The sequence below is a fragment of the Streptomyces sp. URMC 123 genome (assembly GCF_051386515.1).
Classification (GTDB): Bacteria; Actinomycetota; Actinomycetes; order Streptomycetales; family Streptomycetaceae; genus Streptomyces.
In genome coordinates, this window is record NZ_JBPQTV010000020.1 from 1 (window position 1) to 41,011 (window position 41,011).

The window sequence follows — 41,011 nt, forward strand, 5'->3', positions numbered from 1 at the left end:
CAGGTCGCACTCCGCGAACCGCTCCGCGAGATGGGGCGCGGAGCGCTGGTAATCGATCACGCACTCGGCGACCGTCCCCCAGAACCCGTCCTCGTCGAGCAGCCCGGCCGCGTCGAACAGCGCGCCGAGATACCGGAAGAAGCCGTCGAAGACGTCCGTCAGGATCGCCAGCGCCTGGTACTCGCCGGACATGACGGACCGGATGCGCTCCAGTTCGGGCGGCAGCGGGGCGTCGGCGTCCATCAGCACGACCTCCTCGCCCGTGTCCTTGAGGAACGCCCGGCGCGGCACGCCGTTCTCCAGCACCAGGATGACGTTCTCGCCGTGCGGCATGAACGCCAGGCCGTAGGCGTGGAAGCAGTGCAGCAGCGGGGTGAGGTAGGCGTCGAGGTAGCGGCGCAGCCAGGCGGCCGGTGACAGGCCGGACTCAGCGATGAGCGCGCCCACCAAGGGGTCGCCGTGCGCGTCGACATGGAGCAGCGAGGCCATGGTGGCCAGCCGCTGCCCCGGCTCCAGCGTCGGCACCGGGCTCTCCCGCCACAGCGCCGCGAGCATCTTGCGGTACGGGTGCCCCGGCGGGGTGACGGCGTTGTAGTGCTCGTGGTGGTACCCGACGGCCGCCTGTTCCCGGATGATCGAGAAGCCGGCCCGCCGCAGCACCTCGTCACCGGCGACGAGCGCGGCCACCCAGTCGTTGATCGCCGGGGTGGCCCTCATGTACTCGGCGGACAGGCCCCGGACGAACCCCATGTTGACCACGGACAGCGCCGTCTTCACATAGCGCCTGGCCGGGTCGGTGGTGTTGAAGAAGGTGCGGACGGACTGCTGGGCCCGGTAGGCGTCGTCGCCGTGGCCGAGGCAGACGAGCCGGCGGCGGGCGATCTCCCCGGCGAAGGTCACCGACAGCCTGTTCCACCACTGCCAGGGGTGCACGGGGATGAGGTGGACGTCGTCGAGGCCGAGGCCGTGGCGCGCGAGTGTCCCGGCGAAGCGGTCGAGGACGGCGTCGTCCAGCTCGGAGCGGATCAGCCCGTCGTAGTCCAGGTCCGCGCAGGAGGTGAAGGTGGAGTGCTCCCGCAGCGCGGCCAGCCACACCAGGCGCACGGGCACGCCCGCCTCGGGGGCGAACCGCCGGCTCTCGAAGCCGTCGAAGCCGATGCGGCCGCTGTTGGCGACGAAACAGGGGTGGCCCTCGGTCATCCCGGCCTCGATGTCCTGGAAGTCCGCGCGGGCGAGCTCCGCCGCCGGGGGCCGCGGCGCGGCGAGGGAGCGGGCGCGGGCCGCGAGGGTGGAGGCGATCTCCTCCAGGTACACGGGCAGGATCGCGTCGCTCAGCCCGAGGGTCTCCCGCAGCTCGACGAAGAAGTCCATCGCGTCCAGCGGCAGTTCACGCCCGCCCCGGTGGCGGCTGAGGGTGTCGGCGTCGATCGCCCAGTGGTCGAGGGCGAGGACGCGGGCGGCGAAGCGGTAGGTGACGCTCCGGTCGTCGCTGTCGACCGCGTAGCGGCCGTCGCCCTCGGGGCGGGGGGCGAGCAGCCGCTCATGGGAGAACTCGGCGAGGGCCTTGCGGACCAGCAGCCGGTTGGCGGCGCCCCACGAGACGGGGTCCGGCACGGGCGCCTGCGCGGGCCCGGGGCCCGGTGCGGGTACGGGTACGGGCGCGGCATTCGGTACGAGTTCGGGGCCCGGTACGGGTTCGGGCGCGGCATTCGGTACGAGTTCGGGGCCCGGTACGGGTACGGGCGCGGACGCGGGGGCGCTCATCGGGCCTCCGCCGTCGGGGCGTGCTCGTCCAGCGACCGCCGGAACCCGGTGACCACCGCCTGGACGGTGTGCTCGTCGTGCCGGTGCGCCTCGTAGTACAGACCGCCGGTGAGCCGGTCGCCCTCGGCCCGCAGATCGAGGAAGAGCGTGGCGGCGCTGGCGCGGGCCGCCTGGGGGGAGGCGTAGCGCAGCGGCGGCACCGTGCGCGGGTACGCGCGGAGCCGGGCGTCCAGGCCGTGGAACGGCAGCCGGTCGATCGGCCGGTCGAGGAAGAGGCCGGTGACCCCGCTGAGCCGGAACTCCACCTGTGCCAGGGAGCTGCGGTAGAAGGCGTCGTCGCCCTCGCGGCCCAGCAGCGTGGTGGCGAGCCGCCCGTAGGGCACCTCGACGGCGTCCGTGGACGCCTCCTTGACCAGGGCGTTGACATGCCGGGCGAGGTCGTCCGGGGAGGGCTGCCGCAGGTCGACGGGGAAGCCCACCATGTTGCAGAACAGGCCGAGGGCGGTGGCGGAGCCCGGCCGGGTGCGCCCGTGCGCGAGGGTCGAGCAGACGAGGCGGTCGCGCTCGTACACGGCGCCGACCGCGCGGGCGAGCGCGGCGAGCAGCAGGGAGTAGAGGGTGACGCGCCGGCGGCGGGCGGCGCTCCGCAGCCGGCGGATGTCGTCGAACGCGAACTCGACGGGGACGCTCCGGTAGTCGGCCGCCAGCGGGTGGGTGGCCCCGGGGCGGCCGGGCAGCGTCTCGGTGGCGCCGTGGTCGCGGAGCCGGTCCGCCCAGGCGGCGAGCCGGGCCTCGGTGCCGGCGAGGGCCTCCGGGGTGTTCTCCCGCCGGATGAGGTCGACGTAGCTGAAGGGCGCGGGCGCCGGCGCCGGGGTGTGCCCGGGGTCGACGCGCCGGTTGTAGGCGTCGGCCAGCTGGGCCAGGAGGGCCGGGCCGCTGGCACCGTCGAAGACCAGGTGGTGGAAGCCGAGCACCAGCACGTGGTCGTCCGGGGAGAGCCGCACCAGCGTCGGCCGGGTCAGCTGGCGGGTGAACTCGAACGGCCGGTCCGCGACCTCCCGGACGGCCTCGGGGGCGCCGCGGCCGTCGGTGACCGTCACCACCTCCAGCGGGAACGGCTCGGGGCACAGCTCCTGGCGCGGACGTACCACGGACAGCGGCGGGGCCCCGGTGTCCACCAGCCGCAGGCGCAGCGCGTCGTGCCGCGTCTGGATCTCGGCGAGCGCGTCGCGCAGGGCCCCGGTGTCCAACGGGCCGCGCAGGTGCGCCATTTCCGTCAGATCGATGGAGAACGAGGTGGGGGAATAGCTGCGGGTCCACTCCCAGCACCAGTCCTGCCGGGTGGACAGGGGCAATCCGGTGACCGCCGACGCCACTTCCTCGGTCATGGGCTCCTGCCTTCCGAAATAGTGGCCCCTTTGTGGCCGCTTTGTGGCCGCGCGACAACGCCCGGTGACGGCACGGGCGGTACGCGACAAGGCCGGTTCGGCCGAATTGCCGCCGCAGTTGTCCAGGTGGGAGGCGTCGAGACTATCAGCCCCCGCTTACCGGTAGTTGGGCAGGTCAGGGCCGTTGGAGCGCGGTTGACACCCGAAGAGGCGGTCGAATAGGGTCCAACGGATCTCGCCGAGGCGTTAACCAGCAATACCCGGAACAGGTTTGAAAATGCACAGTGGAGAAGGTTCCATGCGCGACGTCAACGCTCTTTTGGACGACCTGGCCGGGGACGCGGAAATTCAGCGCGAGTGGGAGTTGAATCCCACCGAGGTGGCCCGGCGTTATGCGCTGACCGACACCCAGCGGCAGGCGCTGCTCGACGGTGACGTGGAGGCGCTGATCGGCGAGGGCCTGGCCGAGCGCCACGTCCAGCAGATGCGCGTCAGCTGGTGATCCCGGGCCCGAGAGGCCTGTCGGCAGCCCGCCGCGGCAGTATCTGAGAGGGAAACGCACACCGTGTTGGTCACCACGCTCGGGTCCTCGGGACTCCGGGTGCCACGAGTCGCGGTGGGCTGTGGCCGGTTCGGCACCGATGTCCGGGGCGCCGACGCGACGGCCGTCGTCCACGCCGCGTACGACGCGGGCCTGACCTTCTTCGACACCGCGGACTCCTACGGTGACGGCGAGAGCGAACGGCTGCTGGGCAGGGCCCTGGCCGGCCGGCGCGACCGGTGTGTCGTGGCGACCAAGTTCCGGCACGCCGGCCCGTACCCGGGCGCGAGCCGCAAGAGCGTCCGCACCGCGGTCGAGGGCAGCCTGAGGCGGCTCGGCTGCGACTATCTGGATCTCTACCAGCTCCACGCCCCCGATCCCGCCACCCCCGTCGCCGAGACGCTCGACGCCCTCCAGGACCTGGTGCGGCAGGGCAAGGTCCTCTACTACGGCCTGTGCAACGTGCGGGCCTGGCAGCTCGTCGAGGCCCAGCACGTGGCGCGGGCGGCGGGTGGCGCGGCGGTCACCAGCGTGCAGGCACAGCTCAATCTCGTCGAGCGGGCCCGGCTGGAGGACCTGCGCCAGGTGGCCGGCCCGTACGGCACCGGGCTGCTGGCGGCGTCACCGCTCGCCCGCGGCCTGTTCGGCGGCCGGTACGACCGGGAGCGCCCGCCCCCGCCCGGCCATCCGCTGCGCACGTCCAAGGGCGTCGGCTACTGGGGGCCCGAGGGGTTCGCCGCGCTGGAGCGGGTCCGCCGCGTGGCCGCCGACCTCGGGCTGTCGCCGGCGCGGACGGCGCTGGGCGCCCTGCTCGCCCACCGCGAGGTGTCCGCCGTCGTCGTCGGCGGCTCCTCCCCCGAGCAGATCCGCGACGCCGCCGGGACCGACCCGGCGGAGCTGGCGGAGTCCGACGTCCGCTACCTCCTCGGGCTGACCGATCGGCGCTGACCGCGTCTCACCGCCGCTCCCGTCCCGCCGCCGCTCCCGTCCCGCCACTGCTCCCGTCCGTCGCCGTCCCGCTGTGCGGGCCGGCGCGCACGGACGCCGACGCCTCGACCTTCCGAAGGGCACGCCGATGACCAACATGATCGACCTGGACGCGCTGGGCTCCGCCGAGATGCGCACCGACCCGTTCCCGTGGGCGTTCTACGGGAACGCGCTGCGCGATCCGCAGGCGCTGATCGACGCGTTCCCCACGACGGGCTTCGAGTGGCACTCGCAGCGCCGCATCCTGGAGACGCTGGGCCGGCGCGGCACCGACGCCTGGTACCAGCACAACGTGGCGACGCGGGCGCTGCTGGAGCTGGGCGAGACCCGCCCCCACGAGCCGGCCGAACTCGACGACCGCTGGCTGGCGGTGGTGGACGACCTGCTGTCCCCCGAGTACCGGGAGCGGCTGAGCGACGTCACGGGCGTCGACGTGCGCCCGCTGCGCATGCAGGCGCACTTCTGGCGGTTCGACGAGGGCGCGTTCTTCCAGCCGCACGTGGACAAGCCCCACAAGATCGTCACGCATCTGATGTACCTGACGGAGAACTGGACCGAGGACCTGGGCGGCTGCTTCCGGGTGCTGGGCTCGAACGACCCTCAGGACGTGCACACGGAGATCCCGCCGCTGCCGAACAACGCCATCGTGCTGCGGCGCACCGACAACGCCTGGCACTCGGTGTCGGCGATCCCGCGGGGCCAGCAGCGCTCCCGCAAGCTGCTCCAGGTCTGGTTCTGGGGCGAGTGAGCACTCCCCCCGGCCCCACTCCCCTTCCGAGGACATCCATGCCGCGTGTTCAGCGGCCCGGCGGCAAGGTCCGCTGGGCCGGCTCCGCCGAGGAGTACGCCGGTCTGGCCGCCGCGGCCGGCCCGGACCTCGTCCCCTGTCTGCTGCCGTCGTCGCCGGCCAAGCGGCGGCTGTGGCGCGAGGTGCTCGACGGCCGTGACGAGCCGGTGGCCGTCGCCCCCGCCACCGCGCCATCGGCCGATGGCGCCCCCGTACCCGCGCCCCCGGCCGGTGACGCCCCCGCGGCCGCCGGCTGCGCGGTGATCGGCTGGGGCGGGCCGGCGCGCACCGCGGCGAGCGTGTACGCGGCCGTGTCGGGGGCCTCCCTGACGCTCCGCTCCGATCTGGACGGGGTCGTGGACGCGCTGGCGCGCTGCGGCGAGCCGCACGCCGTGGTGATCGCCCCGGCGGCGGACCTGACCGTGGCGGCGCTCGTCCGCCTGTCCGCCGCCGCCGCGGACGCGGGCACCTCCGTGGGGTTCCTGTGCGGCCGGGACGAGGCGGCCCTGTCGTACGCCGTCGCCAAGGCGCTGCTGCGCCCGGGCGGGGAGCTCTCGGGCGTGGACGTGTTCGACGCGCCCTCGCACCGGCAGGAGGAGAACGCCGGGGAACCCGCGGCCGAGCTGGGCGCCCGGCTGCGCCGGCCCGCGCTGGTCAAGGTGCTGCGCAGCCACGGCGAGGGCGGGCACGCCAAGCTGCCCGGCGTGGTGGTGTGCGGGCTGCTCGACGAGACCGAGTTCCCCGAGGTGCCGGCGCACGGGTGCCGCCGGGACGAGCGGGTGTGCAAGCGGGCCGAGCCGATGGGCGCGGACACCGTCTTCGGGGACGAACTGGGCGGCCACGTCACGTTCTTCCTCTGCTGCAACGGCTTCAACGTGGCCGGTGAGCTGTATCCGTCGCCGGTGTCGATGGCCCTGGCACTGGCCGAGGGGCGCTCCGGCGCCGTGGTGGCGCCGGTGCGGCCGCTCATCGTGCCCGACGAGATGCTGGAGGAGCTCCTCGCGTGCCTGGCCGAGGGCGGCGCGCTCGGCGCGGTCGTCGCCCGGCTCAACGCGCTGAGCGCCCGCATCGGGCAGCCGCACGCGTTCGTGCTGCACGGCGACCCGCGGACCGTCGTCGCGGCCCGTGCGGCCGGGGCGCCCCGGCCGGCCGCCGACGGCGACGGCGGGACGCACCGGTCGGACGCCTCGGACACGTCGAACGGGCCGGACCGGTCGGACGGGCCGGACGGGTCGGAGGAAGCCGAGGCCGCCCGCCGGCGCGCGGAGGTCCAGGACTGGCTGGTGGAGCTGCTGGCGCGGGCCGAGCGCGGCCGCCGGCTGCTGCGCTCGGCCCGCGCCTGGCTCGGCGAGCGCGGCGCGCCCCTCACCGAGCCCCTGGTGGAGCGGTTCGAGCGGCTCGAACGCTCCGCGCTCAACAGCCTGAAGTGGGTGGAGAAGAGCCCGGAGGGCGAGCCGCTGCGCCGGCTGCTGCGCACCACCGCGCTGCTGCGGCTCGCCGTGCCGGCGTGGGACCGCGCCGTGGGCCGGCTCGCGCTCGACGCCCGGGAGACGCTCGACGCCTTCGACCTCGGCCACTACGACCAGGCGCCGCTCGGCATCCTGGCCGGTGGCCCCTGCGGGCGCTGCGGCACCCCCGTCGAGCTGCACCGCTTCGGCCGGGGCGAGCCCGCCGACGCGCTGCGGGTGGCCGAACTGTGCCTGGTGTGCGGGCCGCTGGCCGAGTACCGGGCGGGGGGCCTCGCGCTCGCCGCCGAGTCGTACCCCCGTACCGGCCGGCCCGGTGGCGGGGACTTCCGGCTGCGGGTGCGCCTCACGGCCCCGGACACCGCCGTGGCCGGCACCGTACAGCTGTATCTGCGGTTCTTCGACAAGGCCAACGGCGTCTGTGTGCACGAGGAGGAGCGGGCCGTGCCCGCCCGCGACCAGCTCGTCGACTTCTCCTTCCCGCTGCCGCACGACCTGGGGGTCGATCTGCACAGCGTGCGGCTGGTGGCGGCCTCGGCGTTCGACCTGGCGTATCTGCGGGTGCGGTTCGTCGGCCTGCCGGACGGCCTGCCCGATGGGCTCTCCGACGAGCTCCCCGGCGGGCCCGGGGCCGCCGGCCCGGCGGAGGTGACCGCGCGATGAGCGGGACGAACACGCCGGCCGCGCCCGGCGCGACGACCGCGCCGGTGACCGCGCCGATGACCCCGTCGCCTGCGGGCCACCGCCCGGGCGCCGCCTCCGAGCTGCGCCTGAACGGCACCATCGAGACCCCCGCGTTCCTCGGCGAGCGCGGCGCCTCGATCTTCGCGTGTCTGCACCGCCCGGCCGGCGAGCCGTCCGGTCTGGTCGTCATCTGCTCCTCGATCGGGGCCGAGTGGAAGTACAACTACCGGCGCGAGGTGCTGCTCGCCCGGCTCGCCGCCGAGCGGGGGCTGGCCGCCGTGCGCTTCCACTACCTGGGCGTGGGCCACAGCGACGACGGCGAGGAGGGCTTCGACCGCATGGTGGCCGACGCCCGGCTCGCCGAGCGCTGGGCGCTCGACGCCTCCGGCGCCCGTGACTCGGTGTTCTTCGGCACGAAGTTCGGCGCGCTGGTGGCCGCCGCGGCCGGCCGGCCCGGCGCCCGCCCGCTGGCCGTGTGGGGCGCCCCGCGCTCCGGGGCCGACTACTTCCGGACGCTGCTGCGCGTGGGCCAGGCGGGCCGGCTCGCCGCCGGCATCACCGGCTCCGACGACCCGCGCAGCGCCCTGGAGTCGGGTGCCCCGGCCGACATCGTCGGCTACACCGTGCACCCGGCGCTCTACGCCTCCGCCCTGGAGCTGTCGTTCGACGGCGAGCTGGGCGCGGAGCCCCGGAAGCTGCGCCTGGTGGAGATCGCGGCGGGCGAGCGGGCCCGCCGGGCGCTGGAGCGGCGGGGCGAGGAGCTGCGGGGTCGCGGCTTCGCGGTGTCCACCGCGTGTCTGGAGGAGGACGGGTCCTGGTGGCTGCACAACCCGCGGTGGGAGCCGGAGGAGGGGCGGCCGTCGGTGCGCTCCCTGGTGGAGGAGACCGTGACCTGGCTGGAGTCGGCGGCGGGGAGGGCGCGGTGAACGGGCCCGCGACCGCGTACGACGAGCGCCCCTGCTATCTGGACGCGGACGGGGAGCGGCTGTTCGCCGTCGTGACCGAGCCCGTCGGCGAGCCCAGCGGCACCGGCGTGCTGCTGCTGTCGGGCGGCGTCTATGTGCTGTCCACCAACCGCAACCGGATGTTCGTCACGCTCGCGCGGCGGCTCGCCGGCCGCGGCCACCGGGTGCTGCGGCTGGACTACCGCGGGGTCGGCGAGAGCACCGGGGTCATCTCCGACTACGCGCTCGACTCCCCGAACCCGGCCGATGTGAGCGCCGCGGTGGCGTGTCTGACCGAGGCCGGGTCGCGCCGGATCGCCGCCGTGGGCTCCTGCTTCGGCGCCCGGGCCGCCCTGCACACGCTGGCCGGCCACCCCGCGCTGGAGTCGCTGGTGCTGCTCTCCCCGCCGGTCGGCGACGCGGGCCGGGGCGAGGCGGCGACCCTCGACGAGGTGGGCCCGCTTTTCCTGGACCGGCTGCGGACGCTGCGGGACCGCCGGGTGCCGACCCTGCTGTTCTACGGCGAGGAGGACCCCTCCCACCGCGACGTCCGGATGGCGTCGGCCGGGCCGCTGGGCGAGCTCCTGGCCCCCGGCTCCCCGCTGACCGTGCGGACCGTGCCCGGCCAGGCCCACGGCCTGCAACGGGTGTCGGCGCAGGAGGCGTTCACGGCGGCGGCCCTCGACTGGCTGGACCGGTCGGCGCCCGCCGCCGCGCCGGGCGAGGAAGGGGTGCGGCGATGACGCGGGTGCTGAGTGACGCGTGGTCGCGGCGCACCGCCCACGACCACCCCTATCGCTGGCTGAGCACCGAGCCGGGCGAGCTCTTCGACGCGCGGGTCGCGCGGGAGCTGGCCGCGTCGTTCCCCGTCGACGGGTTCACCCGGCGGGACCGGGCCGACCGGGCCCGCGGCAAGACCTACCGCAACTACTCCCGCCAGCTGTTCGGGCCGGGCACGGACGCCGCCGCGCCGCCGCTGCCGGGGCTGTGGCAGGACCTGCTGGACGACGTGCTGAGCGAGGAGTACCGCCGGCGCGTGGCGACGGTCCTCGGGCAGGAGCAGGCGGCCGAGGTGGAGGTGCGGCTGGTGCGGCACGCCCCGGGCGACTGGCTGGAGCCGCACACCGACCGCGACGACAAGCTGTTCAGCCACATCGTGTACTTCAACGCCGAGTGGCGCCCGGAGTGGGGCGGCTGTCTGGACATCCTGGGCGGCCCGGACCCCGCCTCGGTCGTGGGCAGCGTCGTGCCCCGGCTGGGCGCGTCCGCGCTGCTCGCCCAGGCGCCGAACTCCTGGCACCAGGTCGCCCGGGTGTCGGACGGCTCGGCGGCCGCCCGGATGTCGCTGCTCGTCCACGGGCTGCGCCCATGACGCGGTCCACGCGGCCCATGCCCGCCAGCACGCCCCCGGCCTCGGCCGGCGCCGACCGCCCGGTGCGCCGGCTGCTCGTCCTGGGCTCCCCCGGTTCGGGCAAGACGACCCTGACGAAGGCGCTCTCGGCGGCGACCGGCCTGCCGGCGCGCCATCTCGACGACGAGTACTGGGAGGCCGGCTGGGGCCGGCCCCGCCCCGAGACCTGGGAGCGGCGGCTCGACGCGCTGACCGCGGCCGAGCGCTGGATCATTGACGGCAACTACCTGCCGACCATCGAGCGCCGGGCGCCGCGCGCGGACCTCGTGCTGCTGCTGGACGCGCCCACGGCGACCTGTCTGTTCCGGGTGGTCGCGCGCGCCCGCCGGATCGGGGCCGGCGACCTGACGGCGCTGCCCGCCCGGGTGCGCGCCGAGGCCGCGGCCGGCGTCCCGGTGCGGGCCACGCGCGACTTCCTGCCGCTGCTGCGCATGGTGCTGCGGTTCCGCAGCCGGGACTGGTGGCGCGGCGTCGAGCGGGTGCGGGCGAGCAGTGCCGCCCCGCTGCTCGTCGCCGTCGCCCCGGGCCCGTTCGGCTCGCGCGTGGCCGCGGTACGGCGCCGGCTGCGCGCCCGGGGCGTCGCCGCCACGGTGCTTCCCCTGGGGGAGGCACGGGAGGCGGTCCGCCGTCTCACCACGACCACCACCACCTGCCGGGCCGCGGGGCGTCACGGCACCGAAGGAGGAGTACGGCCATGAAGATCCTTGTGTGTTGGCCACCGCACGTCCCCAGTTACTTCAACGCGGGCCACCATCTGCCGGTGTTCTCCGTCTCGGCCTATCTGCGCTCGCTCGGGCACGAGGTCGACGCGGTCGACGGCGGCGCGCTGAACCAGTCCTGGAAGGAGTTCGCCGACCGGCTCTTCCAGGGCGACTACGACCTGGTGGTGCTGGTCAACGACTTCGACGTGGTCGAGGGGGTGCGGCGGGCCGCCGACTACGCGCGCGCCCTGCTGCCGGACGCCGCGGTGATGACGGTCGGCCGGCTGAGCCACCAGAACCCCGGCTTCTTCGAGCGCCTGGAGCTCGACGCCGTGGCCCACAGCGGCGACTACGAGGCGGCCGTCGAGGAGACGGTCCGCTGGCTGGAGGCCGGGCGCCCCGACGGGCCGGGCCCGGCCGGGGTGGCCGTGCGCACCGCCTCCGGCTGGCAGCCGCCGGCCCGCCCGGGCACCTGGCTCCCGGCCGACCGGTGGGTGCTCCCCGACGTGCGGGAGATCCCGTACTCCCGGTACGAGAACCTCTACCGCCGGGACGAGAGCAAGTTCTGCGGCATACCGGAGCGGCGCGAGCTGGTCGTGCCGGTCGCCCGGGGCTGCCCGGTCGGCTGCGACTTCTGCGACGTGCCCACCATGCAGGGGCTGCGCGAGCGCCGGCTCGACGTCCCCCGGGTCGTCGACTACATCAGGCGGTCCTTCGCCGACCACCCGTTCGAGTACGTCGCGTTCTACGCCCCGACGTTCACCCTGAACAAGCGCTGGGTGCTGGAGCTGTGCGACACCCTGGACGCCGAGCCGCGCCGCTACCCGTGGAAGTGCGCGACGACCATGCACCACCTCGACGAGAACCTCGTCGCCCGGATGGCGCGGGCCGGGTGCGTGCGCATCAGCGTGGGCGTGGAGACCTTCGAGGACGAGGGCGCGGGCGAGCTGCCGAGGATCAAGCAGTCCCCCCGCCGCCGGTTCGAGGAGCTCTCGTCGTGGTGCGCCGAGCACGGCGTCGAGCTGAACTGCTTCCTGATCGTCGGCCTGCCGGGCACCACCCCGGAGGGCACCCGCCGGACCATGGAGGAGATCTCCAAGGCCGGCGCGCGGGTGCGTCCCACGCTCTACACGCCGTACGACCGGATGCGCCCGGAGATGTCCGAGCGGGAGCTCAGCGGGTTCAACCGGCAGCTGTTCGTCGACCCGGAGGAGGTGCGCGCCACCACCGGGTACGAGCCGCGGGAGTTCCTGGAGCTGCTCTACCGCGGTGACGACTACCTCACCCCCGCGACCGAACGCATCCCGACCGCGGACGCCGGATGACCGCTCCGCGCCACCTGTTCACCGGCTCGGTCGCCAACCTCCGCGACCTCGGCGGGCTGCGCACCGCGTGCGGCCGTGCCGTGCGCGGGCGCCGGCTGCTGCGCTCCTCCGCCCTGCTGTCGCTGGAGGAGCCCGTCGCCGACGCGCTGACCTCCCTGGTGGGCGGCCCCGCGGTCTACGCGGATCTGCGCACCGACCGGGAGATCGACCGCGACGGCGGACCGGACGCCCTCCTCGCCCGGGGCTGGGCGTGGCGCCGGCTGCCGGTGACGGACCTGCCGGCGGACCGCACGGTCGAGGACAGCGCGCCGGCGCGCTACCGCCGGGCGATGCCCGACTACGTGCGGGCCGCCCGCCGGGTGGCCGAGGACCTCACCGGCGGGCCGGTGGTGGTCGGCTGCTCACTGGGCAAGGACCGCACCGGGCTGGTCACCGCGCTGCTGCTGCACTGGCTGGGCGCGGCCGGCCCGGACATCGGCGCCGACTTCGAGCTGAGCAACGACCGCGTCGCCGCCGGCCGGCACCTGCTGCCGCCGCGGTGGCGCGACGTGCGGCGGGAGATCCACCCGGTGGTGGGCGCCGAGTGCGTCGCCGCCCTCGCCGTGGCGGACGCCCTCGTGCCGCCGGAGCGGGCCCGGGGGGAGTTCGCCGCGCTGCGCGCGGCGCTGCTCGTGGACGCCAAGAACATCACCGGCACCACCGACACCACCCGTGCCGGCACCGAGGAACGAGAGGAGAGCGGCGCGTGGACTTCGCGCTGACCCCCGAGCAGGAGCAGATGCGGAAGGAGGCGGCGCGGTTCGCGCGGGCCGAGCTGAACGACGGCCCGGCCGACCGCCCGTTCTCCCGCGATCTGTGGCGGCGCTGCGCCGACTTCGGGGTGCACGGCCTGCCCTTCCCCCGGGAGCTGGGCGGGCAGGGCGCCGACCTGCTCACCACCGTGCTGGTGCTGGAGGAGCTGGGGTACGGCTGCCGCGACAGCGGTCTGCTGTTCTCGCTGGGCGCCCACATGTGGTCGTGCGCGCTGCCGATCCGGCGCTTCGGCGACGACGAGCAGCGCGCCCGGTATCTGCCGCCGCTGTGCGACGGCTCGCTCATCGGCGTCCAGGCGGTGACGGAGACCGGGTCGGGCTCCGACGCGCTCGCGGTGACCACCACCGCCGAGCGCAACGGCGACCACTACGTCCTCGACGGCGTCAAGACGTTCATAACCAACGCGCCCGTCGCCGACCTCTTCGTGGTGCTCGCCCGGACCGGGGAGAGGCGGGACCCGGCGGGGCTGTGCGCCTTCGTCGTCGAGCGCGACCGGCCGGGCGTGTCCGTGAGCGAGCCCGTCGAGAAGCTGGGGCTGCGCTCCTCCCCCATGGGCGAGGTCGTCCTGGACGGCTGCCGGGTGCCGGCGTCGGCGCTGCTCGGCGGCCCCGGTGCGGGCATGACGGTGTTCAACACCACGCTGGAGTGGGAGCGCAGCTTCATCCTCGCCGGCGCGGTGGGCACCCTGCGCCGGCAGCTGGAGGAGTCGGTCGAGCACGCGCGCGGGCACGTCCGGTTCGGGGCGCCGATCGGCCGCAACCAGTCGGTCGCCAACCGCATCGCGGACATGCGGGTCCGGCTGGAGGCCGCCCGGCTGATGCTGTACCGCCTGGCCTGGCTGAAGGACCGCGGCAAGCGCACCGGCCTGGAGTCCTCCGTCGTCAAGCTGTATCTGAGCGAGGCGCTCGTCGAGTCCAGCATGGCGGCGTTCGAGACGCACGGCGCGTACGCCTACATGTCCGGCACCGCCCAGGAGCGGGACGTGCGCGACGCCCTGGCGAGCCGGATCTACTCCGGCACCTCCGACCTCCAGCGCGTCATCATCGCGCGGATGCTGGGGCTGTGAGCACGTGACCGGCGACAACACGAGCGGCCACCGGCCGGCCCCCGGCGGGGTACTGCACGATCTGCTGCGCGAGAGCGCGGCCCGCACCCCGGACGCCGTCGCGGTGGTCGACGCCGACCGGGAGACCGGCTACGCGGAACTGGACCGCCGCTCCGACCGGGTGGCCCGGCTGCTGCTCTCGCTGGGCGTGCGCCGCGGCGAGCGGGTGGGGCTGTTCCTGGAGCGCACGGCCGACGCCCTGGCGTGCGTGTACGGCGTGCTCAAGGCCGGTGCCGCCTATGTGCCGCTGCCCTCCGGGGTCCCGGCCGCCCGGCTGCGCCGCATCACGGCCGACGCCGGGGTGCGGGTGGTGCTCGCCGGGGCCGGGGACGGCGAGCGGCTGCGCGCGGACCTGGCCGGGCCCGGCTCCCCGGTGCGCGAGGTGGTGGCCCCCGAGGCGGCCGAGGCGGCCGACGGCCTGCCCGACGAGCCGCCCCGGGTTCCCGTCGGCCCGGACGACCTGGCGTACGTGCTCTACACCTCGGGCTCCACGGGCGACCCCAAGGGCGTGATGATCACCCATGGCAACGCCCTGGCCTTCGTCCGCTGGGCCGCCGCGGAGTTCGCGCTGACCCCGGCCGACCGGCTGGCCAACCACGCCCCGCTCCACTTCGACCTGTCGGTGTTCGACGTCTTCGCCGCCGCGCTGGCCGGCGCCGCGGTGGTGCCGGTGCCCACCGGCACGGCGGCCTTCCCGACCCTGCTCGCCGCGTTCGTCCGCGACCGGCGGATCACGGTGTGGTACTCGGTGCCGTCGGTGCTGAACCTGCTGGTGTCCCGGGGCGGTCTGGGCGCCGGGGACCTGCCCGACCTGCGGCTGGTGCTGTTCGCGGGCGAGGTCTACGCGGTGCCGCGGCTGCGGCGGGCCATGGAGCTGCTGCCCGGGGCCCGGTTCTGCAATCTGTACGGGCCGACCGAGACCAACGTCTGCACCTACCACCCCGTGCCCCGCCCCCTCCCCGAGGACTGCGCGGCGCTCCCGATCGGCGTGCCCATCGCCGGGGTGGAGGTGTTCGCCGAGACCGACGACGGGCGCCGGGCCGGCGTGGACGAGCCGGGCGAGCTGTGCGTACGGGGGCCGACGGTGATGCGCGGCTACCTCGGGGACGCGCCGCGGACCGAGCGGGCCCTGCGGCCGGCCGCCGACCGGCCCGGGGTGCCGGTGTACCGCACCGGTGACGTCGTCACCCGGGACGCCGAGGGGCGCTGGCACTTCATCGGCCGGCGGGACGCGCAGATCAAGACCCGCGGCCACCGCGTCGAGCTCGGCGAGGTGGAGCGGGCCCTGCACGCCCACCCGGCGGTGCTCGAATGCGCGGTCGTGGCCGTCCCCGACGAGGCGTTCGGCCATCTGATCGCCGCCTTCGTGGTGCCGCGCCACGAGGTGAGCGCGGCCGGGCTGACCGCCCACTGCCGGACCCTCCTGCCCGGCCACATGGTCCCGTGGCGGCTGCGGATCGTGGCCGCCCTGCCCAGGACCCCCAACGACAAGATCGACCACCAGCAGCTCAAGGCTGACATCGAGAGGAGCACACATGCGCGACATCGCTGAGCGGGTACGGGAGTTCATCGTGACGGAGCTCGGCTGGGAGGGCTCGGCGGACGAGCTCACCGCCGACCTGCCGCTGATCGAGAAGGGCATCCTGGACTCGCTGGGAATCCTCTCGCTGGTGGCGTACCTGGAGGAGGAGTACGGCATCCACGTCGACGACCGCGACATCGTCCCCGGCAACCTGGGCACGCTCGCCGACATCGAGCGGTACGTCGCCGACCGGCTGGGCGGCACGCCGGCATGAGTCGGGGCCTCAACGCACGGACCGCGGCCGGGCAGCGGGCGGCGCTGCTCGCCGAGGAGCAGGCCGGGGCGCTCGCGGCGCGGGTGGCCGAGGACGACCGGGCGGCGCGGCTGGCGCCGGAGAGCCTGCGGGAGATGGCGGCCAGCGGGCTGCTCGGCGCCTGTGTGCCCACCGCGCTCGGCGGGCTCGGCGTCGACACCCTGCACGACCTGGCCGTCGTGGTGAACCGGCTGGGCCGGGCCGACGCCGGGACCGCGCTCGCGGTCCATATGCAGCTGGCCCGCGAGTGGTACTTCGCGCGCCGCTGGGGCGCGGCCGGCGACGGCGCGGCGCGCGACGGCTACGCCGAGGCGCTCACCGGGATGAACGACGGCACGATGATCACCTGTGGGGCCGCGTCGGAGGCCGGCCCCGACCACGACCACGTGCTGGCCGAGGCCGTGCCCGTCGAGGGCGGCTACCGGGTCAGCGGCCGCAAGGTGTTCGTGACCCTGTCCGCGCTGGCCACGCACTTCTACGTACGGGTGCGGGTGCGCGCGGACGGTGGCGGCGGCTCGGACGGTGGCAACGGCTCAGGCGGCTCGGAGGGCTCGGACGGCGAGTGGCGGATCGCCTCGGCGCGGATCGACCGCGACGCGCCGGGCGTGACCGTGGTGCCCGGCTGGGACGCCCTGGGCATGCGCACCTCCGGCAGCAACGACCTGCTGCTGGAGGACGTGTTCGTGCCGCGCGAGGCGGTCTCGGTGCGCGGGCGCTGGGGCGTGGCCGAGACCTCGGCGCTGGAGTCGCGCACCGCGGCCAACGTCGCCCTCCAGGGCGTGTTCCTGGGGTGCGCCGAGGCCGCCCGCGACCTGGCCGTCGCACAGGTGGCGAAGGGCATGCGGGCGGGCACCAACCGGCGTCCCCCCGGGGTGGTGCACGTCATCGGCGAGATGGAGGTCAAGCTCGCCACCGCGACCGCGTCCCTGCGCGCGGCGCTGACCACCGCCGACGACGCGCTGCGGGACGCCCCGTCCGGCGACGTCGACCCGGCGGTGGCCCTGGAGATGATGGTGGCGTTCCAGTGCGCCAAGGACACCGTGACCACGGTGGCCTCGGACGTGGTGAACCTCGCCATGACGATCGTGGGCGGCGGGGCGTACATGTCGGCCCATCCGCTCTCCCGGATTTACCGGGACGTGCGGGCCGGGGCGTTCATGCAGCCGTACGCGCCGCTGGAGGCGCTCGACTTCATCGGTCGGGCCGCGCTGGAGCGCGAGGGCGCCCGGTGAGTCCGGCGGTGGGCCCGGCGGTGGCCTCGGCGGTGGAGCGGCTCCGCCGGCTCGGGCGCACCCTGCGCCGGGCCGGCTACGGAGCCGCCTTCGACCGGCTCCGCGGGGTGGAGACCACCGCCTTCGTCACCAATGGCGACCACCACGGGGACCGGAGGGTCTACCAGCCCACCGAGACCTGGCTGACGGCGCGGGTGCTGCCGCCGCGCGAGGTGGGGCCGGACGACGTGTTCGTCGACGTGGGGTCCGGCAAGGGGCGGGTGGTGCTGTTCGCCGTGAGCCGCTACCGGGCCCGCCGGGTGATCGGCGTGGAGGTCTCGGAGGAGCTGCACGCGATCGCCGTGCGCAACGTCGGGACCCTCGACCCCGCCCGCCGCTCCCGGGTGGAGCTGGTGCGCGCCGACGTCACCGCCTGGGCGGTGCCGGACGACGCCACGGTGTTCCACCTGTTCAACCCGTTCATCGGGGACACCTTCCGCGCCTTCCTGGCGGCGGTGCTCGCCTCCCAGGAGCGCAACCCCCGCACCGTGCGCCTGGTCTACACCACGCCGGTGATGCACGACGAGGTCGTCGCCGCCGGGTTCGAGGTGCTCCGCACCCGGCGCAAGCTCACCCTCTACCGGCGCCGGCCCGACGGGCTCCCGGGCCCCGCCGCGCCCTGACGCCTCTTCGTCCCCATGACGCCGCCCGGCGGGCCCGCGCCCGCCGCGACGTACCCGCACACGCTACGAGATAGGTCCGCCATGACTGCCGCAGTTCTCAGGGAAGCACGCCGCCCGCGCGAGGAGCGGCACCGGGCCGTGCTCAAGCACGTACCGGAGGACTTCCGGGTGGCCGAGAGCCTGGTGCTCGCCGCCGATCCCGACCTCGGGCCGGCCCCGGACACGAGCCGCGACACGGCCCCGGACACGAGCACGGGCACCGGCACGGGCGCCGGCCCGTACGGCCCGCGGGAGGGCTTCCGCTATCTGCGGCTGCGCAAGCGCGGCTACACCACCTTCGAGGCCATCGCCGTCGTCGCCCGGCTGCTGGGCGTGGACCCGCTCGGCATCGGGCACGCCGGCCTCAAGGACGAGGACGCGGTCACCGAGCAGACGCTGTCGGTGCCCGCCGCGGCGACGGAGAACGCGCCGGCGGTCCTGGAGCACCGCGACGGCGACCGCTGGCTGACCGTCGGCCCGCAGGGCCGGGGAGCGGCGCCGCTGCGCGTGGGCGTCCTGGAGGGCAACGCCTTCCGCCTCGTGGTCCGCGACCTCGCCCCGGAGCGCGCCGAGGCCCTGCGCGAGCGCGGCACCTTCGACCACTTCTTCCTCAACTACTACGACGTCCAGCGCTTCGGCGTGCCCGGCGGCCCGAAGCGGACCCACCTCCTGGGCCGGGCGATCCTCGACGAGGACTGGGACACCGCGCTGACGCTGCTGCGCGAGTCCGGCTCGCCGGAGGCCGCGCGCGCCCGGGAGTTCACCGGGGCGGCCGAGGAGTTCTTCGCCCGGCTCGACCCCCGTGTCACGGCCTTCTACCGCAGCGCCTGGGAGTCCGACCGGTGGAACGCCCGGCTGCGGGAGGCCGTGGCCGAGGCGTGCGGCGGCCGGCAGCGCGACCTGACGCGCGAGGGGGTCCCGTACGCGTACGCGGACTCCCCCCGGTCCGTCCTGGCGGTGCTCGCCGCCGTGCCGTCCCTGCCGCACGTCCGGCACCGCTGGGACGGCGACCGCATCGTGACGGAGCACTCCTCCCGCTCGACGGTGATCCAGACCCGGATCAGGGTCGGGGAGGTCACCGACGACGCGTACTTCCCGGGGCGGTCGAGCTGCGTCCTGTCGTTCTTCCTGCCCTCGGGCTGCTACGCCACGGCCGCCATGAGCCAGCTATGGGAGACGCTGTAGCGGCGTCTCCTCCCACAGGCAGTTCGCCTCCCACCACGCCTCGGCCTCCGCCATGCGGGGGCCGAGGTCCTCCGCCGGGTCGCCGGCCAGCAGCAGTTGCGCCACGTGGTCGGCGACCGAGCGGGCCCCGTGGTGGACGCTGCCGGGCGCCGCACGGGGCACGTACCGGCGCACGCCCTCCAGCGGGCAGTGGGCGGGCAGCGCCCGCAGGGTCCCGGGCCGCGGGGTGAACCAGCAGAAGCCGGCGAGCGCGTCGGGGTCCGTCACCAGGGGGCGGGGCGAGGGGGCGAGCCCGGCCTGCCCGCGCAGCGTGGCCCCGTAGAGGCTGACGCCCATGGCGTGCTCGTAGGCCGGGACGTGCCCGACGCCGCCGGGCCGGCAGGCGATCTCGCACAGCACCAGCCGGTCGTCGGGGGTGTGGAACAGCTCGGCGTGGAAGGCGGTGACCTCCTCGGGGCCGGGCAGGGCGGCGATCACCTCGGCGACGAAGTCCCGCGCCCGCTCCCCGACCCGGTGGCCGCGCGGCAGCATCCAACCCGTCACCGACCGGGAGGAGGTGACGGACGAGAGGTTGGAGCGGCCCATGCGCACCGGCCAGGACTGCACCACACGGCCGGCGGCCATCAGGCCGTCCACCACATAGCAGTCGCCGCCCACCCAGGACTCGGCGATCGCCGTGCCGCCCGTGAGGGCCGCGGCCTCCCCGGCCAGGAGGCGCTCCAGCTCCGCGGGGCCGGCCAGGGTGCGGACGCCGACCGAGCCGCCGCCGTCGACCGGCTTGACCACGAGGGGGAAGCCGGCCCGACCGGCGAACTCCCGCAGATCCGCGGCCGAACGGACCCGGCGCATGGCGGCCACCGGCAGCCCCGCGGCCGCCGTCAGCGTCTTCATCAGGAACTTGTCGCGGTAGGCGAGCGCGCTGGCCCTCCCCTGCCCCGGCAGGCCCAGCCGCTCCCGGATGCGGGCCGCCCGCAGCAGGTCGACCTCGGTGGTGCCGAGCACGCGGGTGAAGCGGTGCCGGGCGGCCAGCCCGGTGACCGACTCCTCGACGGCGGGGCCGTCGTAGTCGTCGACCGCCACCACCTCCTCGTAACGGTCCCGCACCCGCTCCAGCACGCCGCCGGCCAGCGCCGACCGCGCGGTGACCAGCACCAGCCCGGTTCCCGCGTCGGCGAGCCACTCGGGGATGCGCTCGACGATCGGCCGCCGGTTCAGCACGAGAAGGGTCATGACGCCACCCCGGCCGGCTCGGCGGCGGACGGCTCCACCGGGGCCGGAGCCGGGGCCCCGGCGCCCGGTTCCGCACCAGCCGGCCTCGCACCCGCCGGCCCCGGCGTTCCGGCGGCCGCCAACGCCTCGCGCAGCGCGGCCAGCAGCGCCGCGCAGGTGGCCTCGTCCCCGACGGTGAACCGGACGCACCCCTCCAGCGTGGCGACGCCCGACAGGTCCCGCACCCGGTAGCCGGCGGTGGACAGGGCGGCGGTCACGGCGGCGGCACGGGCCGCCGAGCCGATGCGCACGGTCAGGAAGTTGCCCCCGGAGGGCAGCACCGTCAGCCCCCAGCCGCCGAGGGTCCGCGCCGCCTTCTCGCGGGCGGTCCGCACATCGCGCCAGATGCGCTCGAAGTCCCGGTGCGCCGCGAGGACGTGGCGGGCGGCGGCCAGCGAGGGCCCGGAGACGGTCTGCTCCAACTGCCCCCGGGCCAGCTCGGCGATGAGCTCCGGGGCCCCGCGGGTGAGGGCGACCCGGGCCCCGGCCAGGCCGTGCGACTTGGACAGGGTCTGCACCACGACCACCGGACCGCCGGCGCGCCGCAGCTGTGCGGTGAGCGGGCCGGCGAACGCCTGGTAGCAGCTGTCGACGACGAGGAGATGGCCGCGCTCCGCACTGACGGCGGCGAGTTCGTCGAGCACCCGGTCGGACAGGACCCAGCCGACGGGCCCGTTGGGGACGCTCACCGCGATCAGCGCGCCGCTGGTCTCCCGGGCGGCGGCCACCAGCCGTGCGCCCTGCTCCTCCGGGTCCGCGGCCTCGGTGACGATCCGGCGCACCGGCAGCCCCAGGAGCCCGGCGTGGTGCTCCCAGGCGTCGTAGTTGGGGTACTGGAGCACCAGGGTCCCGGCGCCGCCGCTCCGGGCGGCGTAATGGGCGCATATGTTTCTCAGCGCCACATCCGAACCAGGGGTCACCATGAATTCGTCCGGCGCCAGGCCGAAGTGTTCCGCGATTTCGGCAATGGGCGGACCGGAGACGGGATAGCCCCGCAGGACTTCGGGGCCCCATGAGGACAGCGCGCCGGTGAGAATCTCCGCGAGATCCGGGTGCACCAGCTCGTTGCTGCTCAAATTGGTCCGGGAATCGTACATTCGCCGCTTAGTGATCGCTTCACCCTCTCACCCAGCCGAAGCGCCCGCGCCGGCGCCCGGCACCGATGCGATCACCCTATACGCGCGCCGAACACCCTCTCGAAGCCCGGTGATACGATCCCGGCGTTCCCAGAACGTGTTTGCACCGGCAAGCAAGCACCGCACACAGCACGGGCCATCGGAGGGTACGGATTTGAGTGGCGGCGCCGCGCACCATGCGCTGCTCGAGGACGCGGCACGCGACACCGCGGCCGACCGTGACACCCTCGTCGTCCGGGGCGGCCGCCGGCTGCGCGGGGCGGTCGACACCTCGGGGTTCAAGCACTCCCTGGTGACGGTGGTGGCCGCGGCGTGCGCCGCGCAGGCCCCGGTGACCGTGGCCAACTGCCCCGAACTGGCCGAGACCGAGGAGCTGTCCGGGCTCATCACCGGCCTGGGCGGCCGGGCCGAGCACTCGGCGGGCACCCTGACCGTCGACGCCGGCGGGCTGACCGGCGGGGCGCTCGACGAGGAGGCGGCCGGCCGCATCCACGGCTCCGTCTATCTCGCGCCCGCGCTGCTGGGCCGCACCGGCGAGGCCGCCGTGGTCAGCAGGGGCGGCTGCCGCATCGGCGACGCCCCGGGCGGGCGGCGCCCCGTCGAGCAGTACGTGAGCGTCTTCGAGCGCTTCGGCGCCCGGGTGGCGGAGCGCACCCCGGACCGACTGGTGGTCCGGGCCGGCCGACTGACCGGCTGTGAGATCGATCTCCTCGACTACACCGCCGACCGGGCGCTGCGCTCCGGGCCGCTGTACTCGGGCGCCTGCAAGACCGCGATCCTGACCGCCGCCGTCGCCCACGGCACCAGCGTGCTGCACCACCCGTACCCCAAGCCCGACGTCACCGATCTGGTCGACGTGCTGCGCCGGCTGGGCGCCGACATCGAGACCACGGCCGCCGGCTCGCTGGTGATCCGCGGCCGCGGCCCCGAGGCCCTCGACCGCCCGGTCCGGCACACCCTGATCCCCGACCTCATCGAGGTCGTGACCTGGATCTGCGCCGGCGCCCTGCTCGGGGACGGGCCGCTGCGCGTCCGGGGCCCGCAGATGGCCGCCGCCCTCGCGGCGCTCCGCCCGGAGCTGGAGGTGCTGGAGCGGCTCGGCGTGCGGCTCTCCCCCGGTGACGACGAACTGACCGTGCACCCGGCCGAGACCCTGCGCGCCACGGACGTCACGATCGCCTCCCACGGGGTGTTCAGCGACAGCCAGCCGTTCCTCGCGCTGCTGGCGACCCTCGCCCCGGGCGCCTCCACCCTCACGGAGACCGTGTGGGGGAACCGCTTCGGCTACGCGGCGGGGCTGACGGCGCTCGGCGCCCGGCTGCGCCGCGACGGTGCCGCCCTCACCGTCGAGGGGCCCTGCCCGCCGCGGGTGCCGGGCCGTACGGTGCACGCGCCGGAGCTGCGCAGCGCCGCCATGCTGCTGCTGGCCGCGCTGGGCGTGCCGGGCACCACCGTGGTGACCGGCACCCACCATCTGGCCCGCGGCTACCGGGACCTGGCCGCCTCCCTCACGGCCCTCGGCGCCGACATCAGCCGCCCCTGACCACCGACGCCCCCGGGCCGATGTGATTGGACCCCCGTTGACCCCCCTGACCCAGCCGAACCCCCTGTGCGCGCACGTCGTCGACAGTCTGGGGGCCGCCCGCCTGACCGCGACGCCCTGGGCCCACGCCCACGTCCCGCAGACCCTGCCGGCCGAGGCGGCCGGCGAACTGGCCCGCGCCTTCGACGACTTCGACCTCACGCCGTGCGAGGAGACCCGCCGGGAGAAGTCGTACCGCTTCGCCACCGCCTCGCTGACCGGGCCCGACCGGCCCGCGCTCACCCCGCGGTGGGCCGCGCTCGTCGACGGCCTGCACTCCGACGCGTACCGGCGCAGCGTGAGCGAGCTGACCGGGGTGCCGCTCGACGGCGCGCGCTTCAGCCTCGACCTGTGGGAGTACCGCAGCGGCGACTGGCTCGCGCCCCACGTCGACAAGGCCGACAAGCTGGTCACCCAGATCTTCTATCTGAGCGAGGGATGGCGCGAGGGGGACGGCGGGCGCTTGCTGATCCTCGGCAGCCCCGACGCCACCGACGTCGCGCGGGCGCTGCCGCCCGTGCTGGGCAGCAGCGCCGTCCTCGTCCGCTCCGAGACGTCCTGGCACGCGGTGGAGCCGCCCGCCGCGCACTCCGCGCCCCGCAGGTCGATGACCGCGACGTTCCGGCGCTGAGGGCCCTTCCGCGGCGCCCCCTCCCGGAGTTTTCCCGGGGGTTCCACCCCCACCCGGCCCCGGCCCTTCGGCCCCCTTCCGGCCGTTGTCACCCATCCGTTCGGCAGTATCTCGGCAGTAGAGGAACATCTGTGTCGTCGACCAGCTCCTACGACGTCTCGGTGATCGGCGGCGGACCCGCCGGATCGACCGCCGCCACCCTTCTGGCACGCGCCGGCCACCGGGTCCTGCTCCTGGAGAAGGAGAGGTTCCCCCGCCAGCACGTCGGCGAGTCGATGCTGCCGTTCTGCTACGACCTCTTCGACGACCTGGGCGTGCGGGACGAGATGGCCCGCCGGTTCGTGCGCAAGCCGGGCGTGCGGTTCATCGACAAGCTCGGCAACGCGTCCACCACCTGGTGCTTCAACCACGTGATCCGTGACGAGACGTATCTGTCCTTCCAGGTGGACCGCTCGGAGTTCGACACCGTCCTGCTGGAGAACTCCCGGCGCAACGGCGTGGACGTGCGCGAGGGCACCCGGGTCACCGACGTCGACGTGTCCGACCCCGACCGCGCGGTGATCCGGTCGGTGGACGCCGACGGCGTCACGGCGGTGCACGAGTCGCGGTTCGTCGTCGACGCCAGCGGCCGGGACGCCGTCATCGGCGCCAGGCGGGGCTGGCGCAAGCCGCGCCCGGACCTGGACCGCACCGCGCTGTGGTCGCACTGGACCGGGGTGAAGATGACCGGCGGCCTGGAGGAGGGCAACTCGCTGATCATCTACATCGGCGAGGAGAAGAAGGGCTGGATCTGGGTGTTCCCGCTCGGCCCCGACCGGATCACCGCGGGCGTCGTCACCCAGAACTCGTATCTGCGCGAGCGGCGCGGCGCGCTGGCCGACGAGGGCGTCGAGGACTGGAAGACCGAGCTCTACCACCGGGAGCTGCTCGCCTCGCCGTTCCTGGAGGGGCTGCTGGCCGGCGCCGAGCAGGCGCTGCCCACCATGGTCAACGGGGACTACTCGTACACCGTCGAGAACCACTACGGCTCCAACTACGCCATGATCGGCGACGCCCGCGGGTTCATCGACCCCATCTTCTCCAGCGGCGTCTTCCTGTCGATGAAGACCGCCTACCTGGTCAGCGACGCCATCGACCAACAGCTCGCCGACCCGTCGCTCGCGGGCCGCAACCCCGCCCTGGACCACGCCTACGAGCTGGTCAACGGCGCCTACAACCTGGTCCACCGCATGATCCGGCTGTTCTACAACCCGCACGCGGTGAGCTGGGCGTCGGTGGGCAGCGAGAAGCAGGTCCACAAGGCGCACGAGAGCGCGATGGCCGCCGGACACTACGTCCTGGCGGGCGACTTCTTCGAGAACCAGGCGAAGTACAACAAGTTCTTCGGCCTGTTGGAGAGCCCGGAGCACTTCGAGCGCTACCGGCAATACGTGATCGAGCGCGAGGACTTCCAGGAGCTCAGCTGTCACACCCCGTGGGAGGTCGCGTTCGACGGGCTGACCCACCGCTTCACCGCCGACGAGGTGGAGAGCGGGGCGTGGCGGGCGGCGCTCGACGCGTCCTGAGCGCCTGAGGCGTACGGCGGCGGGCGCGGCGCTCCCTTGTGCGGGGGCGCCGCGGCCGCGTCTCGGACCGGGGGCGCGGCGGCCGTCTCCCGGCCGGGCTTCAGGTCCGGGGCGCGGCGGACCGGGCCCGGGTGACCAGCTCGTCCAGGGCCAGCGCGGCCGTGTCGTCCTCGACCGCCTGAATGCCCGTCAGCGGGGTGACCGCCACATAGCCGGCCGCCACGAGCCCGTCGTCCGTACGGGGGTCGACGGCCGCCGGGGACGGATCGGGGACGACGCCGAGCGCCCGCGTACCGCCGTCGCCCTCGCGCGCGGCCAGCCGCACCCGCCCGACGGCCGCGAGCCGTCCCCAGCGGACCCCGCGCAGCTCCTCGAAGGGCAGGTCGGGGACGTTCACATTGAGGACGGTGCGCTTGCGGGCGCGGACGATCCACTCCGTCGCCATGCCGGCCACCCGCGCGGCGGTCTCCAGGTGCCGGGGCCGGGCGGAGTCGATGCTCACGGCCAGTCCGGACATGCCCAGGGTCGCCGCGGTCAGCGCCGCGCAGACGGTGCCCGAGTGCAGCACCGCGCGGCCCGTGTTGGTGCCGAGGTTGATGCCGGACACCACGCACCACGGCGGGTCGCCGAAGGCCGCGAGCCGGGAGAGCAGGACGGCCAGCGCCGGGGTGCCCTCGACCCCGGTGAAGGGCACGTCCGGCAGCTCGGGGACGGTGATCGCCCGGGTCACCAGCGGCCGGCCGAGCCCGTGGTCGAGCGCGGACCCCGCGCCGCTGCGGTCGTCGAGCGGGGCGACCACGGACACCTCGTGCCCCGTCGCGGCGACCGCGCCGGCGAGCGCCCGCAGCCCGGGGGCCTCGACGCCGTCGTCATTGGTGACCAGCACCCTCATGGCCGGCCGCCCTCCGCCCGCGCGCCGGCGTCCGGGAGCGCGGCGGTGCCCGGGTGCGCGGCGGCGTCGGGGAGCGCGGCGGCCCGCTCGGCCGCGAGGCAGGCGAAGGAGTCGACGTCGGGGGCGTCGAAGGCGTCCGTGATCCACACGTCCGCGCCGCACTCCTCACGGACGCGCTCGACGATCCGCACCACGGCGAGGGAGTCCGCCCCGAGGTCGAAGAAGTCCCAGGTCGTCTCGTACGTGTCGAGCCGCAGCACGCTGCGCACGATGTCGAGCACCTGGCCGTGGACGGTGTCGCTCATGGGGTTCTCTCTCGGTCTTCTTCCGTGTCGTACGGTCGTCTTCCGCAGCGCCCGGGGCCCGGTGCGCGGGGCCCGGTGCCCGGGAGCGCTGCGGTCAGCGGTCAGCGGGGCGCGACGTACTCCACCACGATCGCCGACCACGACCGGGCGCTGGAGGTGAGCAGCAGCAACGGCTCGCCGGGGGGCGGCGCGTCCCGCTCGCTCAGGTCGGCGAGGGTGATGAGCACGTCCGCGGAGAAGCAGTGCCCGATGTCCGCCAGGCGGGGGCAGAGGGCCCGTCGGGGGTCGACACCCGCCGCCATGGCGAGGAACGAGCGGGAGGTGTCCCCGTAGTTGCCGGTCACCACGGAGCGCACGTCCCGCGGCGCGAGGCCCAGCGGGGCGAGGGCGCCGCGCACGGTGCGGCCGACCGCCTTCGTCGTCGCCCGCGCCACCGCCAGGGGGCTGGCCGACGCCTCGACGTCGAGCTGGAACCCGGTGGCCAGGGAGCGTATCCGGAACGCCGGGCCCTGGCCGACGGGCTCGGCGGAGATCAGGCAGGAGGCCGCCCCGTCGCTGAGCACCGTGGTCCCGCCGGGGAGGAAGCGGGGGCCGTCCTTGACCCGGTCCACGGTGACGAGAAGGGCCGCCGGAACCCCGTCCACCAGGACGGAGTTGCGGGCGGCGGCGATGCCGGGGCCGAGGTTGCCGCACCCCGACCCGCCCACCACCACGGCCGGCAGGTCGTCACGGCTGACGGCGGCGAGGAAGTCCCACAGGTCCACGGTGGCCGAGGTGTCGGCGGGGGTGTCCGTGCAGTAGACCGCGGCGCCGACGGCCGGGCCGGCGGCCGCCTCCAGGGTGCGCCGCGCGCTGGCGGCGGCGAGCTCCGGCAGGGGCAGCCCGGACACCCGGGCGTGCCGCAGGCCCTGCTCGTGGAGGAGGTCGCGCCGGCCGGCCAGCGCCGCGCCGTCCCGCTCCTCCAGCGCCTCCAGGGACAGGCGTTCACCCGTCGCGAACGCAATGGAGGACAGATATACCGGCGAAGGGGCGCCGTCGGTCATGAGCCGGCCTTTCCGGGTCGTCGGATTGAGCGGAGAGCGGCCCGGCCCGGCCATTGCCCGGTGAGGATCGTTCACTTCTTTCCGCTCTTCGCGGATCGTTCACTTCAGCGGATCGTTCAGCGGACCGTTCCCATTCGGTGGCCCGTGACATCCGCCGCGCGATCCCGCCGGATTGTAGTGCGCGCGCCGTGGTGCGCGACTCGTCGATTCCCGCGGTGAACTCCCGCGCGGTGTGCGCACTCCCGCGGCCCGTGAACCTCCCCGGGGGGTCGGACCACGATACGATACGATCCCTTCCCGAACAGTGTCACGGCCTCAGAGGTTTGCTGGATTCGCCGCTTCGTCTTCGATGCAGGCCGCGGGGGACGAACCAACTGCGAGTTTCGGAGGCGTGTGTGGTGTCGGGCACAGCGGCCGGCGTCCCGGCGACGCGTTCCGGTGCCGACGTCCGTTCCGCACTCCGACGCGTCACCGACATCCTCGCCGTCGCCGCGCGGGACCACCGCGACGCGGTCGCCGTACGGGACGGACACCGCGAATGGACCTACGGCGAGCTGTGGGACCGCACCCGGGACACCGCGTCCCGGCTGCGCGCCCGGGGAGTCCGCCCCGGCGACCGGGTCCTGCTGAGCCTCCCCAACGGGCCCGAGTTCGTCGTCCTGTTCTGGGCGGCCCTCCGGCTCGGTGCGGTGGTGGTGCCGGTGAGCCCCGAGGTGAGCGCTCCCCAGATGCGGCACATCGTGCGGGACTGCGCGCCGGTACTGTGCGTCGTCGCCCGCGACGAGGACGGCGGCCCGGGACCGGAGTTCACGGCCCCGGAGACGGGCGCGGAGACGGACGCGGGTGCCGGGCACGGGACCCGGGTGATCGAGCCGGCCGCGCTGTGGGAGACCGCGACGGGCCCCGAACAGAGCATGGACGCGGCACAGGGCGCGGAAACGATCCCTCCGGATGCGCCGGTCGACGGGCCGGCCCCCGTGTCGCCCCGCGACCCCGCCCTGCTCATCTACACCTCCGGCAGCACCGCGCACCCCAAGGGCGTCGTCTGCCCCCATGAGCGGATCGTCTTCGCCGCCACCGCGATCGCCGAGCGCCTGGACTACCGCCGCACCGACACCGTCTTCTGCCGGCTGCCCTTCTCCTTCGACTACGGCCTCTACCAGATCCTGTTGGCCGCGCTCGCCGGTGCCGCCCTCGCCGTCCCCCGGCAGCGCTCCGAGATCGAGACGCTGCGGCTGATCCGGGAGTGCGGCGCGACCGTGGTGCCGCTGGTGCCGACGCTGGCGACGGCCCTGACCCGGCTGGCGGCCCGCGACCGGCGCCCCACCGCCGTGCGCCGGTTCACCAACACCGGCGCCGAACTGACGGCGGAGCACACCCGACGGCTGCGCGCCGCGTTCCCCGGCGCCGACATCGTCCTCATGTACGGCATGACCGAGTGCAAGCGTGTCACGATCGCCGGCCCCGACGACGACCTGCGCCGGCCCGGAACGGTGGGCACCGCGCTCACCGGGACCGAGGTCACGGTGGTCGACGCGGCGGGCCGGCCGGTGCCCCCGGGCGTGACCGGGGAGATCGTGGTGCGCGGCCCCCATGTGATGGACGGCTACTGGAACGCCCCCGAGGCGTCCGCCGAACGGTTCCGCCGCGACCCGGTCTCCGGCGCGGTGGCCCTGCACACCGGGGACTTCGGCCGGCTCGACGAGGACGGCCGGCTCGTGGTGGAGGGCCGCCGCGACGACATCTTCAAGCGCAGGGGCGTGCGGGTCTCCGTCGCCGAGATCGAGGCCGCCGCGCTGAGCGTGCCGGGTGTCGTGGAGGCGGCGGTCGCGCCGGACGTCCCCGGCGCCGGGCTGGTCCTCTGGTACGCCGGGGACGTGGCACCGGACGCGCTGCCGGCCGAGCTGGCCGCCCGGCTGGACCCGGCCCGCCGGCCCGACCGCTGGGTCCGCGTGCCGGAACTCCCGCGCACCCCGCACGGCAAGACCGACCGCCGACGGCTGGTCCGGAGCCTCACCGACGCGGCCTCGGGCCCCGCCACGACGGCACCCACCGCCCGTACCGCGCCCGCCCCGGCCACGGCCCGTACAGCGCCCGCCCCGCCCACGCCCCGTACCGGGGCCGCGGCCCGTACCGAACCCACAGCGAACACCGCACGCACCGCCGACACCGCACCACCCAGGGGGAACCATGACTGAGCCGGCCGCATCTCCCGTCTGGGACGAGGCGTTCGAGGAGGTGCTGCGCCCGCTGCTGCCGCTGCTGCCCGAGGGGGAGCCGCTCGGCGCGGAGCTCGATCTGCGGGCGGCCGGGCTCGACTCGCTGGGCACGGTCGAGCTGCTGACGAACCTCGAGTACGCCTATGACGTCGAGGTGCCCGACGAGCTGCTCACCTTCGAGATCTTCGCCAGCCCCGCCGCGCTGTGGAAGGTGATCTCCTCGCTGCGCGCCGGCTCGGAGTGACATGAGCGAGCACCAGGTCCCGGCCGTCGCGTCCGGCGAACTCGACGCGGCCGAGCACGCCCTCCTCACCTCCCTGCGCGAGCGCTACGGCAGCCCCCTCTACGTGTTCCGGCTCGACCGCGTCCGGCGCGCCGCCGAGGCGCTGCGGGCCGCCCTGCCGGAGGGCACCCGGCTGTACCACTCGCTCAAGGCCAACCCGGACGTCGACGTCACCGCCGAGCTGGCCCGCGCGGGGCTCGCCGCGGAGATCAGCTCCACCGGCGAGCTGGAGGCCGCGCTGCTGGCCGGCCACCCCGGCGACGGCTGCCTCTACAGCGGGCCCGGCAAGACGAGCGCCGAGGTGCTCGCCGCCCTCGCGGCGGGGGTGCGGCTGTTCTCTGTCGAGTCGGTGGGCGACTACCGGCGCGTGGCCCGGGCCGCCGAGGACAGCGGCGTACGGGCCCGGTGCCTGGTCCGGGTGAACCCCGAGTCGGGGGCCGCGGGCACGGGGCTGCGGATGACCGGCAAGCCCTCGCAGTTCGGCGTCGACCTCGACGGGCTGGACGAGGTGGCCGCGGCCCGCCGGGAGAGCCTGGAGATCGTGGGCACGCATGTCTTCTCGACCACCAATGTGCACAGCGAACAGGAGCTGATATCCGAGTTCGCGGTGAGCGTCGAGGTGATCGCCGCCGCCCGGGAGCGGCTGGGCGTCACCGGCGGCATGGCCGATCTCGGCGGCGGCTTCGCGGCCCCCTTCGCCCGCCCCGGCGCCCCCGTCCGCTACCGCGCGCTGCGCGCGGAGCTGGAGAAGTTGCTGGACGCGCGGCTGCCCGGCTGGCGCGACGGCTCGCCGCTGGTCGCGTTCGAGTCGGGGCGGGCGCTGGTCGGCGACTGCGGCACGCTGGTGTGCTCGGTCACCGACGTCAAGGACAGCCGGGGCGTCACCTATGTGGTGCTCGACGCGGGCACCAACGCCCTGGGCGGCATGTCCGGGCTCGGCCGGCTGATGCCCGCCGGGGTGCGGGCGGTGCCGTTGCAGCGCGAGCCGCTGGGCGCGGAGCGCCCGATGGCGCTCGTGGGTCCGCTGTGCACGCCGCTCGACGTGCTCGCCCGGAGCAGGACGGCGCCGGTGCCGGCGGTCGACTCGGCCGTGGCGGTGCCCAACGTCGGCGCGTACGGGCTGCACGCGAGCCTGCTCGGCTTCCTCGGCCGCCCGATGCCCGCGGTGGTGGTGCTGGACGGGGAGGACGTCGTACGGGCGAGCCGGCTGGAGCTGGTGCGGCGAGAACTGCCGGCGGATGGCGTTGGTGGACCTGAGGCGCGCGGCGTCGGTGGGCCCGAGGCGTGCGGAGGGACGGACCGGTGAACAGCGAAGCACTGGACGAGGCGCTGGACGAGGCGGTGGCCGGGGCGGTCGCGGTGCTGGCCGAGCACGCCGCCGACGTGGATCGGCAGGCGCGCTTCCCCGTCGAGAGCCTGGACGCGCTGCGCGCCCGCGGCCTCTTCGGGCTGCTGGTGCCCGAGGAGTACGGCGGCCTCGGCGGGAGCCTGGGCACGTTCACGTCGGTCGCGGGGCGGCTGGCGGCCGGCTGTCTGTCCACCGCGCTGATCTGGACCATGCACGGCCAGCAGGTCGACGCGATCGTCCGCTTCGGCTCCGACCGGCTGCGGCGGAAGGTGCTGCCCCGGGTCGCGGCGGGCGAGCTGTACCTCGCTTCGGTGACCACCGAGCGCGGCAAGGGCGGACACCTGCTCAGCGCCGACTCCGCGCTGCTCCCGGACGGGGACGGGGTGCTCATCGACCGGGACGCCCCGGTGGTGACCGGCGGCGCGTACGCCGATGCCTTCCTGATCACCGCCAGGACGTCGCCGGACGCCACCGCGGCGGAGACCTCCCTGGTCTACGCCGACCGCTCGCTCCTGACCGTGGCCGAGGCCGGCGAGTGGAACGTGCTGGGCATGCGGGGCACGCACAGCGTCGGCCTCACGCTCAAGGGCCGGGTGCCGGAGTGGGGCGTCATCGGGCGCCCCGGCCGGTTCCGCGAGGTGGCCACCGAGAGCATGATCCCCCTGGGGCACCTCGGGTGGAGCGCCTGCTGGCTCGGGGCCGCGCGGGGCGCCTTCGCCGCCGTGCTGGGCCAGGTGCGCAAGCGGGACGCGGCGATCCGGATCGATCTGAAGTCCGAGCTCGCGCAGGAGCGCATCGGCCGGATCAGGGTGGACCTGGAGCTGGTGGGCGCCTATCTCGAACAGGTGCGGGCGGAGGTGGAGTCCGCCCGGGAGGCCGGCCGGTCCCTGGACCGCCCGGCCAGCCAGATCCGGATCAACACGCTGAAGCTGGTGGCCTCGGAGCTCAGCTTCCGCGCGGTGGACCGCATGGTGCAGCTCGCGGGGCTCTCCACCGGCTACCGGCAGGACTCCCCCGTCCCCCTGGAGCGGGTGTTCCGGGATCTGCGCTCGGCGGCGCTCAACTACGCCAACGACCGGCTGTGGACCACCGTCGGTCTGCACAGCGTGCTCGACCGGTCCGCGCCGTCCGCCTGACCGGTCCCGCACCACCGGTGAAAGGCGGCCGGTGGGTACAGCACGACAGAAGAAGACGAGGAAGAACGAAATGACGACTGCTCAGGTCGTGGCGCTCCTCTCCGGCCTGGCAGTGATCCTGGTCGTCTCCCGCGCGCTCGGCGCCGCGGCCGGGCGGTTCCTGGGCCAGCCGCCGGTGGTGGGCGAGATCCTGGCCGGCATCCTGCTGGGCCCGACGCTCCTCGACGGGCGGATCGCCGACACCCTGTTCCCGGCCGACATACGCCCGATGCTCGGCGCCCTGGCCAATGTCGGTCTCACCCTGTTCATGTTCCTGGTGGGCCTGGAGCTGGACGCGGCGCTGATACGGCGTCGGGGGCGGGCGCTGGTGGGGGTCACGCTGGGGTCGATCGCGGTGCCCATGGGGCTGGGCGTGCTGCTCGCCCTGTATCTCGCCCGCGGCCGGGAGGTTCCCGACGGGCCGGGGTTCGTGCTGTTCATGGGCGTGGCCATGTCGGTGACGGCCTTCCCCGTGCTGGCGCGCATCCTCGCCGACCGAGGGATGAGCCGGAGCCCGACCGGGGCGCTGGCGCTGGCGAGCGCCGGCATCGGGGACGTGGTCGCGTGGACGCTGCTGGCGGGTCTCGCGGCGCTGACCGGGGGGCACGGCGAGGAGCCGTGGCGCGTGCTGCTGGTGGTGCCGTTCGCGGTGCTGGTGCTCGCCGTCGTCCGGCCGGTGCTGCGCCGGCTGTGGACGGCCGCCGGCCCGTCCGGCGGGGGCGGTGGCGGCATCGCCCTGGTGGTGGCGACGGCCCTGCTCTCGGGGGCGGCGACCGAGTGGATGGGGCTGCACTTCATCTTCGGGGCCTTCCTCGCGGGGCTCGCGGTGCCCCGGGACGGCCGGCCCGGGGCGCGGGACGGCCTCGCCGGGGCAGGGGACGGCCCGGCCGGCGCAGCCGACGGCCTCGCCGAGGCGCGGGCGCGCGTCGAGCACGGGGTGGGGCAGATCTGTGTCGTGCTGCTGCCCGTGTACTTCGTCGTGGCGGGCTCGCGGGTGGACCTCTCGGCGCTGGACGTGACGAGCCTGGTCGAGCTCGCGCTGATCCTCCTCGTCGCCATGGGCGGCAAATTCGCGGGTGTGATGGGCGGTGCCCGGGTGCACGGCATCGGGATGCGCGAGGCCACGGTGCTGGCCACCCTGATGAACACCCGGGGCCTGACCGAACTCGTCATCCTCGGACTGGGGCTGCAATTGGGGCTGTTGGACACCGGTCTGTACTCGTTGATGGTGGCCATGGCCCTCATCACCACCGTGCTGACGGGTCCGCTGTTGCGACTGCTGGGCCGAGGTGACACGGCCGTTCCGGAACCCGCGCATTCCCCGCCGGTGCCGCGGCCCGTGGGTGAACTCGTGGGCAAAGAGGCCGGATGAACGGGCCGCGCATTCGTGCGTCATAATGACGGCATGAGCGATGGGACCGAGTTGATAGGCGGCCAGGAGAAGCGCGACATCCAGGTCGTCGCCTACGACCCGGCGTGGCCGGACGCGTTCGAGCGGGAGCGCCGGCGGATCGTGGCGGCGCTCGGCCCGGTCGCCCGGCGGGTGGACCACGTCGGCTCCACGGCCGTGCCGGGGCTGGTGGCCAAGCCCATCATCGACATCGACCTGAGCGTTCCGGACGCCGACGACGAGGGCGCCTATCTCGGCGCCCTGGAGGCGGCCGGCTACCAGCTGAGGGTCCGGCAGCCCGGCCATCGCATGGTGCGCACCCCGGACCTGGGCGTTCACGTGCACATCTGCGCCGAGGGCAGCGACTGGGAGCGCCGTCATCTGCTGTTCCGCGACTGGCTGCGGCACGACGCCGCCGACCGCGAGGCGTACGGCCGGCACAAGCGGGAACTGGCCCGGCGGGACTGGCCGGACATGAACGCCTACGCCGCCGCCAAGGGCACGCTGATCGCCGAGATCACCGAGCGCGCCGAGGCCTGGGCGCGCGCCACCGGCTGGGCGCCCGGCGCCTGACGCGCGCCGCAACCCGCCTTTCCGGGGCTTCATCGTTCGGAAACCAAGTCCCGTAATCCCCCGCGGCGTTCGCGCTTTTGGAATGCCGTCCGCCGCCTGGCTATAGTGTGCGCGGCCGAAAATACGATCGGGGACTTGGTGCGGGTTTTTCTTGAGGTGGGCCGATGCGAGTTCCGTCGCTATGCCACCTATCGCGCGGCCACCGTGGCCGGAGTATTCACCAATACCGTCTGGGCGTTCATCAAGGCCTATATTTTTCTGGCCGTGTGGGACGCCCGCGGTGAGATCGGCGGTTACGACGCCGTCGACGCGGTGACGTTCGCGTTCCTGTGCCAGGCGCTGGTGGCCCCGCTGTCGATGTTCGGGCTGGGGCTGGATCTGCCGCAGCGCATTCGCACCGGTGACGTCACCGTCGATCTGCTGCGCCCGGTGGACTTCCAGGGCTGGTGGTTCGCGGCCGATCTGGGCCGCTCGTTCTTCCAGCTGGTGGGGCGCGCCTTCCCCTTCCTGGTGGGCGCGCTCTTCTTCTCGGTGCGGGTGCCGGGCAGCGTGGCCCAGTGGGCGCTGTTCGCCCTGTCGCTGCTGCTCGCCTTCACGGTGAGCTTCGCGATCCGGTACGTGGTCTCGCTGAGCGTGTGGTGGATCATGGACTCCCGCGGGCTGGAGACGACCATGACGCTGCTGATGCTCTTCTTCTCCGGCATGGTGGTCCCGCTGGTGATGCTGCCCGGGCTGCTGGGCGATCTGGCCGGGGCGCTGCCGTGGGCGGCGGTGCTCCAGGTGCCGGCGGACATCTTCCTCGGTCAGTCCACGGGCGCGGGGGCCCTCGGCGCTCTCGCGTTCCAGGCGTGCTGGGCGCTGGTCCTGCTGGGCGCGGGGCGCCTGATGACGGCCCGGGTCCGCACAGCGGTGGTGGTGCAGGGTGGTTGAGTCGTTGCGTGCCTACGGGCTGCTGGTCCGCATGTGGTGCCGGGCCGCCTGGCAGTACCCGGGCTCCCTGATCCTGATGACGGTGTCCCAGGCCCTGATCACCCTGATGGACCTGGCCATGGTCGCCGTGCTGTTCTCGCAGATCGACGAGCTGGCCTCGTTCGGGCTGCGCGAGGTGCTGTTCCTCTACGGCACCTCCTACCTGGCCTTCGGCCTGGCCGATCTGGCGCTCGGCAATGTGGACCTGCTCGGCTACCGCATCCGCAAGGGCACGTTCGACGCGATGCTGGTGCGGCCGGCCGGCACCCTGGTGCAGGTGGCGGCGGAGGACTTCAGCCCGCGCCGGCTCGCCGTGGTGCTCCAGGGCGCGGTGGTGCTCGGCGTCGCCCTGCCGCTGGTGGACGTGGACTGGAGCCCGGCGCGGGTCGCCATGGTGGTGACCATGGTGATCTCGGGCGCGGTGATCTTCGGCGCCCTCCGTGTCCTGTGCGCCGCGGTGCTGTTCGTGGTGACGGACGCGGCGGAGGTGATCAGCGCCTTCACCTACGGCGGCAATGTGCTCACCCAGTACCCGCTGGCCATCTACGGCCGTGAGGCGCTGCGCATCCTCACCTGGGTGGTGCCGCTGGCCTTCGTGAACTGGTACCCGGCGCTGTACGTGCTCGGCCGCCCCGACCCCCTCGGCCTGCCGGACGCGCTCCGGTTCGCCTCCCCCCTGGCGGCCCTGGCGCTGGCCCTGCTGGCCGGGGCCGGCTGGCGGGCCGGGGTACGCCGCTACCGATCCACTGGGAACTGAGCATGAGTCTGATCGAGGTCACCGACGCCCGGAAGTCCTTCACGGTGCGCAAGGGCGGCATCCTGCGCGGCAAGCGCACCACCGTCCACGCCGTGCACGGGATCTCCCTGCGGATCGAGCCTGGCGAGACGGTGGGCTACATCGGCCCGAACGGCGCCGGCAAGTCCACGATGATCAAAATGCTGACGGGCATCCTCACCCCCTCGTCCGGGGAGATCTCCGTCGCCGGGCTGGTCCCGAGCCGGGACCGGGTCCGGCTCGCGCGGCGCATCGGCGTCGTCTTCGGGCAGCGCAGCACGCTGTGGTGGGACCTGCCGCTGGTCGACAGCTTCCGGCTGATCCACCGGCTGTACCGGATTCCGGAGGACCGGTTCCGGGCCAATCTCGACCGCTATGTCGAGCTGCTGGACATGGGCGCGTTCCTGGAGACGCCGGTGCGCCAGCTGTCCCTGGGGCAGCGGATGCGCGGTGAGCTGACGGCGGCGCTGCTGCACGACCCGGAGATCCTCTTCCTGGACGAGCCGACGATCGGCCTGGACGTGGTCAGCAAGAGCACGGTGCGGTCGTTCCTGCGGGAGCTCAACACCGCGCACAACACCACGGTGATCCTCACGACCCACGATCTGGAGGACATCGAGCGGCTGTGCGGTCGCATCGTCGTCGTCGACGAGGGCCGCGTCGGGTTCGACGGCTCGCTCGACGAGCTGCGCACCCGGATGGACGCCGAGCGCACCCTGACCGTGGACCTCAAGGAGCCGGCGCCGCCGCTGGAGGTCCCGGGCGCGCGGGTGGTGCGCGTGGAGGGGCCGCGGCAGTGGCTGGCCTTCCCCGCCGCGGCCAGTGCGGCGGCGGTGATCGGTGAGGTGACGGCGCGGGCCGAGATCGTCGATCTGTCGCTGCGCGAGCCCGACATCGCGGAGATCGTGCAGCAGGTGGTGGCCCCCCGGGAGCCGGTCGCCGGCTGACCTGGGCCGCCCGGCCCGGTGGTCGGCCGGCTGAGAGGTCCGGCTCAGCGGCCCGCCACGGCCGTCACATCCGTCGTATCCGCCGCGTCCGCCACGGTCGTCGTATCCGCCAGGTCCGCCAGGTCCGCCCGCCGGAGCTTGCCCGCCTCGTTGCGCGGCAGCGCGGCCACGAACGCGTACGAGGCGGGCGCCTTCGACGGGGCCAGCCGGGCCCGGCAGTGGGCGTCGAGCTCGGCGGGGGTCGGCGCCTCGGGGCCGGCCGGGACCACCAGGGCGTGCGGCACCTGGCCCAGGAGCTCGTGCGGGCGGGGCACGACACAGGCGTCGGCCACGGAGGGCGCGGACAGCAGCACGTCCTCGATCTCCGCGGGGTAGACATTGGCCCCACCGACGTTGATCATCTCGCTGGCCCTGCCCTTGACGTACAGATAGCCGTCCTCGTCCAGGTAGCCGAAGTCGCCGACGCCGCGGTAGTCCGCGCGCCACACCGGGAGCTCGGCCGCCGGGCCCAGGTACTCGGGCCCGGCGCCCGGCGAACGGAAGAACAGCCGGCCCGGCACACCGGGCGCCGCCTCCTCGCCGTCCTCGCCCACCACCACGACGGACCCGGGCGCGGGACGGCCGACGCTGCCCGGGCGGGCCAGCCACTCGTCGCCGCGGATGTGCACGAAACCGAGCTGCTCCTGCGAGGAGTAGCTCTCGAACACCCGCTCAGGGCCCAGCAGGTCGAGCCACGCCCGCTTCACCTCGGCGGGGCAGGGGGCCGACCCGTGGTGCAGCGCGGCCACCGACGACAGGTCCCGCCGGCGCAGCCCCACCCGGGGGTCGAGCAGCAGCTTCATCATCGTGGGCACCAGCCGCAGCACGTTCACCCTGTACCGCTCGATCGACTCGGCGACCAGCGACGGCATGAACCGGGGGGTGAGCACGACGGTGTGGGCGAGGGCGAGCCCCTGGTACAGCGCCCCGAACCCGCTGTGGAAGAGCGGCACGGTCACCAACTGCACCTGGCCGGTGTCCAGCCCGACGGCGCGCTCGTGGGCGGCCGGCAGGGCGTCGGTGTCGAAGACCCAGCCCCGGCGGCGGTGGATGATCCTGGGCAGTCCGGTGGTCCCGCCCGTGGCCGAGGCGCTGCGCGGCGTCCCCCACTCGCCCTCCGGCGGCCGGGGCCTGCGCCCGCTCCCGCACTCCTCGGGGGAGAGCGCGGGGCAGGGCGCGCCGGGCAGCGGCGCGCCCACGCGGAGGCGGGGGCGGATGGCGTCGGTCAGCGCCCGGGCCTCGCCGGCCGGGAGCCGGGGGTCGAGCGGCACCACGGTGGCGCCCAGCTTCCACGCCCCCACGGTGGCGATCACATGGTCGGCGCCGGGCGGCAGGGCGACCACGACGGGGTCGCCGGTCCGGACGCCGTGCCCGGCGAGCACGGCGGCGCAGTGGTTGGCCCGCTCGTCGAGCTCGGCCCAGCCGACCCGGGACTCCCCGCCGCGCCGGTCGAGCACGACGAGGGCGGTCGCCTCCGGCTGCGCCACGGCCAGTTGTTCGATCCGCTGTCCGATCGTCAGCCGGCCCATCGACTCACTCCGCCTGTCCTTCTCGCCCGTTCCCCGGGGCCGCGCCGGCGGCCCCGGAAGATCGTACGATCAGGACTCCTCGGACCACGCCGGCAGGTCCCCCTTCGCCGCCTGGAGGTTGATCACGGAGAAGGCCGCCCCCTGCGGGTCGGTGAGGGTCGCGAACCGGCCGAAGGGGGTGTCCATCGGCCCGCACTCCACCGTCCCGCCGAGCTCGGTGGCCTTCGCCACCGCCGCGTCGCAGTCCGCCACCGCGAAGTACACATTGATGTACGGCGGCACCTCGGGCGGGAACTCCTTTGTCATCGCCATCCGGCCCAGGACGATGTCGTCGTCGATGTCGAAGACCTTGAAGTCCATCGACTCCTCCACCATGCGCCGGCCGCGATAGGGGAAGACGGCGGGGAAGAAGCGGTCGGCGGCCCCGGGGTCGCGGGTGTAGATCTCGGCCCAGCAGTACGCGCCGGGCTCGCCCGTCGTCCCGAACCCCTCGTGGCTGCCCGCCTGCCAGACGCCGAAGGTGACGCCGCCGGGGTCGCGCGCCAGCACCATCGTGCCGAAGTCGCCGACGCGCATCGGCTCCATCAGCACCTCGCCGCCGGCCGCGCGGATCTTCTCGGCGGTGGCGGCGGCGTCGGGCGACGCGAAGTACAGACACCAGGCCGACCGCGTGTCCTGACCGGGCATCGGCGGGACGACGGCGGCCACGGCCCTGCCGTTCGCGTACGCCTCCGTGTAGTCGCCGAACTCGGACGCGCTCTCGCCGAAGGTCCAGCCCAGCACCTCACCGTAGAACGTCCTGGCGCCCTCCGGGTCGGTGAACATCGCGTCGACCCAGCACGGTGTGCCCTCCGCCGGTACGGCCATGGTCCCGGCTCCCTCCTGCTCGGTGGATGGTCCGGTTTGTCACGCTAGTCATACCGGCCGGCCGCCGCGAGGAGAATGCGGCGTTCCCCCCGGGAACCGGTCGCGCGCTGCGCCATCGGACTGAACGGCCCCCGAGCCGGGCCGGCCGTCGCGTCACCCGCGTGACCACGGCTCCGTACGCCACCCCCACGGCCGGCGAGACGACCAGGGCCGGCACCGGGGAGTGGTCCTTCAGCAGGGGGTGCGCCTGCCAGTGGGTCGGATGGATGTGGCACGGTCGTGGACGTCCGGGTGGCGGGCCTGCCCGCCGTCCGGCCCGGCGACCGCACGGGGATCACCGTGACCGGTACGGCGACGCTCCACGGCTGATCGCCGGGGTCCCGGCGCTCGCGGCCCCGCAGTAGGGTGGACGGCACAAAACGCCGGAACAGCGGCAAATGCCCCAGGGGGTCTCCGGACCGTTTTCGGTCCGGAGGGTGGGGCAACCGCTCGGACACACCCCGCTTCCACGGGGCCGGGCCCGCGCAGGGCGGGGGAAGGAGCCCGACATGAACACATCGGCGGTGGCCGGCGGCCGACGCACCGCGCACCGGGCGGCGGACAGCACGGCCATGGCGGCCGCGGCCCGCTGGGGCCTCGCCGCCCGCGGCGTGCTCTATCTCCTGGTGGGTCTGCTCGCCCTGCGGATCGCCTTCGGCGGCTCAGGGCAGGAGGCCGACCGCGGCGGCGCGCTGGCCGAGCTCGCCGAACGCCCCTTCGGGGCCGTGCTCATCTGGGCCGTCGGCATCGGCCTCGCCGGCCTCGCCCTCTGGCAGCTCTCCGAGGCGATCGTCGGCGCGTCCGGAACGGGCGGGCGCAAGGCGCGCAAGCGGCTGATGGCGGCGGCGCGCTTCCTCTTCTACGCGGTGGTCTCGGCCTCGGTGATCGCCTTCGCGGCGCGCGCGTCCGGTTCCGGTTCGGGCTCCGGCTCCGGTTCCGGCGGCTCCGGGGGCTCGGGCGGCTCCAGCGACCGGCAGTCCCGTGACATCACGGCCCGCGCCCTGGATCTCCCGGCGGGCCAGTGGCTGGTCGCCGCGGCCGGCGCGGTCATCGTCGGCGCCGGGCTGTGGCTCGCGTACCGGGCGGTCCGGCGCTCGTACCACAAGCATCTGCGGCTGTACGAGATGTCGGAGCGCACCCGCCGGGTCGTCGACGTCCTCGGCGTCGGCGGGGGCGCGGCCCGCGGCGTGGTCTTCGCGGTGGCCGGTGGCTTCGCGATCCTGGCGGCGGTCCGCTACGACGCGGGTGAGGCGAAGGGGTTGGACGACACGCTGCGTTCTTTCCGCGACACGCCGGTGGGGCCCTGGCTGCTGGCGGCCATCGCCATCGGCCTGGCCCTCTTCGGCCTCTTCTCCTTCGCGCTGTCCCGCTGGCGCAAGGTCTGACGCTCCCCTCCCGGCGGGCTTGCGCGACGTCCCCTCCGGGGTGGTTGGCGCGACGTCCACGTTTTCTGGTCGTCCGTGACGTGACCATCGCCGTTTTCCCGGCCGAAGGCGCGGGAAAAGATCCCCGGCCTTCGGCGCGAAGCCCCATTTCCCCGCCCCGAAGGCGCGGGAAAACGAGTCC

At 74.6% G+C, this 41,011-nt stretch carries 38 protein-coding genes; 29 read left to right on the forward strand and 9 right to left on the reverse strand.

Annotated features, from left to right (window positions below):
- Together ACSNOD_RS04925 and ACSNOD_RS04930 are read right to left on the reverse strand one after the other, a co-directional pair.
- Positions 1-1,764, reverse strand: a 1,764-nt coding sequence (locus ACSNOD_RS04925; protein ID WP_436765481.1) for an IucA/IucC family protein, incomplete at its 3' end; no start/stop codon positions are given.
- Entirely contained in the window at positions 1,761-3,152 is a 1,392-nt protein-coding gene (locus tag ACSNOD_RS04930) for a condensation domain-containing protein (protein WP_436765482.1), read from the reverse strand. The genes ACSNOD_RS04925 and ACSNOD_RS04930, both read right to left, overlap by 4 nt.
- A gap of 298 nt (positions 3,153-3,450) precedes the next feature.
- On the opposite strand from ACSNOD_RS04930, the gene ACSNOD_RS04935 reads away from it, so the two are divergent.
- From ACSNOD_RS04935 to truD, 16 genes are all read left to right on the forward strand, one after another.
- Entirely contained in the window at positions 3,451-3,654 is a 204-nt protein-coding gene (locus ACSNOD_RS04935; RefSeq protein ID WP_436765483.1) for a hypothetical protein, read from the forward strand.
- 99 nt (positions 3,655-3,753) lie between these two features.
- On the forward strand, positions 3,754-4,641 hold the full coding sequence (locus tag ACSNOD_RS04940) for an aldo/keto reductase (protein ID WP_436765484.1): 888 nt from the start codon (positions 3,754-3,756) through the stop codon (positions 4,639-4,641).
- 127 nt (positions 4,642-4,768) lie between these two features.
- On the forward strand, positions 4,769-5,428 hold the full coding sequence (locus ACSNOD_RS04945; protein WP_436765485.1) for a 2OG-Fe(II) oxygenase: 660 nt from the start codon (positions 4,769-4,771) through the stop codon (positions 5,426-5,428).
- 38 nt (positions 5,429-5,466) lie between these two features.
- Positions 5,467-7,596 (forward strand): hypothetical protein, encoded by a 2,130-nt coding sequence (locus ACSNOD_RS04950; protein ID WP_436765486.1) that lies wholly within the window; start codon positions 5,467-5,469, stop codon positions 7,594-7,596.
- Positions 7,593-8,543: a hypothetical protein gene (locus ACSNOD_RS04955; protein ID WP_436765487.1), complete on the forward strand. Its 951-nt coding sequence runs from the start codon at positions 7,593-7,595 to the stop codon at positions 8,541-8,543. The genes ACSNOD_RS04950 and ACSNOD_RS04955 overlap by 4 nt, the downstream gene beginning before the upstream one ends.
- Positions 8,540-9,304, forward strand: coding sequence for an alpha/beta hydrolase (locus ACSNOD_RS04960; RefSeq protein WP_436765488.1), 765 nt, complete (start codon positions 8,540-8,542; stop codon positions 9,302-9,304). The genes ACSNOD_RS04955 and ACSNOD_RS04960 overlap by 4 nt, the downstream gene beginning before the upstream one ends.
- On the forward strand, positions 9,301-9,933 hold the full coding sequence (locus ACSNOD_RS04965) for a 2OG-Fe(II) oxygenase family protein (protein ID WP_436765489.1): 633 nt from the start codon (positions 9,301-9,303) through the stop codon (positions 9,931-9,933). Before ACSNOD_RS04960 ends, ACSNOD_RS04965 begins: the two co-directional genes overlap by 4 nt.
- Positions 9,930-10,670, forward strand: coding sequence for a hypothetical protein (locus ACSNOD_RS04970; RefSeq protein WP_436765490.1), 741 nt, complete (start codon positions 9,930-9,932; stop codon positions 10,668-10,670). Before ACSNOD_RS04965 ends, ACSNOD_RS04970 begins: the two co-directional genes overlap by 4 nt.
- A complete protein-coding gene (locus ACSNOD_RS04975; RefSeq protein WP_436765491.1) occupies positions 10,667-11,998 on the forward strand; it encodes a B12-binding domain-containing radical SAM protein in 1,332 nt (443 codons plus the stop codon). Before ACSNOD_RS04970 ends, ACSNOD_RS04975 begins: the two co-directional genes overlap by 4 nt.
- On the forward strand, positions 11,995-12,759 hold the full coding sequence (locus ACSNOD_RS04980; protein ID WP_436765492.1) for a tyrosine-protein phosphatase: 765 nt from the start codon (positions 11,995-11,997) through the stop codon (positions 12,757-12,759). The genes ACSNOD_RS04975 and ACSNOD_RS04980 overlap by 4 nt, the downstream gene beginning before the upstream one ends.
- Positions 12,744-13,877: an acyl-CoA dehydrogenase family protein gene (locus ACSNOD_RS04985; protein ID WP_436765493.1), complete on the forward strand. Its 1,134-nt coding sequence runs from the start codon at positions 12,744-12,746 to the stop codon at positions 13,875-13,877. Before ACSNOD_RS04980 ends, ACSNOD_RS04985 begins: the two co-directional genes overlap by 16 nt.
- A 4-nt stretch (positions 13,878-13,881) precedes the next feature.
- A complete protein-coding gene (locus ACSNOD_RS04990; RefSeq protein WP_436765494.1) occupies positions 13,882-15,468 on the forward strand; it encodes an amino acid adenylation domain-containing protein in 1,587 nt (528 codons plus the stop codon).
- Complete coding sequence (locus ACSNOD_RS04995) at positions 15,452-15,712, forward strand: acyl carrier protein (RefSeq protein WP_436765495.1); 261 nt, start codon at positions 15,452-15,454, stop codon at positions 15,710-15,712. The genes ACSNOD_RS04990 and ACSNOD_RS04995 overlap by 17 nt, the downstream gene beginning before the upstream one ends.
- On the forward strand, positions 15,709-16,983 hold the full coding sequence (locus tag ACSNOD_RS05000) for an acyl-CoA dehydrogenase family protein (protein WP_436765496.1): 1,275 nt from the start codon (positions 15,709-15,711) through the stop codon (positions 16,981-16,983). Before ACSNOD_RS04995 ends, ACSNOD_RS05000 begins: the two co-directional genes overlap by 4 nt.
- Entirely contained in the window at positions 16,980-17,645 is a 666-nt protein-coding gene (locus ACSNOD_RS05005) for a class I SAM-dependent methyltransferase (protein ID WP_436765497.1), read from the forward strand. The genes ACSNOD_RS05000 and ACSNOD_RS05005 overlap by 4 nt, the downstream gene beginning before the upstream one ends.
- Positions 17,646-17,726: 81 nt before the next feature.
- Positions 17,727-18,869, forward strand: coding sequence for a tRNA pseudouridine(13) synthase TruD (gene truD, locus ACSNOD_RS05010; RefSeq protein ID WP_436765498.1), 1,143 nt, complete (start codon positions 17,727-17,729; stop codon positions 18,867-18,869).
- On the opposite strand, the gene ACSNOD_RS05015 is transcribed toward truD, so the two are convergent.
- Positions 18,852-20,099, reverse strand: coding sequence for an ATP-grasp domain-containing protein (locus tag ACSNOD_RS05015; RefSeq protein WP_436765499.1), 1,248 nt, complete (start codon positions 20,097-20,099; stop codon positions 18,852-18,854). The two genes, truD and ACSNOD_RS05015, sit on opposite strands and share 18 nt — an antisense overlap.
- Positions 20,096-21,214: an aminotransferase class I/II-fold pyridoxal phosphate-dependent enzyme gene (locus ACSNOD_RS05020; RefSeq protein ID WP_436765500.1), complete on the reverse strand. Its 1,119-nt coding sequence runs from the start codon at positions 21,212-21,214 to the stop codon at positions 20,096-20,098. The genes ACSNOD_RS05015 and ACSNOD_RS05020 overlap by 4 nt, the downstream gene beginning before the upstream one ends.
- Before the next feature lie 214 nt (positions 21,215-21,428).
- On the opposite strand from ACSNOD_RS05020, the gene ACSNOD_RS05025 reads away from it, so the two are divergent.
- From ACSNOD_RS05025 to ACSNOD_RS05035, 3 genes are all read left to right on the forward strand, one after another.
- Positions 21,429-22,817 carry a hypothetical protein gene (locus ACSNOD_RS05025; RefSeq protein WP_436765501.1) on the forward strand — a complete coding sequence of 463 codons (1,389 nt, stop codon included), beginning with the start codon at positions 21,429-21,431 and terminating at the stop codon, positions 22,815-22,817.
- Between the two features lie 37 nt (positions 22,818-22,854).
- On the forward strand, positions 22,855-23,487 hold the full coding sequence (locus tag ACSNOD_RS05030; RefSeq protein WP_436765502.1) for a 2OG-Fe(II) oxygenase: 633 nt from the start codon (positions 22,855-22,857) through the stop codon (positions 23,485-23,487).
- A gap of 131 nt (positions 23,488-23,618) precedes the next feature.
- A complete protein-coding gene (locus ACSNOD_RS05035) occupies positions 23,619-25,052 on the forward strand; it encodes an NAD(P)/FAD-dependent oxidoreductase (RefSeq protein ID WP_436765503.1) in 1,434 nt (477 codons plus the stop codon).
- A gap of 100 nt (positions 25,053-25,152) precedes the next feature.
- Here the strand turns inward: ACSNOD_RS05035 and surE are convergent, their stop codons facing one another.
- From surE to ACSNOD_RS05050, 3 genes are all read right to left on the reverse strand, one after another.
- The gene (gene surE, locus ACSNOD_RS05040; RefSeq protein WP_436765504.1) at positions 25,153-25,944 is read right to left on the reverse strand and encodes a 5'/3'-nucleotidase SurE; all 792 of its coding nucleotides are present in this window, start codon (positions 25,942-25,944) and stop codon (positions 25,153-25,155) included.
- Positions 25,941-26,249, reverse strand: coding sequence for an acyl carrier protein (locus ACSNOD_RS05045; protein WP_436765505.1), 309 nt, complete (start codon positions 26,247-26,249; stop codon positions 25,941-25,943). Before ACSNOD_RS05045 ends, surE begins: the two co-directional genes overlap by 4 nt.
- Positions 26,250-26,350: 101 nt before the next feature.
- Positions 26,351-27,292: a hypothetical protein gene (locus tag ACSNOD_RS05050; protein ID WP_436765506.1), complete on the reverse strand. Its 942-nt coding sequence runs from the start codon at positions 27,290-27,292 to the stop codon at positions 26,351-26,353.
- 398 nt (positions 27,293-27,690) lie between these two features.
- Between ACSNOD_RS05050 and ACSNOD_RS05055 the strand changes: the two genes are divergently transcribed.
- The 9 genes from ACSNOD_RS05055 (at position 27,691) to ACSNOD_RS05095 (ending at position 36,971) form a co-directional block, all read left to right on the forward strand.
- Positions 27,691-29,490 (forward strand): class I adenylate-forming enzyme family protein, encoded by a 1,800-nt coding sequence (locus ACSNOD_RS05055; protein ID WP_436765507.1) that lies wholly within the window; start codon positions 27,691-27,693, stop codon positions 29,488-29,490.
- Positions 29,483-29,755 (forward strand): phosphopantetheine-binding protein, encoded by a 273-nt coding sequence (locus tag ACSNOD_RS05060; RefSeq protein WP_436765508.1) that lies wholly within the window; start codon positions 29,483-29,485, stop codon positions 29,753-29,755. The genes ACSNOD_RS05055 and ACSNOD_RS05060 overlap by 8 nt, the downstream gene beginning before the upstream one ends.
- Position 29,756: 1 nt before the next feature.
- Positions 29,757-31,100, forward strand: coding sequence for a type III PLP-dependent enzyme (locus tag ACSNOD_RS05065; protein ID WP_436765509.1), 1,344 nt, complete (start codon positions 29,757-29,759; stop codon positions 31,098-31,100).
- Positions 31,097-32,278 (forward strand): acyl-CoA dehydrogenase family protein, encoded by a 1,182-nt coding sequence (locus ACSNOD_RS05070; RefSeq protein WP_436765510.1) that lies wholly within the window; start codon positions 31,097-31,099, stop codon positions 32,276-32,278. Before ACSNOD_RS05065 ends, ACSNOD_RS05070 begins: the two co-directional genes overlap by 4 nt.
- A 70-nt stretch (positions 32,279-32,348) precedes the next feature.
- Positions 32,349-33,689, forward strand: coding sequence for a cation:proton antiporter (locus ACSNOD_RS05075; protein WP_436765511.1), 1,341 nt, complete (start codon positions 32,349-32,351; stop codon positions 33,687-33,689).
- A 33-nt stretch (positions 33,690-33,722) separates the two neighbouring features.
- The gene (locus tag ACSNOD_RS05080) at positions 33,723-34,280 is read left to right on the forward strand and encodes a GrpB family protein (protein WP_436765512.1); all 558 of its coding nucleotides are present in this window, start codon (positions 33,723-33,725) and stop codon (positions 34,278-34,280) included.
- 138 nt (positions 34,281-34,418) lie between these two features.
- Positions 34,419-35,210, forward strand: a complete 792-nt coding sequence (locus ACSNOD_RS05085; protein WP_436765513.1) for an ABC transporter permease — start codon at positions 34,419-34,421, stop codon at positions 35,208-35,210.
- Positions 35,203-36,006, forward strand: coding sequence for an ABC transporter permease (locus ACSNOD_RS05090; protein ID WP_436765514.1), 804 nt, complete (start codon positions 35,203-35,205; stop codon positions 36,004-36,006). The genes ACSNOD_RS05085 and ACSNOD_RS05090 overlap by 8 nt, the downstream gene beginning before the upstream one ends.
- A gap of 2 nt (positions 36,007-36,008) precedes the next feature.
- Positions 36,009-36,971, forward strand: coding sequence for an ABC transporter ATP-binding protein (locus ACSNOD_RS05095; RefSeq protein WP_436765515.1), 963 nt, complete (start codon positions 36,009-36,011; stop codon positions 36,969-36,971).
- A 44-nt stretch (positions 36,972-37,015) separates the two neighbouring features.
- On the opposite strand, the gene ACSNOD_RS05100 is transcribed toward ACSNOD_RS05095, so the two are convergent.
- Both ACSNOD_RS05100 and ACSNOD_RS05105 read right to left on the reverse strand, forming a co-directional pair.
- The gene (locus tag ACSNOD_RS05100) at positions 37,016-38,539 is read right to left on the reverse strand and encodes a class I adenylate-forming enzyme family protein (RefSeq protein ID WP_436765516.1); all 1,524 of its coding nucleotides are present in this window, start codon (positions 38,537-38,539) and stop codon (positions 37,016-37,018) included.
- 69 nt (positions 38,540-38,608) lie between these two features.
- Positions 38,609-39,406 carry a VOC family protein gene (locus ACSNOD_RS05105; RefSeq protein WP_436765517.1) on the reverse strand — a complete coding sequence of 266 codons (798 nt, stop codon included), beginning with the start codon at positions 39,404-39,406 and terminating at the stop codon, positions 38,609-38,611.
- Between the two features lie 548 nt (positions 39,407-39,954).
- Between ACSNOD_RS05105 and ACSNOD_RS05110 the strand changes: the two genes are divergently transcribed.
- Positions 39,955-40,830, forward strand: coding sequence for a DUF1206 domain-containing protein (locus tag ACSNOD_RS05110; protein WP_436765518.1), 876 nt, complete (start codon positions 39,955-39,957; stop codon positions 40,828-40,830).
- Positions 40,831-41,011 lie beyond the last annotated feature (181 nt).

Excerpts from the sequence above, each read along its gene's own strand:
- ACSNOD_RS05110 (WP_436765518.1), top strand. The coding sequence starts at position 39,955 with ATGAACACATCGGCGGTGGCCGGCGGCCGACGCACCGCGCACCGGGCG.
- ACSNOD_RS05045 (WP_436765505.1), bottom strand. The coding sequence starts at position 26,249 with ATGAGCGACACCGTCCACGGCCAGGTGCTCGACATCGTGCGCAGCGTG.
- ACSNOD_RS04945 (WP_436765485.1), top strand. The coding sequence starts at position 4,769 with ATGACCAACATGATCGACCTGGACGCGCTGGGCTCCGCCGAGATGCGC.
- truD (WP_436765498.1), top strand. The coding sequence starts at position 17,727 with ATGACTGCCGCAGTTCTCAGGGAAGCACGCCGCCCGCGCGAGGAGCGG.
- ACSNOD_RS05065 (WP_436765509.1), top strand. The coding sequence starts at position 29,757 with ATGAGCGAGCACCAGGTCCCGGCCGTCGCGTCCGGCGAACTCGACGCG.
- ACSNOD_RS05100 (WP_436765516.1), bottom strand. The coding sequence starts at position 38,539 with ATGGGCCGGCTGACGATCGGACAGCGGATCGAACAACTGGCCGTGGCG.
- ACSNOD_RS04980 (WP_436765492.1), top strand. The coding sequence starts at position 11,995 with ATGACCGCTCCGCGCCACCTGTTCACCGGCTCGGTCGCCAACCTCCGC.
- ACSNOD_RS04950 (WP_436765486.1), top strand. The coding sequence starts at position 5,467 with ATGCCGCGTGTTCAGCGGCCCGGCGGCAAGGTCCGCTGGGCCGGCTCC.
- ACSNOD_RS05060 (WP_436765508.1), top strand. The coding sequence starts at position 29,483 with ATGACTGAGCCGGCCGCATCTCCCGTCTGGGACGAGGCGTTCGAGGAG.
- ACSNOD_RS05080 (WP_436765512.1), top strand. The coding sequence starts at position 33,723 with ATGAGCGATGGGACCGAGTTGATAGGCGGCCAGGAGAAGCGCGACATC.
- ACSNOD_RS05015 (WP_436765499.1), bottom strand. The coding sequence starts at position 20,099 with ATGACCCTTCTCGTGCTGAACCGGCGGCCGATCGTCGAGCGCATCCCC.
- surE (WP_436765504.1), bottom strand. The coding sequence starts at position 25,944 with ATGAGGGTGCTGGTCACCAATGACGACGGCGTCGAGGCCCCCGGGCTG.
- ACSNOD_RS04955 (WP_436765487.1), top strand. The coding sequence starts at position 7,593 with ATGAGCGGGACGAACACGCCGGCCGCGCCCGGCGCGACGACCGCGCCG.
- ACSNOD_RS05095 (WP_436765515.1), top strand. The coding sequence starts at position 36,009 with ATGAGTCTGATCGAGGTCACCGACGCCCGGAAGTCCTTCACGGTGCGC.
- ACSNOD_RS04965 (WP_436765489.1), top strand. The coding sequence starts at position 9,301 with ATGACGCGGGTGCTGAGTGACGCGTGGTCGCGGCGCACCGCCCACGAC.
- ACSNOD_RS05105 (WP_436765517.1), bottom strand. The coding sequence starts at position 39,406 with ATGGCCGTACCGGCGGAGGGCACACCGTGCTGGGTCGACGCGATGTTC.
- ACSNOD_RS04970 (WP_436765490.1), top strand. The coding sequence starts at position 9,930 with ATGACGCGGTCCACGCGGCCCATGCCCGCCAGCACGCCCCCGGCCTCG.
- ACSNOD_RS05000 (WP_436765496.1), top strand. The coding sequence starts at position 15,709 with ATGAGTCGGGGCCTCAACGCACGGACCGCGGCCGGGCAGCGGGCGGCG.
- ACSNOD_RS04995 (WP_436765495.1), top strand. The coding sequence starts at position 15,452 with ATGCGCGACATCGCTGAGCGGGTACGGGAGTTCATCGTGACGGAGCTC.
- ACSNOD_RS05050 (WP_436765506.1), bottom strand. The coding sequence starts at position 27,292 with ATGACCGACGGCGCCCCTTCGCCGGTATATCTGTCCTCCATTGCGTTC.
- ACSNOD_RS04930 (WP_436765482.1), bottom strand. The coding sequence starts at position 3,152 with ATGACCGAGGAAGTGGCGTCGGCGGTCACCGGATTGCCCCTGTCCACC.
- ACSNOD_RS04975 (WP_436765491.1), top strand. The coding sequence starts at position 10,667 with ATGAAGATCCTTGTGTGTTGGCCACCGCACGTCCCCAGTTACTTCAAC.
- ACSNOD_RS05075 (WP_436765511.1), top strand. The coding sequence starts at position 32,349 with ATGACGACTGCTCAGGTCGTGGCGCTCCTCTCCGGCCTGGCAGTGATC.
- ACSNOD_RS04935 (WP_436765483.1), top strand. The coding sequence starts at position 3,451 with ATGCGCGACGTCAACGCTCTTTTGGACGACCTGGCCGGGGACGCGGAA.